This is a genomic window from Wenyingzhuangia gracilariae, from assembly GCF_056387575.1.
Genome location: NZ_CM150748.1, coordinates 1,038,087 through 1,095,757 on the forward strand (window position 1 = coordinate 1,038,087; position 57,671 = coordinate 1,095,757).

At 31.3% G+C, this 57,671-nt stretch carries 37 protein-coding genes (2 of these 37 cut by a window edge); 18 read left to right on the top strand and 19 right to left on the bottom strand.

Going from position 1 to position 57,671, the window contains the following annotated elements; translation table 11 throughout:
- The 3 genes from ACY2IJ_RS04450 to ACY2IJ_RS04460 form a co-directional block, all read left to right on the top strand.
- Positions 1-40, top strand: partial view of a peptide chain release factor 3 gene (locus ACY2IJ_RS04450; protein WP_476725951.1) — the final stretch only. Its footprint begins 1,547 nt before the window's first position; only the last 40 of its 1,587 coding nucleotides appear in the window; its start codon lies off the left edge, out of view; it ends in the stop codon at positions 38-40.
- Positions 41-132: 92 nt separating this feature from the next.
- Positions 133-1,068 carry a peptidylprolyl isomerase gene (locus tag ACY2IJ_RS04455; RefSeq protein ID WP_476725952.1) on the top strand — a complete coding sequence of 312 codons (936 nt, stop codon included), beginning with the start codon at positions 133-135 and terminating at the stop codon, positions 1,066-1,068.
- Between the two features lie 86 nt (positions 1,069-1,154).
- On the top strand, positions 1,155-1,793 hold the full coding sequence (locus ACY2IJ_RS04460; protein WP_476725953.1) for a YdeI/OmpD-associated family protein: 639 nt from the start codon (positions 1,155-1,157) through the stop codon (positions 1,791-1,793).
- 48 nt (positions 1,794-1,841) lie between these two features.
- Here the strand turns inward: ACY2IJ_RS04460 and ACY2IJ_RS04465 are convergent, their stop codons facing one another.
- Positions 1,842-2,681: a hypothetical protein gene (locus ACY2IJ_RS04465; protein WP_476725954.1), complete on the bottom strand. Its 840-nt coding sequence runs from the start codon at positions 2,679-2,681 to the stop codon at positions 1,842-1,844.
- A 32-nt stretch (positions 2,682-2,713) separates the two neighbouring features.
- Here ACY2IJ_RS04465 and ACY2IJ_RS04470 point away from each other — a divergent pair, with 32 nt between their 5' ends.
- Both ACY2IJ_RS04470 and ACY2IJ_RS04475 read left to right on the top strand, forming a co-directional pair.
- On the top strand, positions 2,714-3,169 hold the full coding sequence (locus ACY2IJ_RS04470; RefSeq protein ID WP_476725955.1) for a thiol-disulfide oxidoreductase DCC family protein: 456 nt from the start codon (positions 2,714-2,716) through the stop codon (positions 3,167-3,169).
- A gap of 52 nt (positions 3,170-3,221) precedes the next feature.
- Positions 3,222-3,515: a DUF6787 family protein gene (locus ACY2IJ_RS04475; protein ID WP_476725956.1), complete on the top strand. Its 294-nt coding sequence runs from the start codon at positions 3,222-3,224 to the stop codon at positions 3,513-3,515.
- Here the strand turns inward: ACY2IJ_RS04475 and ACY2IJ_RS04480 are convergent.
- Positions 3,505-3,777: a hypothetical protein gene (locus ACY2IJ_RS04480; protein WP_476725957.1), complete on the bottom strand. Its 273-nt coding sequence runs from the start codon at positions 3,775-3,777 to the stop codon at positions 3,505-3,507. The two genes, ACY2IJ_RS04475 and ACY2IJ_RS04480, sit on opposite strands and share 11 nt — an antisense overlap.
- A 20-nt stretch (positions 3,778-3,797) precedes the next feature.
- Here ACY2IJ_RS04480 and ACY2IJ_RS04485 point away from each other — a divergent pair, with 20 nt between their 5' ends.
- The gene (locus ACY2IJ_RS04485) at positions 3,798-4,427 is read left to right on the top strand and encodes an NUDIX hydrolase (RefSeq protein WP_476725958.1); all 630 of its coding nucleotides are present in this window, start codon (positions 3,798-3,800) and stop codon (positions 4,425-4,427) included.
- 56 nt (positions 4,428-4,483) lie between these two features.
- Complete coding sequence (locus ACY2IJ_RS04490; RefSeq protein WP_476725959.1) at positions 4,484-5,308, top strand: lysophospholipid acyltransferase family protein; 825 nt, start codon at positions 4,484-4,486, stop codon at positions 5,306-5,308.
- A gap of 212 nt (positions 5,309-5,520) precedes the next feature.
- On the opposite strand, the gene ACY2IJ_RS04495 is transcribed toward ACY2IJ_RS04490, so the two are convergent.
- From ACY2IJ_RS04495 to ACY2IJ_RS04545, 11 genes are all read right to left on the bottom strand, one after another.
- A complete protein-coding gene (locus ACY2IJ_RS04495) occupies positions 5,521-6,207 on the bottom strand; it encodes a hypothetical protein (protein WP_476725960.1) in 687 nt (228 codons plus the stop codon).
- Between the two features lie 68 nt (positions 6,208-6,275).
- Positions 6,276-8,102, bottom strand: coding sequence for a SwmB domain-containing protein (locus tag ACY2IJ_RS04500; protein WP_476725961.1), 1,827 nt, complete (start codon positions 8,100-8,102; stop codon positions 6,276-6,278).
- Positions 8,103-8,108: 6 nt separating this feature from the next.
- On the bottom strand, positions 8,109-9,860 hold the full coding sequence (locus tag ACY2IJ_RS04505; protein WP_476725962.1) for a RagB/SusD family nutrient uptake outer membrane protein: 1,752 nt from the start codon (positions 9,858-9,860) through the stop codon (positions 8,109-8,111).
- 10 nt (positions 9,861-9,870) lie between these two features.
- Positions 9,871-12,939 carry a SusC/RagA family TonB-linked outer membrane protein gene (locus tag ACY2IJ_RS04510; RefSeq protein ID WP_476725963.1) on the bottom strand — a complete coding sequence of 1,023 codons (3,069 nt, stop codon included), beginning with the start codon at positions 12,937-12,939 and terminating at the stop codon, positions 9,871-9,873.
- A gap of 469 nt (positions 12,940-13,408) precedes the next feature.
- On the bottom strand, positions 13,409-14,140 hold the full coding sequence (locus ACY2IJ_RS04515) for a hypothetical protein (protein ID WP_476725965.1): 732 nt from the start codon (positions 14,138-14,140) through the stop codon (positions 13,409-13,411).
- Positions 14,141-14,196: 56 nt separating this feature from the next.
- Positions 14,197-15,855, bottom strand: coding sequence for a SwmB domain-containing protein (locus ACY2IJ_RS04520; RefSeq protein WP_476725966.1), 1,659 nt, complete (start codon positions 15,853-15,855; stop codon positions 14,197-14,199).
- A 12-nt stretch (positions 15,856-15,867) separates the two neighbouring features.
- Positions 15,868-17,679, bottom strand: coding sequence for a RagB/SusD family nutrient uptake outer membrane protein (locus ACY2IJ_RS04525; protein ID WP_476725967.1), 1,812 nt, complete (start codon positions 17,677-17,679; stop codon positions 15,868-15,870).
- Positions 17,680-17,697: 18 nt separating this feature from the next.
- Positions 17,698-20,754: a SusC/RagA family TonB-linked outer membrane protein gene (locus ACY2IJ_RS04530; RefSeq protein ID WP_476725968.1), complete on the bottom strand. Its 3,057-nt coding sequence runs from the start codon at positions 20,752-20,754 to the stop codon at positions 17,698-17,700.
- Positions 20,755-21,264: 510 nt separating this feature from the next.
- The gene (locus ACY2IJ_RS04535) at positions 21,265-25,392 is read right to left on the bottom strand and encodes a hybrid sensor histidine kinase/response regulator transcription factor (protein ID WP_476725969.1); all 4,128 of its coding nucleotides are present in this window, start codon (positions 25,390-25,392) and stop codon (positions 21,265-21,267) included.
- A gap of 131 nt (positions 25,393-25,523) precedes the next feature.
- The gene (locus ACY2IJ_RS04540; protein ID WP_476725970.1) at positions 25,524-26,969 is read right to left on the bottom strand and encodes a sulfatase family protein; all 1,446 of its coding nucleotides are present in this window, start codon (positions 26,967-26,969) and stop codon (positions 25,524-25,526) included.
- 140 nt (positions 26,970-27,109) lie between these two features.
- The gene (locus ACY2IJ_RS04545) at positions 27,110-29,134 is read right to left on the bottom strand and encodes a glycoside hydrolase family 127 protein (protein WP_476725971.1); all 2,025 of its coding nucleotides are present in this window, start codon (positions 29,132-29,134) and stop codon (positions 27,110-27,112) included.
- A gap of 580 nt (positions 29,135-29,714) precedes the next feature.
- On the opposite strand from ACY2IJ_RS04545, the gene ACY2IJ_RS04550 reads away from it, so the two are divergent.
- The 8 genes from ACY2IJ_RS04550 to ACY2IJ_RS04585 all read left to right on the top strand — a co-directional run bounded on the left by ACY2IJ_RS04550 (position 29,715) and on the right by ACY2IJ_RS04585 (position 44,425).
- Positions 29,715-32,825 carry a SusC/RagA family TonB-linked outer membrane protein gene (locus tag ACY2IJ_RS04550; RefSeq protein ID WP_476725972.1) on the top strand — a complete coding sequence of 1,037 codons (3,111 nt, stop codon included), beginning with the start codon at positions 29,715-29,717 and terminating at the stop codon, positions 32,823-32,825.
- Between the two features lie 18 nt (positions 32,826-32,843).
- The gene (locus ACY2IJ_RS04555) at positions 32,844-34,673 is read left to right on the top strand and encodes a RagB/SusD family nutrient uptake outer membrane protein (protein ID WP_476725973.1); all 1,830 of its coding nucleotides are present in this window, start codon (positions 32,844-32,846) and stop codon (positions 34,671-34,673) included.
- A gap of 14 nt (positions 34,674-34,687) precedes the next feature.
- Positions 34,688-36,388: a hypothetical protein gene (locus ACY2IJ_RS04560; RefSeq protein ID WP_476725974.1), complete on the top strand. Its 1,701-nt coding sequence runs from the start codon at positions 34,688-34,690 to the stop codon at positions 36,386-36,388.
- A 74-nt stretch (positions 36,389-36,462) separates the two neighbouring features.
- On the top strand, positions 36,463-36,906 hold the full coding sequence (locus tag ACY2IJ_RS04565; RefSeq protein WP_476725975.1) for a hypothetical protein: 444 nt from the start codon (positions 36,463-36,465) through the stop codon (positions 36,904-36,906).
- A gap of 503 nt (positions 36,907-37,409) precedes the next feature.
- Positions 37,410-40,439, top strand: a complete 3,030-nt coding sequence (locus ACY2IJ_RS04570; protein ID WP_476725976.1) for a SusC/RagA family TonB-linked outer membrane protein — start codon at positions 37,410-37,412, stop codon at positions 40,437-40,439.
- A gap of 12 nt (positions 40,440-40,451) precedes the next feature.
- Positions 40,452-42,248 (top strand): RagB/SusD family nutrient uptake outer membrane protein, encoded by a 1,797-nt coding sequence (locus tag ACY2IJ_RS04575; RefSeq protein WP_476725977.1) that lies wholly within the window; start codon positions 40,452-40,454, stop codon positions 42,246-42,248.
- 11 nt (positions 42,249-42,259) lie between these two features.
- Positions 42,260-43,948 carry a hypothetical protein gene (locus tag ACY2IJ_RS04580; RefSeq protein ID WP_476725978.1) on the top strand — a complete coding sequence of 563 codons (1,689 nt, stop codon included), beginning with the start codon at positions 42,260-42,262 and terminating at the stop codon, positions 43,946-43,948.
- 63 nt (positions 43,949-44,011) lie between these two features.
- A complete protein-coding gene (locus ACY2IJ_RS04585) occupies positions 44,012-44,425 on the top strand; it encodes a hypothetical protein (RefSeq protein WP_476725979.1) in 414 nt (137 codons plus the stop codon).
- Positions 44,426-44,996: 571 nt separating this feature from the next.
- On the opposite strand, the gene ACY2IJ_RS04590 is transcribed toward ACY2IJ_RS04585, so the two are convergent.
- The 6 genes from ACY2IJ_RS04590 to ACY2IJ_RS04615 all read right to left on the bottom strand — a co-directional run bounded on the left by ACY2IJ_RS04590 (position 44,997) and on the right by ACY2IJ_RS04615 (position 54,122).
- Positions 44,997-47,030 carry a glycoside hydrolase family 127 protein gene (locus ACY2IJ_RS04590; protein WP_476725980.1) on the bottom strand — a complete coding sequence of 678 codons (2,034 nt, stop codon included), beginning with the start codon at positions 47,028-47,030 and terminating at the stop codon, positions 44,997-44,999.
- A gap of 31 nt (positions 47,031-47,061) precedes the next feature.
- Positions 47,062-48,045, bottom strand: coding sequence for a family 16 glycosylhydrolase (locus ACY2IJ_RS04595; protein WP_476725981.1), 984 nt, complete (start codon positions 48,043-48,045; stop codon positions 47,062-47,064).
- 10 nt (positions 48,046-48,055) lie between these two features.
- Positions 48,056-49,444: a sulfatase-like hydrolase/transferase gene (locus ACY2IJ_RS04600; protein WP_476725982.1), complete on the bottom strand. Its 1,389-nt coding sequence runs from the start codon at positions 49,442-49,444 to the stop codon at positions 48,056-48,058.
- Positions 49,445-49,577: 133 nt separating this feature from the next.
- Complete coding sequence (locus ACY2IJ_RS04605) at positions 49,578-49,904, bottom strand: VOC family protein (RefSeq protein ID WP_476725983.1); 327 nt, start codon at positions 49,902-49,904, stop codon at positions 49,578-49,580.
- Positions 49,905-49,918: 14 nt separating this feature from the next.
- Entirely contained in the window at positions 49,919-53,161 is a 3,243-nt protein-coding gene (locus tag ACY2IJ_RS04610; protein ID WP_476725984.1) for a glycoside hydrolase family 2 TIM barrel-domain containing protein, read from the bottom strand.
- Positions 53,162-53,255: 94 nt separating this feature from the next.
- A complete protein-coding gene (locus tag ACY2IJ_RS04615; protein ID WP_476725985.1) occupies positions 53,256-54,122 on the bottom strand; it encodes an AraC family transcriptional regulator in 867 nt (288 codons plus the stop codon).
- A 286-nt stretch (positions 54,123-54,408) separates the two neighbouring features.
- On the opposite strand from ACY2IJ_RS04615, the gene ACY2IJ_RS04620 reads away from it, so the two are divergent.
- From ACY2IJ_RS04620 to ACY2IJ_RS04630, 3 genes are all read left to right on the top strand, one after another.
- Entirely contained in the window at positions 54,409-55,434 is a 1,026-nt protein-coding gene (locus tag ACY2IJ_RS04620) for an L-rhamnose/proton symporter RhaT (protein WP_476725986.1), read from the top strand.
- A 66-nt stretch (positions 55,435-55,500) separates the two neighbouring features.
- On the top strand, positions 55,501-56,655 hold the full coding sequence (locus ACY2IJ_RS04625; RefSeq protein WP_476725987.1) for a mandelate racemase/muconate lactonizing enzyme family protein: 1,155 nt from the start codon (positions 55,501-55,503) through the stop codon (positions 56,653-56,655).
- Between the two features lie 6 nt (positions 56,656-56,661).
- Positions 56,662-57,671, top strand: partial view of an aldehyde dehydrogenase family protein gene (locus tag ACY2IJ_RS04630; protein ID WP_476725988.1) — the 5' portion only. Its footprint extends 433 nt past the window's final position; the window shows 1,010 of its 1,443 coding nt (coding positions 1-1,010); the start codon lies at positions 56,662-56,664; the stop codon falls past the right edge of the window.

Here is a 57,671-nt window from a genome sequence, read left to right on the forward strand (position 1 = left end):
CCCATCTGTAAAACTACACTTTACTAGTGAGTTTAAATAGAAACATTGGATTCGGTTACGATTCTTTTATATTTGTAATCGAAAAAAAATATTATTAGATAAATAAATTACATCCTTATAAATAACAAAAAAATGAATAACGGATTATACGCAAAATTCAATACCTCTAAAGGTGAAATTTTAGTAAACTTAGAGTTTGAAAAAACTCCTGGAACAGTAGGAAACTTTGTTGCTTTGGCAGAAGGAAACATGGAAAACGATGCAAAACCACAAGGAACTCCTTACTACGATGGATTAAAATTCCACCGTGTAATTGCAGATTTTATGATTCAAGGAGGATGTCCTCAAGGAACAGGAACAGGAAACCCGGGTTATAGTTTTGACGATGAAATTGTAGCAGAATTAAAACACGATGCTCCAGGAAAATTATCTATGGCAAATGCAGGACCAGGAACTAACGGTTCTCAATTCTTTATTACACACACTGCAACTCCTTGGTTAGATGGTAAACATACTGTTTTTGGAAGTGTTGTAACTGGACAAGATATTGTAGACACAATTGAACAAGGTGATGAAATTGAATCTTTAGAAATTGTTCGTGTAGGTAGTGCAGCAGAAAAATTTAATGCTATTGAAGCTTTTAGAACTTTTGAAGGTTCTAGAGAAGCTAGATTAAAAGCTGAAGCTGAAGCTCGTGAATTAGAATTAGAAAAATTAGCTGCTGGTTATGATAAAACAGCTAGCGGATTGAGATATAAAATTATTCAAAAAGGAAACTCTGGTGTAACAGCAACTAAAGGACAACAAGTATCTGTACACTACAAGGGACAATTGCCTGATGGAACTGTATTTGATTCTTCTTACAAAAGAAATCAACCTATTGATTTTGCTATTGGAGTAGGTCAAGTAATTCCTGGTTGGGATGAAGGAATTCAATTATTAGAAGTTGGAGACAAAGCTCGTTTGGTTATTCCATCTGATTTGGCATACGGATCTAGAGGAGCTGGAGGAGTAATTCCACCAGATGCAACTTTAGTATTTGATGTAGAATTGGTAAAAGTAAAATAAGTAGTTGCTTATTTCTTAATATTTAAAAACCCTTTGTTTTCACAAAGGGTTTTCTTATTTTTAGTTCTAAACCAAACACAATTACAGTGAATTCTAAAGCTGACGAACACATTAACAAAGCTAAAAACTGGCATAAAGAGTTAAAGGCATTAAGAAACATACTTTTAGATTGTACACTAACGGAAACCTACAAATGGAAACACCCTTGTTACATGTACAAACAAGCTAATATTGTTATTTTGGGAGGTTTTAAAGACTATTGTAGTCTTAATTTTTTTAAAGGTGCTTTGCTTAAAGACCCTAATAATCTACTTGTAAAACCAGGAAAAAACTCTCAATCTAGCCAGATTATTAAATTTACAAACACTCAACAAATCCAAGAATTAAAAGCTGTTTTAAAAGCTTATATTTTTGAAGCTATAGAATTAGAAAAAGCAGGATTAAAAGTAGCCTTAAAAACGGTAAAAGATTATGATGTTCCTGAAGAATTAGTACATGAATTTAATCACAACACCGCTTTAAAAAAAGCTTTTTATGCCTTAACTCCTGGAAGACAAAAAGGATATCTTTTATTTTTCTCTGGAGCAAAACAAAGTAAAACCAGAACAAGTAGAATTCTAAAATACAGTTCCAAAATTATAGCGGGAAAAGGCATGAATGATTGTACTTGCGGACTTTCCAAAAAAATGCCCAATTGCGATGGATCACACAAACAACTAGCATAAAAAAAGGCTTCATAATATGAAGCCTTTTATTTTATAGCATATAGTTTTTTAAAACAATCTAAATCTACCTCCTATTAACAAAGTTCCTTGTAGAAAAGTAAAATCTTGTGAAGCAGAATCAGACTTACTCTGTGTGGTTCTAATATCAGACATATTAATATACCCAGCTCTTAAATCTGTTTGAATAAAAAAGTGTTTATAGATTACAAAGTTAAAACCTAATTGAGCATGCATTCCGTATCCAGATACATGAAAATCATCATGTCTTTCTTTTCCTAACAAAGTTGAATTTGTTTTTGGTAATAAAAATCCGGCACCTATACCTTCAGTTAAATTAATCACAAAATTTTCTGTTTGAATTCCAAAACTACTACTTATGTCATCAAATCTATTTACCGATACATGAATGTAATTCAAACCATCTGTATGTTCAAATTGTAAAAAATCTTCGGTTTGCTTAATTCCATCATTCACAAAAGGAGACACAGCTCCATTTGCTCCTACAACTCCATAGCTAGGATCTATTTCTCCATCAATTGTTAGCCACTGGTTTTGTACCGTTACATATTTCATATGGTCTAATCCTAAAACAATACTATAGTTTTCGCTAAAAAAATATCCTATTGCAGTGTTCGTTTGTGGCAATGTTACATTTCCTGGATTTAAATACTTATTTGCAGAAAAAGGAATCTGTTTGTCTTTGGCAACTACGTCTTTAATGGTAAAATTATAATCATCTCCTTTAAAAGTTATGTCTGAAGAAGAGTATGCAGCTCTGTTCCACCCCCAATAAGCATAGAATTTACCTTTGTTCTTAAATGTTGTTTCTTGTGCTTGTATAGCAATACTAAATAATGCTATTAACAAAAATAGTTTTATAGTTCTCATCGATTATATCTGTATATTTGATTTTAAAAAGTTTGGCAAATTTAGAAAATAAAATGAGGAATAGTTTTAAAAGCATTGAAGATCTTATAAACCATAAATACCTTGTTTTATTTGATGGAGTTTGTAATTTGTGCAATAGCTCTGTTCAACTTATTTTAAAAAACGACACTAAAAACATTTTTAACTTTGCAGCTTTGCAAAACACAGATGTTCAACTTTTTTTAGACAAGCAAGGAAACAAATACCAATCCATTGATTCTATAATTCTAGTAACTAAACACAAAATTTACACAAAATCTAGCGCTGCTTTAACCATTGCTAAACATTTAAAAGGATTGTATCCGTTGCTGTATATTTTTTACATTATTCCCAAACCTATAAGAGATGTTGTTTATGATTATATTGCTAAAAACAGATACAAATGGTATGGCAAAAAAGAAAGCTGTATGATTCCTAGCCCAGATTTAAAAAATAAATTTTATGAGTAACATTTGTTGTATATCCTAGTTTATCAGTTATTTTTGTCCAAAATTATTTTTAATGGACAAATTAAAACAACGTTGGGGCTTAACATCTAACTGGGAAATACTTGCCATATTGGTTGCTTTTAGCATAAACGGTTCTTTTGCAGCTTATATTGTTAGACCTACGCTTTCTGTTATTGGTATTACAAAAGGGAATTTAAACATTGTTATTTATTACATTTTATACATTGTTCCTGTTTTTATTGTATATCAATTTACGTTGCCATATGTTGGTTGGCTAGTGGGTCAATATCAGTTTTTTAAAAACATGCAAACCAAAATGTTAAAAAGAATGAAGCTTAAGTCTTAGCTTTATTTGCAAAAAACAAACTTAAAATATAAGTTATGGTAAAGGTTGGTAACAAATCTGTAAAAGGTAAAACCTCTTCTATAAAACCAATTATAGCCATATATTTTGCTAACTTATTTTTGTAAAGTTTTAATAAAATAATAGATGATAATGGAGCCCATACCACATCTGTAAATTCACCTAACTCTGGCACTACATAAGACAACATTCCTATTAAATCTAATAAAACGCTTAAGAGTAATTTTATATATTTAGATTTCATAGTGTTAAAGTATACAAAAGATGGATTTTAACCAACTTATTGACAACATAGATTTGTTAAAAAATGCTCCTCTAAAAGGTATAGAAGCACATAAAGAATTAGCACCTTATAGCAGACCTACTTTTACAAAATATCAAATTCCAGACAATGCAAAACTTGCTGGAGTAGTAATGCTTTTATATCCCGATTCTAACAATGAAACCTGTATTTTATTAACCAAAAGGGCTAGTTACAAAGGAACACACAGTAAACAAATTAGTTTTCCTGGAGGAAAAAAAGAAATAGGTGATGCAAACCTACAAGCAACTGCGCTAAGAGAAACTTTTGAAGAGGTGGGAATTCCCAAACAGCAAATTACAATTTTAAAACAATTAACAACCATTTACATTCCTCCTAGCAATTTTTCTGTAAATCCTTATCTGGGGATTGTAAAAAACACTCCTAAATTTAATCTGAATCACGAGGTGGATCAAATCATTCATTTCCCTTTAAACAACCTATTGGATCCAAAAAAAATAGCTACCTTTAAATCCTCTACTTCATATGCTAAAAACATAGAAATCCCTTGTTTTGTATACAATCATCACAGAATTTGGGGAGCAACAGCTATGATTCTAAATGAAGCTAAAGAAGTGCTAAAAACAATGTGATTAGGAACAAATTATTGTAAATTTGTCGATCAACTAGAAAAATTAATAAGATATAAATGAGCTTATTTAAAAAGAACCCATTTGAGCAATACCTTTTTTTAAAAAAAATTATTATTAGCGTATTTGGTATTATTTCTTACCGCAGATACAATGGTTTTAACAAGCTAAAAATAGAAGGTTCTGAAATTTTAAAAGAATTACCAGATAGAAATGTATTATTCATTTCAAATCACCAAACATATTTTGCAGATGTGGCCGCTATGTACCACGTATTTTTTGCCACATTAAACGGTAGAGATAATAGTCTTAAAAGATGGACCTATTTGCTAAAACCTAAATTAAATTTATACTATATAGCAGCGTTAGAAACCATGAAAAAAGGGTTGTTGCCTAAAATATTTGCTTATGCAGGATCTATATCTATAGAAAGAACATGGAGATCTGCAGGAAAAGACGTAAACAGACAAGTAAAAATGTCTGATATTTCTAACATTAAAAAAGCCTTGGACGATGGTTGGGTAATTACTTTTCCACAAGGAACCACCAAACCTTTTAATCCTGTTAGAAGAGGAACAGCTCACTTAATAAAAACTTACAAACCTATTGTTATTCCTATTGTAATAGATGGTTTTAGAAGATCTTTTGACAAAAAAGGATTGATGATTAAAAAAAGAGGAATATTACAATCTATGGTTATAAAACAACCTCTAGAAATTGATTATGACAAAGAAGATGTAAACGATATTCTTAAAAAAATTGAATTTGCAATAGAGCAACACCCTTCTTTTTTAAAGGTAATATCTGTAGAAGAATATGCAGAACAAGAAAGAAAGTTAAACAAACAACGAGAGTTTTGGAGCTCTGACAAAGATGAAGAATAAAGAAGTTTAAAAGGAGTCTATATATAAATTTTAGACTCCTTTTTTATTTCTAAAGCATATTAATTTCCCGCATTAACTTGATTATATTCTCAAGAAATACGTAAGCTTGTTACTTTCATACGACAAGACTACACAATAAAAAAAGCTGCCTTATTAGGCAGCTTTTTACATTTTGGTTTTATGGTTTTTGTGCTATATAACTAAAACATTGGTTAATTATAAACTTCTGTTTCTGTGACTATTACTTCACACAAAGCAGATGCTGTTGTTTTAGTTATAGTAGTTGTGGTATTGGCGGTATCATCTACAACAATGGTGGTTGCGATTTCCCCAACATTGTCTGTTGCAGGAGTAATTTGTTCGTCTACACTTACATCTCCTTCTTCTTTAGTTGCTACTTTAGTAACTGTTTTTATATTTTCGATGGTAATTCCTAATCCTTCTACTGGATTTAGTGCATTTCCATCTAAATCTGTATTAGCTACCTCTAAATTATAGTTTGTTACATTTTTTGTTGTAGTTGTGCTTCCAGTACTTTCGTCAATTGTTTCTTCGTTTTCACTAATCGTATAATTTAATTTGTATGCTTCTGCTACAGCTGCGTTATCTCCTGCAGGAACAAAAGCCGAAGATTCATCTGTAGATAGAACAGAGTAATTCACAGGTTTATTTTCTTCTTGATAGTGAATTACTAAATCTTTTTCTTTATAAATATTAATGGTTGCTGGAATAGCAACACTTTTATAACCAGACAATGTGTTATTAGCATTGGTAGGTGCAGATACATTTACTGTGTACACAGGAACCAACCCTACTTTAGGCAGTTCTTTTTCCTCTGTTGTACAACTAGCTACAAACAATGCCAAACTTAGTTTTAATGTATTTAAAAGGTATTTCATTTGTATATTTTTTTTAGAAACACCTCCTTTAAATTTATCAACATAAAAGAGGTGCTTAATTAATTTGTTTAAGGTCTATCGTTAACAATTAATAAATCAAAATTGTCTAACCACAGTTTTTGAACTTGTGCTGTATCTTGACCTGTATTAGTTACATTAATATCAAGCCTACCTGAGTTAATTGCTGGTAAATCTACAGCTGGTAAAGTTAACTGTACCCATTTTCCTTTTTCTATTGTTGAAATATCAAAATCAAAAGAAGCTGTTACGTTGTCTGTAAAATTATATTGTATGGTAGACATTGTAGTTGCCGGATCTATATACACCCATACACTTGGTATGTATTTTCCTGCAGGCACAGGGCTTATGTTTTTAAAACCAGAACCTTGTAGTCTTGCCAAAGCAGGAATACCTGTATCTGGGGTTTCAAATTTTAAAGAACTATTTCCATCATAAGCCAAAGAGATATCTCTCCAATAATATAAAGGTCCTGCTTCTGAGTTACCATTATGTTGAGCCCAAAAGAATCCTTTTTTCATATTCGCTTGCTTGAATTGGTTTCCTGAATCGTATTCAGATTCATATCCTGTAAAATCAGTAATATTCATTACCCCTTCGTACTCAGATAACTTCATTGTAAATGTAATAGGACCAAAACTTTCTAAAGATCTTCCGTCTACTGAAATAATTCCATCAGTATCATCTGCATTAGCATCTGTATAAGAGATTGTAAAAGTATCTGTATTATACACTGGTTCTGCTAGTGTTAATTCAACAAGTGTTGCATCCTCTGCATTTACATTTATTGCTTCTACAGCAATATCCTTATCAAATCCTGTAGCTGTGTTTGTTACATGAATGTTAAATTTATCCTCTTGTCCCTCAAAAAATTCAACCTCCCCAGTAACAGGAAAACTAATTGCTCCTGCTTTAGATATTTTTAACCCACTATTATATTTAAATGGTTTTGTAGAAGGTAAAACCTTTATTTTTAAAGGAATTAACTTTGCAATATCTTTAGTAGGTCCTACATCACTTGTTCTTCTTGATATAAAATGAGCTGTATAATACTCACCATCTGCAGTAAGTTTGTTATAAGCCACTTCTACAACATCTTTAGAGCTTATTTCTGGTTTTCCTCCATTGGTTGTCCATCTAGTTCCATCTACTTCTCCAATAGTTGACAGGTCTTCAAACATTAGTTTTTCTCCTGCTTCAATAGAAATTTCTGCCCAAGTATCAATATCATCCAAACTAGGTTGATCTTCTTCTGCTACAAATAAAATTTCTGAGTATGGATTCATTTCATCTGGAATTGTAGGCCCAGTAGGATCTTCTGGATTGGTGATGAAATTTTGTCTATATACCTTACATGTTGGTACTGGATCTGGGAAAACTTTTACTTTAAAAATTGTATCAACTACTGTGCTTGTAATAGATTTTGACACCAACTCTCCTTCTACTTCAAAAGATCTGGTATAAGTTACTGGTTCTTTAAACTCAGTTCTTAATTTTACTTCAAACTCCCCTGCTTCAGGAAAGTAAACATTTACCAACTCATCTGACGAACTAGTTCCTGAATTTGGAATGATAAAAGAGGTAAAAATTGTATCGCTTTCAGTAAACTTTTTCGTTAAAAATTTAGCTGAACTAGGAATGGTCCATTCTCTATTTTTTTGACCAACTGACACATCAAAGAAACCAACATATTGATTGATATTAATTTCTTTATTTGATTCTCTATAAGTTTCTCTGTTTCCACTTGTATACCATTGAAAACTAGAATAATCTCCATTTAAATCTCCATAAACAGATACATCTTCGTCTGAACAGCTGGTTGTAAAAACCAACAGCATACATAATAGTCCTGTAATTAATTTTATATTTTTCTTCATAATCTGTTAGTTTACTTGTTGGTTGTATAACGTTTCTTCGTTAGGTAATGGCAAGTAGGCATGTATAGACTCTATGTAGTTAACTGCTGCATCATTAAACTCAATTTCAGGAGTGTTGTTGTTGGCAGTTGGCCCTACACCTGTTTGTATTCTACTTCCTTTACCTGTAGTTCCATCTTCTTTTGTAAAAGAATAATCTACTACTTGGTAATCTCTTGATGCTAAATCTACAAAACGTTGTTTTGCTATTCCCCATCTTCTTAAATCAATAGCTCTTTCTGCATAACCTTCTAAAGACAACTCTAAAGGTCTTTCTATATACATTAAATGTTCCATTAGTGTTGTTTGGTCATAAGCTACATCATCATAAGAACCAGAACCATCATCGGTACCTAATAATAATAATCCCCAACGGCTTCTAATTGCATTGATATATTTTAATGCTTCTGCAATGTTGTTTTGCTGAATGTAACATTCTGCCAACATTAGGTAAGCATCTGCCAAACGATATACTACTAGGTTTTTACCAGACTGCCATGCTGTAGACAGCATTTCATCTTCATGTGTAACCACATCATGGTTGGTTAATTTTTTAAAGTATGCAAAAACATCTTTATTAAAACTAACATCTTCATAAGCAGGCGTTTTTCCGTAATAACTAGATTCTTCATCATTAACTACCTGAATCATTTGAGCACATCTTAAAGGCACACTTCTTAATTGATTTCCTTCTTTAAAGTTTCTAGAATCGTTTAAATTCATAGGCTCGTTAGAATATTCAAACGTTAACCAAGCAGTTGGGTTAAAGTACTTAGCTCCTCCTAATCCTGCTCCTTTATTTCCAGGTGCTGTATATCTTGCCCAACGTGTGGTATATGCTTCTTCATCCCAGCTATCTCCACTTGAGTTTATCAAACGTTGGTGTAGGTCTGTATAATTGATTTCTAACATGGTTTCTTTGTTAAAATCTCCTGCATGAGTAAATAATAATTTTACATCATCTCCTGTTAGTAACTTAAATCCGTAAGGACCTTCTATAACATCTTTTAACAATGGAATTGCTTTATCAAATTCTTCTGTATATAAATAACTTTTTGCGAAAATCATCGCTGCTAATCCTTTGCTAACTCTTGTTGGCTGATTTTGAACCTCTGGTAAATTATCATAAGCATATTGAAAATCTTCTCTAAAAAATGCCAAAACTTCTGATGATGGTGAGACGGGCTTGGAATAATCTTCTAAGTTTTCTGGAATTTCATCTCTAATAATTATGTTTCCTTGATTGTAATTAGAGTGTAGGTAAAAGTGCATTAATCCTCTTAAAAAACGAGCTTCTGCCATTTGTGTTGTCCAAGCTTCTTGACTTTTAAATTCACTAGACATCCCTTTTAAACCTGTTATTACTTGATTTGCTCTCCAAATTACACGATACATTCCTGCCCAACTTTTGTAGTAATGACTATCTATTGTGTTGGTAAATGCTTGAGCATGCCATGCGTACGTTTCTGAGTTTTGTCTACTTCTTAAATTTGAAAACGCCACATCACTTCTAAGTGCCTCGTTATCAACAGACCAAATGTATTGATTTAACAATCCGTTATACACAGATGTTAAGTTTTCATTTGAATCTTCTAAATCTCTCCAATATAATTCTGATGAAACTTCATTTGGATTAATTTCTTCTAAATAATCGTCACAAGATTGTAACGTAGCTGTTATCACCAAAAAAGGGACAATGTATTTTATATATCTTTTCATCTTGTTTCGTTTAAAATTTAACATTTAATCCAACAGTATATAATGAAGCTAATGGGTATCTAGATAAATCTAAACCTCTTCTTGCAACATTTCCTCCTACCTCTGGATCATAACCTGTATATTTTGTAATGGTTAATGGGTTTTGTGCTGTGAAGAACAATCTTAAACTACTTAGTCCTATGTTTTCACATGCGGATTTTGAAAAATTATATCCCAATGTTGCCAATTTTAAACGTATATAATCTCCGCTTTCAACCCAATAATCGTTGTTTGGCAAATAGTTATCTGTTCCAAAATCTCTTAAAATAGGAATGTTTGATGTAGGGTTGTCTTTAGACCACATGTTTAGTAAATCTTTATGTCTTCCTCTGGTATAAGCTTCAATTTTATTTCCATTTATAATTTCTGACCCTACAGATGCATACCAATTCATAGCCAAATCAAAACCTTTGTATGTCCATTGGAAATTCCATCCTAATTCAAAATCTGGCAATGCACTTCCTGCATAATGTCTATCATCATTGTCTATTTTACCATTTTTATTGTAGTCAACAATTTCAATATCTCCCATTTTTGCATCTGGCTTAATTTTTTGATAAGCAGCCAAACGTTCTTCGCTATTAATAGCTCCGTTGGTTTTGTATAAAAAGTAAGCTCCAGCCTCATATCCTTCTGCAAAAACTGTAATTGGTGTAGAGTTAATGTTAGATTGCGTATTGTAAATGGTTGATTGTCCGGCTGTACTTGTTACCTCATTTGTATTTCTTGTAAACACCAAACTTGTAGTTAATTTACTTTTTTGAATATTTGTTCTATACTTTAAAGCAATTTCCAAACCTTGGTTGGTCATGTTTCCTACATTTAAAATACTGTTTAAGTTATTTCCATCATAAGCACCTGCTGAACTAGGAGTTCTTACAGGAAATAACATGTCTTTATTGCTAGATCTATAAACATCTGCAGTAACAATAAATTTGTTTTTCCATAAACTCATGTCAAAACCAATGTTTGTTTCTGTTTTTGTTTCCCATTTTACTTGTGGATTGGCATAGGTATATACTGCCGATCCAAAAGTTAATTCGTTATCTGTTGGGTCAAAAACATAGTTTGCATTTGTACGAATTGTACTTTGGTATTCATAATTTCCAAAACGATTGTTACCTACTGTACCTCTACCTGCTCTAATTTTTAAATTGTTAATTGTTCCTTTTAAATCTTCCCAAAAAGGTTCATCAGATACGTTCCAACCTAAAGTAATTGATGGGAATGTTCCCCACTGATTTTCTGGACTAAACTTAGAAGAACCATCTCTTCTTACAACTCCTGAAAACAAATATTTTCCTTTATATCCGTAAGTTACTCTTCCTACCAAACCAACTTGTGTACTGTTATAATAAGCTTCAGAATCTGCTACCGGATTGATACTTGCTCCATCTAACACGCGAATATCGTTGTTTAAAACTCCTTCTTTTCTTGCTGAAAAACCTCTATATCCTTCTTCTTTAATCGCAAAAATTGCTTGCGCACCAAAGTTATGATCTCCTATTTTTTTCTTGTAGTTAAATCCTATGTCTCCAGACAATGTTGTTAATCTAGATGCAGATGTAGTTACATTACTTTTAGTAGGATCTGTTTCTGTAGGATCTCCGTTTAAATAAACAATTGAATATTGTGGTAAAAACTGATCTCTATAGTTGTTTGTAATGGCTGTACCTATTGTACCAGATACGGTTAAATCTTCTGTTAAATTTCTTGTAATTCCTAAACTTGCGTTAATTCTTTCACTTGTGCTTTCGTCTTTCTTTTTTAAAGCCTGAGCTAACAATTCTAACGGAGTTCTTACTCCTCCATCTCCACTTTCTGTAGAATATACAACATCGGAACTAGGATCTACAATTGGGTATAAAGGAGAATATCTTTGAGCGTTGGTTATTAAATTATTCCCTACTCTATCTCTTTTTTCTGTAGTAAATGCCACACTAGATCTTACTTTCCAGTTCTTTTTGTTATAACTTGTAGAAATACGTCCATTTATTCTTTGAAAACCAGAGTTTATTAACGTTCCTTCTTGGTTAAAATAACCACCTACAGCATTGTAAGAAAACTCTTTAGTTCCTCCAGAAACATTTAAGGTATGTTGCTGTGTTGCTGCATGTTCTACCAACACGTAATCGTTAAAAGTATTATCGTTATTTAACCATTCTGGTGTTCTTACAGGTCCTGGATCAAAGGTAGAAGCACCATTGTCTAATTGAGTTAACCCAAAAAACAACTCTTCTTTAGCGTTCATTAAAGAAATACCTTCTCCTAAATCTTGAATACCATATTTAGAGTTTAAAGTAATACTCATTTTTCCTTCTTTCCCTTGTTTGGTAGTTACCAGAATAACTCCTCCTGCTCCTTCTGTACCGTATATCGCTGCAGAAGCTGCATCTTTTAAAATATCAATAGTTTCAATTTCGTTTGGACTTAACCCTGGATTTCCTTGTTGTGCAATTCCATCTACTACCCACAAAGGTTCATTAGAACCAATTAACGAAGTTACCCCTCTAATTTGTATACTTGCTGTTTCTCCAGGTTCTCCACTAGCTGCTGTTACGTTTACTCCTGTAACTTGACCTTGTAAAGCTGAAGAGACATCTGTAGTTACAAACTGTTCTATTTCTTCTGATTTTACTTGTGCTACAGCACCAGTTACTTCTTTTTTCTTTTGGGTACCATACCCTACTACCACAACTTCATCAAGTGCATCGGCCTTAGGATCTAAAAACACATCTAAGGTATTTCCTTTTACCGTTAGTGTTTTAGTCTCCATTCCCAAATAACTAAACTGCAATATATCTCCTTTGGTAGCTTTTATCATGTATTGACCATCAAAGTCTGTAGTGGTAATTTGTTTACTTCCTAATTTTTGTACCGTAACTCCTATTAATGGCATATTATCTGCCGATCCAGTTACGACTCCTGTTACGGTATTTTGAGCATATGCTTTTCCCTGAAAGCATGCTAGTGATAAAAACATAGAAAGAATCATGGTTCTTAACACTGCTCTTATGTTTACATTTTTATATTTTTTCATTTAATTAGTTTTTGGTTTTTATAGTTTTAATTTGGTTAGTAAATGAACCTCCGCAAGAAGATTTCTTTTTTTGTTAGATTTTTGTTCATAGTTTTAATTAAATTTATATTTACAGTTATTAATATACTAATATTTATTAAATCAATAATAAACAAGTGCTTTAAATGCAATAATCACTATGTTTAACACAAAAAACTGTGATATTAGCAATTACAAAAATCATCTATGTTTCTAACAGACTCTTCTGTAAATAATTTGTATTCACCCATACACAAAACTACTATCAAACTGTAAAACAAAAAGTTACACACAACAAATTTTACAAATATGATTACTTGGTATAAAAAAACAGGATATAACATCTTGTGTTATATCCTGTTCTAACATTCTTTTATAAAACAATACATACTTAAACTAAAAAGCTCTATTATAAATAATAGAGCTTTAAAATGTTTTAGGTACTATGTTATTAATTATAAACTTCTTTTTCTACAAATAATAATTTATAGTTAAATGTTTCATCTATCGTTTTTGTAATCTTAATAGTTGTTTTGTTTGTTTCTGTATCAATACTTGTTTCTGTTTTAGTTACTAGTGAAATAACATTAGGTGTTTCATATTTAGTTTCTATTACTATTCCTTCAGTATCAGAACTTGTTGTATTTCGAACAGTTGTTGTTGTAGTTATCTTTATTGTGTTTAACATCAATCCTTCTATAGCTACATCATCAGTAACAGCATTTGACATTGCCGTTCTATTAAAATAAAGAGAATAATTGTTTGTAATCATTTCTGCACCAGTAACTCCTCCTTTGTTAATAGGATTGGTAACTTTTGTAGTTAATTTAATATCGTATACATCAGTATCTGTAGTAGCTTCAATGTAGGGTACATCAAATTTATTTGCTGTTGAAATTGTATTAAAAACAATTGTCAAATCTTTATTCTTAAACAACTGTAATTTATACGGTACAAACCTATTGTCGTATTCATTTTTTAAGAATTTTTCTTCATCAGTAGCTATTGCAGGGTCTTGTTCTACATCAAAAGTGGAATTGATATCTAATCCTGAAGATATATCAAAAGCACTATAAACAGGTACTAATTCTAAATTTTCATTTTCCCACCCTGATTCTTTTTTACAACTAAGTGCTAAAAACACTAAAGTTAGTAAACTTATATATTTGATTGTTTTTTTCATTTTATATTTTTTATATAACCTCTAAACTATATAATAGTTTAGAGGTTTGTTTAAATTTATCTTTCCTCCACAGGTACCATGGATATATCATCTACATACATAGTTGCCGAAGTACTGGTAATATCTGTCTTATTCACTTGAATAATTAATTTATTTCCATTTGCATTATCATAATCTGTTAAGACAACTTCTTGTGTTATTTTAACCCATTTACCTTTTTCGACTCCTCTCAAGTCCCAAGAAACAGATTTAAATTTTGTTCCCTGAAAATTAGTAAGAAATCTATTTATATCAGACCCTTCTTCAATCCAAACATTTACGGAGAAAGTATAAGCTCCCTCTTTAATTTTAAGTTCTACAGCTCCCGTACCTTGTACTTTAGCATTTACACTCATTGAAGAGACGTCCGTTGCACTAAATTTTAAGCTTTTAGTACCTGTATTAGCCCTAAAGGTACTGTAAGACCACTGTTTCTTATGTTGTATATACCATTCTGATCCTCCTAATTCAAAACCGAAATAATCTGATTTAAAAAGCTCATCTATAAAATATACCGGCTCATTTGAAAAAGCACTTAAATCTCTTTCATCTGCTGATACAATTGGTTCAGTTCCTACCGTATAAGAAACTTTAACATCATCTGTATTATATATTTCTGAAGCTAGAGTTAATTCTATAGTAGCTTTATTAGCAGAGTTGATCTGAGCATTTGTTACAGCAATATCATTATCAAAACCAGCCTTTGTATTTATTACATGTACTTTAAAATTAGACTCCTGACCTGTAAAACTTTTTAATTCACCACTAACATTAAATGTAATTATATTAGCTGATTTTCTAACCACACTTTCTTCTAAAATTTCAAACGGTTTAGTAGATTTACCCACAATAATTTTTAATGGAATTTTTACAGTTCCACCAACCGCATCTGGAATAGTCTTATCGTCCCCTTTTCTACCTGCAGACAATGTTCCTGCATCAAACTCTCCTAATTTTAAAAAATCAAAAACTACAGCTTCTTCATCTGAAGCTACCTTTTGATTAGATCCTAAACTTTTCCAAGAATTTGTATTAGGACGTCCTCTATTTGTAATATCTTTATAAACTAACGATTCCCCAGCCTCTATATTAATCATTCCATCAGCAGGTCTAAGTTCACTTAAACTATTATATACTTCCGTTGTAGTTCCTGTTTCATTTATTGTAGAAATGCTTACTTCTGGTACTATTGTATCATATACATCTACTTTCCATATACGAGAAATTTCATAAATATCATCTTTTTTAACAGATTCTATTTTATTTTTCCCATTATATATTACCGGTTTGTCAAATGTATTGTTTAACCTTACCTCGTTGATTCCTGATTTTAAAAAGAGAACGTGTGCTGGTTTTGATGTTGATACATTTGTTAACTCTTTATTTATAAACGGAATTAAACTCCCTCCTGTTTTAAATTCTTTTTTTAAAAATTTATTTTCTTCATCAATCTTCCATTCATGAGTCAATGCATTTTGAGATAAATCTACAAACGATATATAGTCACCTATATTTACTCCAAAATCTATATCTGAGGTAGCAGTAGCATAACTAAATTTTGAGGTAACCCAAGTAGCATCATTAAATTTCTCTAATGAATCTACCTCACTATTATCACATCCCACAAAAAGCGTTAGAATTGAAAGAAGTTGTATTATAATTTTAATTTTTTTCATCTTGTTCTATTATTAATTTAATAATGGATTTCTTAATACTTCATTTAACGGTATTGGATAATAATCGTTCAATGCTGGATTGTAATTATCTCTAGCCACATCATATTCATAATCTATAATATTTAATCCTGTTGCTCCTCCAGGATCTACATCTACAATATCTCCATTTTTAATGGTTCCTGTTTTACCTGTTCTTTCTCCTGTATTAGGATCTCTTTTATCGAAAACGAAATTTTGAGCATAATAAGTGGAATTTGCTAGTCTATTAAAATTCTCTTTAATAATTCCCCATCTTCTTAAGTCTATCCAACGAATAGCATGCCCTTCTACAGATAATTCTAGTGGTTTTTCTATGTACATCAATCTATTCATTAATGTCTCTTGAGTGTATTCAACATAATCTGTATCAATCACCCCATCTCTATCTTTATCAGATTCAAAAGTAGCATCTGGCCAATCAGAATCTGGTTTTCCTAATAACTGTAATGCCCATCTATGTCTAATTTTATTAATCAATTTAAGAGCTCCTTCCAAATCCCCTGTTTGAATTAAACATTCAGCCTCCATTAAGTATACTTCAGCCAATCTATTGATAACAACATTAGTTCCTGCACTTCTTATTCCTCTAGGATCTGTATTATTAAATTGAATATATTTTCTATAATACCCAAATCCAAAACCTTGATTTTGTATTTTAATTGCTTCAGGTGTTTTTTTACTTCCGAAATCTGTCAATTCATCATTTACAATAGCCGTCATTGCTGAAGCTCTCAAGGAAACAGGTCTTATAATTGTTCCTCCTGTTATCTCTGTATAAATATTCCTAGAATCTGTCAAATCTAATTCTTCAGATTTATAAGTATAAATCATCCAAACAGGCATATAAAAACCTGTAGACCCCGTAGATTCAAACGACAACTGATTAGACATTTTCCCAGCATCAAAAACTTTTATAGTTTGCCTATGTTCTGTATTGTATGCCAATTCAAGTATTGATTCCTTATTAAATTCACCGTCTTTTGTAAACATCAAATCAGGATCTGCTAATTTAAAAGGCCCATTATTAATTATTTCTTCAAAATAAAGCATAGCTTTTGAGTAATCTCCTGTTGCAGAAGGTCCATCTGTGGCCTCATACAAATAAGACTTTCCTAAAGCAGTAGCAGCAGCCCACTTGGTTGCACTCCCTAAATAATCATTGTCATATTTTTCAGGTAAGTTTTCATAAGCATACAGCAAATCACTTCTAAAAAATTCTCTTACTTCTGAAGGAGATGACAACTCTTTACCAAAACCAGTAGCTACAGTTGGTATTTTATCTCTAATTATTATACTTCCATTGTTGTAAGTACTGAATAAATAAAAATGCATTAGACCTCTAAAAAATCTAGCTTGTGCTACTTGGATCTTCCATTTATCTAGTGTATCCTGTGTCAATTCAGGCTCTAAACTAGCTAGCCCTTCTAAAACTTGATTTGCATAATAAATAGTGGCATAACATGCATCCCATTTTGCAGAAATAAAACCTGTATTATTAGTATATGTTTGATTATAAGATAATAAATTACTTTGAGTTACAGGTGTTGGTCTACCATACCCTGGATACGCCATATCTGATCTCATAGCTTCAAATTTTATCCCTAATAAGTTTTCATCTAATAAAGAATTGTATACAGAATTCAATCCTTTTTGCGTATCTGACAAATTACTCCATTTAGCGACTGGTCGATTGGGATTTATCTCTGTTAATGATTCATCCGAACATGATAACAAACCAAGCAACATAAAAATCGCTATGCTATTTTTAATTTTTAAATATTTCATCTTCCTTTGTTTTTTATATTAAAAGTTTAAATTCAATCCTAACATATAGGTTGCTGTAATAGGATAGGTTCCTTTATCCAATCCTTTACTCTGAATTCTCCCCCCAACAGAAGGATTGTACCCTGTATATTTTGTAAATGTTAACGGGTTTTGAGCTGTTGCATATACTCTAAACTTAGAAATACCTCCTAATTTTTCTAATACAGATTTTGACAAACTATATCCTAAAGTAATCGCTTTTAATCGTACATAACTACCATCTTCTAGCCATAAATCCGTATTACCATTATAATTATAATGAGATTTAATTTGATTTCTAAACGCTGGTATTGTACTTGTTGGGTTTAAATCAGACCATTGATATATTAAATCTTCATGACGTCCATACCCAAAAGCAGTTGCTTTAGATCCATTCATAATCTCCTGTCCTACAGACGCATACCAATTCATAGAAATATCAAAATTTTTATAATACGCATTTAAATTATATCCTAATTCGTATTTGGGCAATCCACTCCCTCTATAGGTTCTATCATCATTCGTAATTTTACCATCTTTATTAGTATCAACAATAACCAAATCCCCCATTTTTGCTTGAGGATTAATCATTTGATATGTTGCCAATTTCTCACTTGTATTAACAACACCGTCTGTTGAATAAATAAAGAAAGCTCCAGCCTCATATCCTTTAGCAATTGCTGTAATTTGCGATTGATCTTTTGCTCCAGAAATTAATCCTGAATCATTCATCATTGTAAACCTACCAAAGCCGTTTAATTTAGTAATCTTATTTTTGTTAGTAGTAAAGGTTCCTCTCATATTGAACTTGACCCTACCTACATTTAATCTATATTTTGCTGCTAACTCTACACCTCTATTGGTCATATTCCCTACATTCAAAGTAATTCCAGAATTGTTAGTTGCTCCCGTAGACCCTGATAAAGTAATAGGGAATAACATATCACTATTGGTTTTGTGATAATATTCAGCAGTAAATGTAAATTTGTTTTTAAAAAAACTTAAATCTATTCCTAAATTACTCTGAATAGATGTTTCCCATTTTAACTCTTTATTGGCATATCCGTTTTGAATATTACCATTGGTTAAATTATCACTTCCAGAACGTCCATAAGCGTATTGATAATCGGTTGTAAAAGTAGGTTGATACACATAATCACCAACTCTTTGATTCCCCACTTTACCATAAGAGGCTCTTAATCTAAAATTATTAATAGTTGTCTTATAAGAATCCCAAAAATTTTCATCGGAAATGTTCCAAGCCATGGAAGCAGATGGAAATATAGCTGACCTACCATCTACATCAAATCTAGAAGAAGCATCTCTTCTTACACTTGAACTAAATATATATTTCCCTTTGTAGTTGTATTGTAAACGATATAACAATCCAAATGTTCTACTTGTATAATCTGGACCTGAACTTACATTATAATTTAATGTAGTTCCATTTAATACTTTTACATCATTATTAATAACTCTAGATCCACTAGCTGTAAACTTTTCCGTATTATATTTTTCATAGGTGGTACCTAACGTTATAGCAATCTTATGATTTTTATTTATGTTTAAGTTATAATTAGCAAAAAGATTAAAGGTATTGTTAATCTTTTTCTGTCCTGAATTTCCAACACCACTACTTGTAGATTGGCTAATCTCTTGATCTGTAACAGCATTAATAATTTGTTGATATGGTCTAAAGCTATGTCCATATTCAAAGTATGAAGATGTTCCATATCTTGTTGTAATTGTTAAATTATCTGTAAGGTCATATGATAAATTAAATGTAGTACTTGCTCTTAATGAATTTATTGTATTTTCATTTCTAAAGCTATTAATCGCTGACTGTAAATTATTACCCGTACTTCCCCCTGTTGTGTAAATAATATCACTTAAATCTACGTCATCTACATCCACACTTAATGGAGAATATTTTATAATCTGTGAAGTCAATCCTCCTGGAGACTTTTGATTTTTTTCATTTGTAATTGCTACTATGGCATTAATTTTCAATTTTCCCTTCTTATATCCAGTATTCGCTCTAATATTAAAACGTTCAAACTCTGATTTTACGATGGTTCCTTTTTGTTTATAAAACCCAGTTGTCACATTGTAATTAATACTTTTCGAACCTCCTGAAATAGTTAAAGTATGATTTTGTGTAGGTCTATTGTTTAAAATTACATTATCAAATAGGTCTGAATCATTCTTGTATGCAGACTGAAATCGATCGAATCCAAAATTTAATTGGTCATCGGCCAATCCTAACCCATTTGTATTTCTTCTTTGTAACATTATAAAATATAATTGTTGATTGGCATCCATCAGACGTGTTGGAGTACCATTAATTGTTTTAATACCATAACTTGAATTAATATTAACCTTTAAGGCTCCATCCTCTCCTTGTTTGGTAGTAATTAAAATTACTCCTCCTGCTCCTCTGGTTCCATAAATAGCAGTAGAAGCTGCATCCTTTAAAACATCTATTGACTCTATAACATTTGGCGGAATTCTAGGATTTCCTTCTTGCATTACCCCATCTACTACATACAAAGGTTCATTACTTCCTGTTAAGGATGTAATCCCTCTAATTAAAATCTCTGAATCTCCTCCTGGTTCTGCACTATCTACTACATTTACTCCTGATACTTGGCCCTGTAGTGCATTTCCAAGATCAGATGTAACAATATTTTCTATATCCTCTGATTTTACTCTTGCGACAGCTCCTGTTATTTCTTTTTTCTTTACAGCTCCATATCCAATCAAAACAACTTCATCTAGCTCAGTATGATCAGGAGTTAGAGTTATATTCAACACTTTTTTTCTAACTGTTATGGTTTTAGAAACCATCCCTAAATACTTGAACTCTAAAATATCTCCACTTTTAGCTTTGACACTATATTGACCATCAAAATCTGTTGTTGTAGTAATTTTAGTTCCTAGTTTAAACACAGTTACTCCTATTAATGGTTCACCATCTTCAGAGTTAGTGACTATACCTGAAACTTTTTCTTGCTGTGCATATGTCTTAGTATTAAGACATACAAATGACAAAAACATGAAAAGAAATATTTTTCCCCATATTGTTTTTGGTTTAATTATTCTAAAATTCTTCATTTAATTAATTTTTGTTTTTAGTACCCTTAAATTTTTGTTCCAACAAACTCAAACTCCGCAAAAACATTAATTCATTTTTAATAAAAGATAATTTCATCATACTCATAAAATTTAATTTAATTTAATTTAATTTATACATCAAGCTCTTTAAACTGTTTTTAAAACACGTAAAACCACTATTAATTGATTAAACAATCATAAAAAACCATATTTAATAGAATATTGACAAAAACAAATTTCTTTTATATAAATCTCTAGATTATGTTTAATTGTAAATAATATGCGTCTTTCCGTAAAAAACAATTTATTTTTAATTATATGTATTAAACCTTTTGCTTTTTAATTAATCTTTATAGGTGTACTTAACATAGCATTTATAAAGCAAAAACCCCAAGCTTACTATAGTTTAAAGTAGGCTTGGGGACTTTCTAAATCCTCTATTTTATATATTTACTAATCTCCTTTGTTACTTTTAAATTTTTCTAAACCATTATTAACGTATTGACCAGGAGTGACATTATATTTATCCTTAAACACTTTACTAAAGTGAGATCTACTCTTAAAACCAGTTGCAACAAACACTTCATTCACTGTCATTTTTTCTCGAACTAAAAACTCAGCTGCTTTTTTTAATCTAAAGTCTTTTAACAATTCAAATGGAGTTTGGTTTGTGATTTCTTTTACTTTTTGATAAAAATGTGTTCTATTTAAATACAAATGCTTGGCTAAATTATCTATATCTAAATCTTTATTATCTAAATTTTCTAAAATCAAACCGTATAATTTTTCTATAAAAATCATATTCTTTTTAGAATCTGTACTTTTTTCTAACTCTAATGGAAAGTCTATTTTAAAACGCTCTCTTAATTGTTTTCTATTTCTTAATAAAGATTCTATGGTTGAAATTAACTGTTGTGTGTTAAATGGTTTTTTAATGTAAGCATCTGCTCCTTCTTCTATTCCTTGAATTTGTTCTTCTGTAGAAATACACGCTGTTAATAACACTACTGGTATGTGACTTGTTTTTACATTACTTTTAATGGCTTTACACAATTCAAACCCATTTAACTCAGGCATTAAAACATCACTTAACACAATGTCTGGCCATTCGTTTTCTAAAGCATTTAAACACTCTGATCCGTTTGCAAAAGAGGTTACATTGAAAAAGTTTGTTAAAATTTCGGTTACAAAATTTCTCATATCAACATTATCTTCTGCATAAAATATTTTTGCTTGTGCAAAAGCTTCATCAGATTTTATTGCATTAAAATCAACTTCTTCATACACTGCTAATGTACTGTCTTCTAGTTTTTCTTCCTGAAGTAGCACTTCTTCTATTTGAGAGGTATCATTAACCTCTTCTACAATAATAGGTAGCTTTAAATGAATTTCTGTTCCTTTACCTAATTCACTTTCGGCATGTATGTATCCATAATGCATTTCTACCAAACGTTTAGAAAAAGCAAGACCAATTCCAGATCCTCCTATATATTCTTTCGTCATTCTTTTTGATTGATAAAAACGATCGAAAATATTAGGCAAATCTTCAGGAGAAATTCCTTTTCCTGTATCTTTAAAAGATAGAATTAAGTTTGAATCTTCTACTTTATAATTAATTTCTATAGTATCTCCAGATTTGGTGTACTTAAAAGAGTTGCTAAACAAATTATTAAATACTTTTTCTAACTTGTCTTTATCTGCAGACACATAGGTTTCTTTTTGAGAGCTCTTAGTTATTAAAAACTCTTTATTTTCTTTTTTAGCTAAAAATTTAAAATCTGACGATAAATTTTCTACAAACGTATCAAAACAAAATGTTTCATAATTCATTTTTAATTGACGTTCATCAGATTTTTGAAATTGATTTACTTGATCTATTAACTGAGAAATTCTTTTAGATTGTCTTTGAACAATTCCTAATTTATCAACAATATCTACAGGTTCCCCTGCTTTTAGTTTTGACAATAGAAAATCTATAGGTCCCGAAATTAAAGCTACAGGTGTTTTAATCTCATGGGTAATGTTAGAAAAAAAGCGAAGTTTAGATTCATTTAAATCTTTAAGATTGTCTATTTCTAACTGCTCTATTTCTAAATTGTGATTTAACTTTTGAATTTTAAAGAAAATTTGAAACACTAAATAAATAATACCAAACCCAAACAATACATAAAGCATATATGCAACATTCGATTTCCAGAATTCTGGATGTATTTTTATTCTTAGTTCCTTGGGAACCGTCCATTCTTGCAATGAGTTAGATGCTTTTACCAACAATTTATAACTTCCTGACTGCAAACCATTAAATTCTATTATATTCTGACCGCTTTTTAGCTCAACCCAATTTTCGTGAAGGGGAATTAACTTGTATTTTATAGAACGATTTTTATAACTAGAGTAATGCAATGGTACCACTTCTACAGAAAACACATTTTGATGATGGTTTAATTCTAGTTCTGCTCCGTTGGTTAAGTGTTTGTTTAAAAGTACTTTTCCTTCTATAGTATCTGTAGGTTTTACAACTTGATTGTAAATTCTAAAATCTCCAAATTCCAACCTAGGCAAAGGTTCTTTTTGTTCTATTTCTTTAGGATTAAAATAACAGAAACCATGATTTCCTACAAAAACAAACTGTGTTTCTGATAATTTAATTGAATTGTAATGAAAATCTTCAAACGGCAAACCATCTTCTGTTGTAAAAGTTCTAAATGTTTGCTTTTTAACATTAAATTTATTTAAACCAATATTGGTAGATATCCATAAATTATAATCTTCATCGTAAATAATACTCTTAACAACGTTGTTAGACAAACCATCATTTTCTGTAAATGGAATAAATTTAGGGGTTGAATTGCTATTTTCTACTTTACAAATACCACCACCTTCTGTTCCAATCCATAATTGATTATTGGGCAATCTTACAATTGAGGTTACAAAATTGTTAGAAATTGCATCCTTATCGTATTTATTGGTCATATAATTGTCTATCGTAAATTCCTTAATAGGTTTGTTTTTCTCTAACTTAATTCTTAACAAACCACTCACCTTATCTGCAACCCACAAAAAGTTGTATAAAGGATCTACATAAAGACATTTATAGGTTGAATAACTTTTATTATCATACGCTGCGTTTTCTTTTAGACTTTCTATGTTCTTAACATTTCCTTTTTCATCAATATTTATTTTAATAATATCATGTACATATGATATCCAAATATTACCGCTTTTGTCTTCTACAACATCTTTAATACCTCCTAAATATTTTTTAGAAACCTCTATTTTTTCTACATGTATGCTTCCTTTTTTTATTCTTCCTACAATCTCCTTTTTCCCTCTAGAAACCCCCAACCATTTGGCCTCTCTAGAATCTACAAACATAACTCCAGATCTTTCTTTATCGCTTTTAGACAAGTCACTAACCACAGAGCTATAAGTTCTAGTTTCTGTATTATAGGTTTTAAAAGAATCACCTTTAGCTCCTAAAAAAAACTCTGTTTTATTTAGAGGAACCAAGTCTAAAAAGTTCTTTAATTTTATTTTTTCACTATAAAAAGGATTTTCCTTTAAATCTAAAATAGTTACTCCGTTATCAAAAGAACCAATCCAACAATGTCTGTTATTAAAAGTTTGAATGGTACTCATACGTGTTTTCTCCAAGCAAAACATTTTCTTGAAATTATCTTCAGAATTTGCTTTACTTAGTTTATCTACATCATTTACTTTTATAATACCATTTCTAATTTGACCTAACCAAAGTTGACCATCGTTATCTATGTTTGCACAAAAAAACTGATAGTCTTTAAATAAGTTGTCATGAACTATATAGGTGTATTTTTGGTTCTCTAAAAAATAATCTACAAAAGTAACTCCTCCATTACTTTTTCCTACATAAAAAGTGTCATCATCCAATTTATGAATAAAACTTGTACCATAAACTCCTTTTAACTCTACTAATTTTATTTTTTTAGTAACAATATTAAAGTTGATTAGGTACTCTGAAGTAGCAAATAAATAATTTTCTTTATCTAAAGCTATTCCGTTATAAACAATACTTCTTTGTCTATTTATTTCTGAATTGATGAATTGATAACTACCTTGAAAACTAAAATCTTCGTTAAATACTACCAGACCACTACCTTCGGTTGTACAAATAATTTCTCCTGTACTAGGGTGAATGATAATACTCCTAATGATAGGTTCTTCTAACAAATTTTTTGATTTGTTACTAAAAATTTTTGAAAACTTTTCGGTTTCTAAATTGTAAATTGACAAACCTTTATCTGTTCCTATTAATAGATTCCCCGAAGCATCTTCATTTATACATCGTACTCTATTACTACTTAATATTTCTTTTTTGTAAGTATTTTTGTACTGCTTAATTTTAAATCCATCATATTTATTCAATCCATCGTAAGTAGCAATCCAAACAAACCCTCTAGAATCTTCAAAAATAGAGGTCACTCCATTATGGGTTAATCCATTGGAAATATTAAGTGATTTTAATTTATTTAACTTAGACTCTTGTGAAAATACAAGACAGGAGAAAACAAGAAACAACAGGATTAGTGTATTCTTTTTATTCATTCTTTTTGGTTTAAAAACAAATATATTATAAATATATTATTAAATATATACCTATTTCACAATTATAAAACCTTTTCCTATAAAAAAAGACAACCATACTGGTTGCCTTTTTATAGAAAAACATATTGTTTTTAGTTTAAAGAAAAAGTTTCATTAAACCTTGGCATGTTGTATTGTTTCCATAGTTCTCCTTCTTCTATAGAATGAAACCATTTGGGCTCTTTATTGGTTTTACTCCATTTTTCTGCCTCTTTCACCAAATTTTGTAAAATTTTTGGATGCTGAGTGCTCAAATCATTTTGTTCTCGAATGTCTTTTTCTATATTAAACAATTGCCATTTTTTTGTTCCTACTTTAACCGCTTTCCATTCATTTTTTCTAGCAGCTACATCACTCAAGCCTGTTCTGTGTCTTAAAATATATAACATATCATCTTTATGTGGATTTTTGTTTGCTTTTACATCACACCAAACATCTTTTCCTGCTAATTTTTTATTTTTAGAAACATCTACTTTAGCCAAACCTGCAAAAGTTGGATAAAAATCTATTGCTGAAACTGGATGTGTAAACACTTGTCCTGCTTTTACTTTTTGTGGCCAATGAAAAAACATTGGAACTCTAAAACCACCTTCATAAACACTTCCTTTCTCTTCTCTTAGCGGGTAATTATTAGCAGCACCTGTATGTAACTTCCCACCATTATCGCTTAAAAACACAATTAAGGTGTTTTCAAATTCATTTGTTTTTTTTAAAGTTTCTACCAATTTACCTACTCCTCTATCTACGGCATAAACCATTGCAGCGTAAGTTCTACGTTTTACATCTTTAATAGAATTAAATATTTTCATATCATCTTCTTTAGCTTCTAAAGGTAAATGAGGTGCGTTGTAAGCTAAATACAAAAAGAAAGGTTGTTCTTTTTGAGCTGCTTTATTAACAAACGTAACAGCCTCTCTAGAAAAAGCATCGGTAATGTATTCCGTTTCTTTTACTTGTTTTCCGTTATATTCCAAGGGAGTTAAGTAATCCATAATATTTTTATTCCCAGCTGCTTTTTGCTTTTCATAAATAGGTCTGTATTTTTCCGGAAAATATCGATGCCCTCCACCTAAAAAACCAAAAAACTCATCGTATCCACGGTTGTTAGGATGGAATTGTTTATTAGATCCTAAATGCCATTTCCCAACAGCTCCGGTATAATAACCAGCTTGTTGTAATTCTTTGCTGATGAACTTTTCTGTAAGTGGAATACCAATATGAAATCTTTCGCTATTTCTAATTAAATTGAACTGCGCTCCCATAACATGGGAATATTGACCCGTCATGATACTAGTTCTACTTGGTCCACAGAAAGGATGTGCTACATATGCCGATGAAAATATAGTACCTGAATGTGCCAGTTTATCAATATTGGGAGTAATAATATCTTTTGATCCGTTAAAACCAACATCATTATAGCCCAAATCATCACATAAAATTACTACAATATTTGGTCTCTTATCTTTTGCAAACACATTAGTTACCGTTGCTAACAATGTTAATGAAACCAACAGTCCTTTTTTAATCTTATTTTTCATTTGTTACTAATTAAATCATTTTGTGGAAACTTATCATATTCAATTACAATACACTTTTAAAATTCTTGATAATAAAAAAAACAGGTGTATCACTTCTTACAATCAAGAAACACCTGTTTTTGTTATGTATTGTTAAAACCTTATTGCTGATTCCAAAGAACAGGTAACCAAACAGACATTTCTGATTTTCCTCTATTTGCCCAAGAGAAATAAGGAACTAATTGTATGTTTTTAGTTTCCCATGTAGGTTTTGTTACCTCATTGTACATGGCCTCATTTTTATCTTTACGAATTGCCAACGCTCCTGAAATGGTTGTAATTCCTCCTAAAAAGTCTGATTTATAATTGGCTGTTAATTTAGAGTTAAAAGGTAAATACACATCTAATATATCTGTGTTTTTAGGTAAATCTGGAGTTTCTACACAATAAACAACTGGTCCTCTTTTAACAGCAGCTTGATTTCTTACTTCTTCTATTAACGGATTTCCTTCTAACAATTTAATATCCATTGGCATGTCTAAAGTAATTACATCTCCTTTTCTCCATTTTTTATTTAAAGTAAGATAAGTTCCAGGTACAACTTTATTAGCTGTATTTTTACCGTTTATTTTTACTGTAGTTCCTTTAGCCCATTCTGGTATTCTTACCAAAATATCAAAAGCATCTCTTTTAGCTTTTTTAACGGTTAACTCTACTTTTCCTTTCCAAGGATATTGACTTTCCTGAACCAATTCTAACTTAGAACCATCTAACATTTTTGTGGCTAATTTATTTCCACCGTAAAGATTTACAGCCACTCCGTTATTGGTTAAACTATATGCCCATCCTGATAATTTTGCAATAGTACGTACTAAGTTTGGTGGACAACAAAAACACGGAATGTAAGGCTGACGAACATCAAATTCAGTATCGTTTCCTGGGTCATATCCTTTATGACTTACACGTAATGGATTTGCATAAAAATAATCTTTACCTTCAATACTTATTCCAGACAAAGCACTATTAAACAATACTAATTCCATAATATCTGCATACTTAGCTTCACCATGAACTCCTAACATACGGTAACTAAACATAGAGTTACAAATGTTCGCACAGGTTTCATTATAAGCCGTTAAGTTAGGCATCATGTATTCATTAATAAATCCTTCATGTACCATATCTACATGTGATGATACTCCATGATGTGTTTGCCCTACAGCTCCAGTTACATACATTTTTTTATCAACTACATTCTCCCAAAGTCTATCCAAAGCATCAATCAATGCTTGTTCTCCTGTTTCTGCATATACATCGGCAGCTCCTGCATAAAAATACAATGCCAATACTGCATGTCCTTCTGCTGTTTTAGATTTTCTTAGCGGAGTACGTTCCTGCACCATATCTCCAATAAACTTATAGTTAGCTACCTTTGCTGGTGCCACTTTAGACTTTCCTCTTAAATTGATAAATAGCTCTGCCAACTTTAAATATTTCTCATTTTTAGTAGTTCTATACAATTCTACCAACCCCATTATTTGTGTTTGGTTAAATCCAAAACGTTTTAAATCTCCTTTAGGTTCAGGCATAAATTTACTATATAGAAAATCTGCATTTTTAATAGCAATATCTAAAAAATTGGTTTTTCCTGTTATTCTATTATGAATACATGCGCTGGTGTATAAATGTCCAAAATTATACATTTCATGATGCTGTCTGTTTCCAAAGCGCTCCATATCATCTTCTGTTTGAACCTTTGTGTGCAAATAGCCATCTGGTTCTTGAGCATCGCCAATAATATCTATGTATGCATCTAACTCTTTTAGAATTTTAGGATCTTTATTATTGGCATAAATATACATAGCGGCTTCCATCCACTTGTAAAAATCACCATCGTGCCACTTCATCCCTTTGTGCTTTCCTTCTTTAAGTCCTGCTGCAATTTTAAAATTATTCAACGCATGTCCCACATCACCTGTTAACAACTCCCCCATATGCGGAACCATGGTTTCTTGCGCTACTTTAAATTTTTCTGCCCAAAAACCTTCGGTCCATTGACAATCGCCAATATCTACACTTTTAAATTTTACGTTTGGACTTTTTGTGTTATTTATAATTCCTTTATGCTGCGCACTTGCAACATTTATAAAAAACAAACCAACTATTCCTAAAATAACTTTTCTCATATTAAAATATTTATTAAAAATTATAACTTTTATACACATCAAAATTGCCTGAATAAAACAGAAGTATTACTCACTTTTTTATTTGGGCAATAAACCTACACAAAAGCTCTCATATACGATTCTAAAATCTCTCTCAGGTTTAATTAAAATCAAAATAATACTGTATTTGGTTTATCCTTGTAAACACTAGTTTTTACGATGTTTTTTGTTTTTACATATAAAGCTTAAAAACATCAAAATAGTACTACTATAGGCTAAACAAAGTAACAAATCAGTAATAAAAAAGCTGTTATTTTGCTATATACCAGAAACTATCCTTTTTTATTTACAAATAACACAATTAAAAAACAGAAAAACCAAAGACTATCTAAAACAAGAAACCTCTTAATTTCTTTTTTTAAAAAATCAAAAAAGTGTCAGTATCAAGTAAAACCAAAATAGCTTGTAAAGCTACAAGCAACCTTAAATCTAAACTAATTTATGATGAAATTATTTTTTTTTAATAACGAAACAGTCTTTTTACGGAGAACAAACTTGATAAAAATAAGGACGAAAAATACTAAGAATAAAAATTAATTAAATGGAGAATTTTAAAATAATTGAAATAATAACAATTTGGAAAAAAACATTTCTTTTTGTGTTTTTTTCATTTGTGTGTTTTCATGGAGAATTATACGCACAACAAGGAACAGTTTCTGGTACCGTAACCAATTCCGAAGATGGTGAACCTTTAATAGGGGTAACGGTTTTTAAATTAGGAACTAAAGTTTTTACCACAACAGATTTTGATGGACAATATAATATTAAAGCTAAAGATGGAGATATTTTAGAATTTAAATATTTAGGAATGCTTTCTAAAACTATAACGGTTAGAAATAACATTTTGAATGTGGCCTTAGCTCCTGATCAAACTGAATTAGAGGAAGTAGTTTTAATTGGGTACGGAGCTGTAAAGAAAAAAGAAATTACAGGTGCCGTCGCTAATGTAAAGTCTGAAGATATTGAAAACATTGTCACTTCTGACTTAGGAAATGCTTTACAAGGTCAAGTATCAGGGGTAAGCGTTGTCGCTAGTGCCGAACCAGGAGGAGATTCCGATATCTTAATTAGAGGAGTTACATCATTAACGGGAAGTAACGAACCTTTATATGTAGTAGACGGTGTAATGCAAGAAGGAAATCCTAGAATTCCACCAAACGTAATAGAATCAATAGACGTATTGAAAGATGCAGCATCTACAGCTATTTATGGAACTAGAGGTGCAGGAGGAGTAATTTTAATTACTACCAAAAAAGGTGAAGAAGGTGCGTTAAAAGTAAATATCAATTCAACATACGGTATTCAAAGTATTAATGGTACTCCTACAGCTTTAATGAATGCAAATCAACAATTGTATTCTGAAATTTTATTAAAAAGAAACTTAGATGCTACTGGTTTAGGAGACGATCAATTAAACCTAGGATACGGTTTGTATGTAAGCGCATATAGGAATAATTCTAGCTTATTCGATGATATTGTATTAGACAACCAACCCACACAAAACCATTCAGTAAGTATATCTGGAGGAGCTAAAAGCATTAATTACAATATAACCGCTGGTTTTTACAAACAAAAAGGTACTCTTGTAAAATCTGACTTTCAACGTTTCAATATTAGAGCTAATACGGGTTATAAAAAAGGAAAATGGGATTTAAGAACAATTGTAGGAATCACCTCCGAAGAAAGTCAATTAGCTCCTTGGGGTTTAACAAGCCAAATTATTAAGTTTTCACCTTTAACTCAAGGTTTAGAAGATAACAATTTAGATGATGAACTTATTGTTCCTTCTGGTGGAGCTGCAAATAATTTCACATCAGCTTTACGTGCATTTCAACAAGAAAATCAAAGAAGTAATCTAAAAGCAACAACCACATTCAGTTTATCTTATAATTTTACAGATAAACTAACTATTACAAGCCGATATGGAATAAATTCAAATTATCAATACGAACATGGTTTTATGCCGTTTCAGCAAGTATCAGATGTTTTTGGAAATTCACAAAGTCAATCACAAAGTAGTGGTGTTACTAACTCTGCTAATAAAAGCATTAGCAATACATTTAATTTATATACAAACTATAAATTAGACTTTAATAAGAATCATCATGCCGTATTTACTTTAGGTACAACATTTGAAAAATATACTAGAGAATATTTTTCCGCAAGAGGATCTGGAGTAGCCAACAATGATGTAAAAGTTTTAGACGGTACTACTTTAAACTTTGTAGTGGGTTCAGGACCTGACTATGTAAGTAAGACTTTTGGATTGCTATATCGTATGCAATATAACTACAAAGGTAAATATGTATTTAGTTCTAGTATAAGAAGGGATGCCTCTTCTAAGTTCGATATAGACTCTCGATCAGCATACTTTCCATCCGCTTCTGTAGCATGGAATATCTCTGATGAGGATTTTTGGAATACATATAAAAAAAATATAAATAATTTTAGATTAAGAGTTTCTTATGGTAAAGTAGGTAACCAAAGAGTGGGAGATTATATATATCAATCTACCTTTATAACCGATTATCAGTACGCTTATGGTAGATCCGGAGAAGACAATCTTACAAATGGTAATATTCAAAGCGGGTATGCTAACAAAGAATTAAAATGGGAAACATCTATTCAAAGTAACTTAGGGATTGATTTAGGTTTTTTTAAAAACAAATTAACCTTTACAGCAGAATACTATCATAAGACTAATAACGACATGTTATTTCCTATTACTTTACCAGGTCACACAGGAGCAAGTAACAATCCTAATATTATTTTAAATGTTGGAAGCATGACTAATCAAGGTATTGAATTAGCTACAAGATATAAAACTAACATAGGTAAAGTATGGATAAATATGAATGGTACTTTTACAACAAATAAAAACAAAATCAAGAGTTTAGCTGGTTTTGGTAGATTTACTATGGCTAATGATTGGGGATTAATATCAGGTGCTAAAGACCAATCTCAAGTTACAGCGTTTGCTAAAGGATATCCTGCAGGAGCATTCTTTATTTATACAACAGATGGTATTATCAACACTAGCGAAAAGCTAGCTGATTATCAAAAATTGAATCCACAAGCTAGAATGGGAGATTTAAGATTAGTAGACACCAATCAAGATGGAAAGATCAGCAATGACGATAGAACTTATAGAGGGAGTGGATTACCTAAATATGAATTAGGATACAACTTTAGTGCTTATTACAAAAGTTTTGATTTTACCATGAATTGGTTTGCTGCTATTGGACAAAAAGTAATGAACGGGTCTAAAGCTACAGCTTTTGCATATGGAAGAGCGGAAGCCTTAGTTGATCAATACTCTATTGAAAACCCAGTAACATCTGTTCCTGCGTTTAGAGGAGGTATTAAAATTGGACCAAACTACAATGGATACACTGATCAATGGTTGGAAGATGGTAGTTATTTAAGACTAAGAGCAGCGACTGTTGGGTATAGTTTTTCAAAACAAACTTTAGAAAAACTTGGAGGTATTTCTAAATTTAGAATATACGCAACAGCTCAAAACCCATTAACAATTACAAAATATACTGGATATAACCCTGCTATCGGGGGAAGTATTCAAAGTAGAGGTTTGGATAGAGGTGCCTACCCTTTAACGGCAACTTATATGTTAGGACTTAATTTAAACTTTTAATATTAAAAAACAAGGATGATGAAATATATGAAACTAAAAAATATCATAGTGGTTTTTATGTTATTAGGTTTGCTGTCTTGCTCAGACGAATCATTAACGGAAATTAATCCAAACCAACCACAAGTAAGTTGGGAAAACTTATCAGATACACAAAAAGGACTAAACTCAGTATATAATTCCCTATTAAATGAAGACTTACTAGGAATTGTAGAAGAAGCATGGAGATCAGACATGGGGTATCCTGGTTACGGAAGACCTATCCCAAGAAACACCATAGCTACTGTTATGTACAATCAAACATACACTAACAACTATCAATACATAGGAGAAAAATGGGATGCTTGTTATACAACTATTTATTACGCAAACCAAGTCATTGAAGGTTTAAACCAAGTAAAAACTAAAATTGACGATACTCAATTAAATTCTTGGACTACACAAATGGGACAAGCTAGATTTATTAGAGGACTGATGTATTTTTATTTACATTCTTTATACAATGAAGGTAAAGTAATTCTTTTAAATGAAATAGAAACTGTAAGCTCTGGATTTGGAAAAGATATATCCTCTTCTTCTGAAGTTAAAACATATTTTAGAGAAGATCTAGAATATGCTTATGCTAATTTACCTGAATCATATAACGATAATTATTTAGGAAGTGCAACCAAATGGGCAGCAGCAACAGCTTTAGGTACATCTTATTTATACGAAGCAACAGACGGTCCTGATGCTACAGGTGACTACTCAAAGGCGATGACTTATTTTGATGCAATTATTAATAGTAATAAATATGAATTGGTTACTGATTATTCTTTAATGTTTACTAAAGAAGGAGAATTTAATAAAGAATCTATTTTTGAATTAGCATATAACACAGAACACAGACAAAACTTTAAAGTTTGGGATGCTGGAAAAATGTCTAACGGTCTATCTTATAATGCAACTGGATCTAACGGTTATTATATGCCTGCTTGGTTGATACATGCTTATAAAAACGAAAAAAAAGACATGAATGATGCTAGAAACTTTTACGAAGAACCCGATGGTAGTGCAACTATAGAAAGACCTGTTTCTTTAAGAGCTTCAACTATGGTTTCTTTAGTGAATGACGAATTATCTGACTATGGAGGACAAAAAACTCCTGATGCATTAAGAGCTAGGTTAGGAAACGGAGAATACGGATTTGGTTATTATAGAAAATATATAGATTTTGATACCTCTGACCCTAGAGGCCCTCAAAGTAGTGGTTCAAATGTAGTAGTATATAGACTAGCAGAAGTATATTTAATGCAAGCTGAATGTAAAATTCAAACAGGAGATCTAGCTGGTGGTTTGAAATTGATTAACAAAGTAAGACACAGATGGGCTTTAGAATTATTAGGAGTGCCTGATAGTGAATTTTCTGGAGCAGGTTTTGAATCTGATCAAGATGGAGACGGTATTGTAGATGCTGGATATGTTCCGTACACTAAAGAAACCTTAATGGATCGATTAATGTATGTAGAAAAACCTTTAGAAATGTCTGTTGAGGGACAAGCAACTCGTTGGATTGATTTAAGAAGATGGGGAATTATAAAAGATAATTTTCAGAAATTAGCTGGATTAACTTATTATGCGAATCCATATGCCTACCCTAGCAGAGATCCTATTACAGGGATTAAAAAAGGAGGTACTACAACAAGTAAACCTTCAGATATATTCTCTACAAATGACAACCCTACTATAACCCCTAACACAATAACAATAGATTATGAATACGATCAAGCTAGTTCTAATTACAACTCTTCTGTAAATGATTATTATCCAATACCATTAACCGAGATTTTAAGAAACCCAGCTTTAAACTAATTTAATAGAAAAATATGAAAAATATTAAACATAAATTACATCTCATTTTCACCCTTTTAATTTTTATAGGGTGTAGTGATGATAAAGTAACCGATTTAGATGATTTTCAAGCAGCTACATGGTCTATTTCTGAAGGTTATGGCCAAGCAGAAAATACTGGTATTGATTATTACAAAAACATAGAGGACTACATTTCTTTTGTTGATTTATCTCAAAATGCTCTAACTCATCAATGGATTATTAATGAAGAAAACAATTTTTTGAAACCTGATTTTAAAGACACTGATGACTTATCTGCTTATGTTTATCCCAATTTAACAACAATCTCAACACACAAAGCAGCACATGTATTATTTAATAAGAGTGGTGTTAATGAAGTAACATTAAAAAATACATTTAAGGATTCTGTAAACTTCTATGGAAAAGTATTAATACCTTCTGTAAAAAAAGAAAATGTGTACGAAATTACACGCACCTGGAAAGTAGATGTATTTGCTAAAATTGAACCACAAGTTAAAATATCTGACAAAAACGGTGTAGAACTATACAACAGTAAAACAGGACTTATACCAACAGACTCAATTATTGTTTTAGAATATGGTGAGAAATTGACTTATGAAGACATTACTACAGTTGGACGACCTAATTCAAATAGTTGGTCTGTACCAAGTTCCAGTGAAAAAACAGCTGCAGGAGTTAAAACTATTGATTTTTCATTCTTTAAACTAGGGATTACAAACGCAGGATCATTAACTGTTGGTAGAACAGAAACTAATACAACTCCACTATCTAAAAATATAAAGTATGATATTGGGGTAAAAATTAATGTTGTTCCTTCTAGTCAACCATTTGTTGTCTTAAATAATAGTATTACAAGAACAGCATCTAATAAAATCATATTAAATGTAAACGGAGGGTTGAAAACATTTACAGGACAAGAAAGTTTTTTCAAAGTACATGTTACAAATACTGACGCAGCGTTTGATCAAGATATTGTAGTTAATAAAGCTGCTGTTATTGGAACTGACAAAACAACCATTGAATTATCCTTAGCTTCTGACATTTATTCTTCCGATGATATTTATGTTTCTTTTGATGCTTCAGATGGTAATGGGATTATTAAATCTTTAGATGATAGAGTTTTAGAAACATTCACAAATCAAAAAGTACAATTTCAAAATTTACCAATTGCAGACAATTTAGCAGGATTTGAAACTGAAAATACTGACTTTAAACAAGCTTTTGCTAGTGGTTTTTGGGCTGGAAACTTAAATAATAATAGTTCTGGATATTATTATCAGCGTTCTACTGACAAAGGAGCAAATGGATCTTCAGCAAGTATGAAATTTACTGCAACTACACCATTTTTAAATAATTTAAATTTAAGTTATAATAGCTTTACGAAAAACGGTTTAGAGTCAGGAACTTATAAGTTTAGCATGCAAGTATTCAAAGAAACAGATATACAATCTATAAAAACAATTGTTAGTAATTCTAAAACTTCTGCATGGATTCAAAATGATATTGATATATCAAGCACCCCAACTGGTATATGGTCAACTATTACTGCAGAATTTACCATACCAAATGACCTAGATATAACAACACAGTTTCAAATAAGATATGTTAATGCTAATGGAAATCAAAATTTAACGGGAGAGCATATTATATATATGGATGACATTTCTTTTATAAAGATAGAACCTAGACCTTAATTTTTAATTATAATTCCTACTTCCTAGCAATCAAATTAAATCTAAGAAGTAGGAAATTTAAAATCATTTTTAATATGAAAAAAACACTAAAATACATAAGCTTACTATTACTTACATTAATGATATTCAGCTGTAGTGAAGAGAACGTATTTAAGACACCTACAGATTTAGAATTAACCTCTATTTATGAAGTAACAGAAATAAAAGATGCTACAGACCCAGGTAAAAATGTAAGTGTGGTTAAAATAGAAATATATAGAGATCTTAATAAAGCATTTATTATAGAATTCCCAAATTTAAACACTGCTAAAAAAAATAAAATAAAAAACTATATAGATAGCTCTACAGATACTCGTTATGAAATAAGTTATACAAAACAAACTGAAAATACCAGTTATAATGTAATTTTAAGTTCAGATATTTCCTCTAAAATAGGAACTATGGAAGTTAATGAAGTGGGATCTTCTGTTACTGAAAGTTATACCATAGAAATGATTACTAAAAAAGTATATAATTAAATTCTCTAAAACAATAGTCTTAAATAAAAGGCCCAAGGATTTATTAATTCTTGGGCTTTTTATTTATTTAACAATATAACCATTTTCACAAAACAAACTATTTTCGTAAAATTTACCTCACTCTCAATTAACTAAAGTTGCAGACTACACAATATTCATTCCTTGATTTTGATTAAACAGAAACAAGGAATTTTTGTATTACACAAAAAAAATCAAAAAAAATAATTAAACCATAATAAAAAAAACAATACACTAAATAAAACACAACAAAAAAACCTATTAAGTAAAAAAATCAAAATAATACTACCATTCGCTAAATCAAGTATCAAATCAATAATAAAAAACAGCTATTTTGCGATATAAAACAAAAAAAAACAATATTTATTAAAAAAACTAAACAAAAAAAACTAAAACATTATTAAAAACTAACTAACTAACTAACTATGATAAACTTTATTTTTTCAAGATTACTCATAACAAAAAGTATTCTTATACTAATCGTTATGTTATTATCAATCTGTTTACCATCCAGTGCACAAAAATCCTTTACTAAAGTAACAGGTACTATTTTGGATGAAAACGGAGAACCTTTAATTGGTGCTAATATCTACAAACTTGGTACTAAAACCATTACTACCTCTGACTTTGATGGTCAATATGCCATTAAAGCCAAACCAGGAGATATACTAAAATTTTCTTATTTAGGTTTTGAGAACCTAACACTTACTGTAAAAAAACCAACTTTAAACATTACACTAAAGAGCAACGTAGAAAGCCTGAATGATGTTGTATTAATTGGATATGGTTCTGTAAAAAAGAAAGAACTTACAGGGGCTGTCGCAAGAGTAGAAGCCGAAGCCATAGAAAAAGTGGTTACCTCTGATTTAGGAACAGCACTTCAAGGACTCGTCTCAGGTGTAAACGTAGTCTCATCCTCTACTCCAGGTGGTGAATCGGAAATATTGATACGTGGTATTACTACTTTGGGTGACAACACTCCTTTATATGTAGTCGATGGAATTATTCAAGATGGAGACCCTAGGATTCCACCTAGTGAAATTGAAAGTTTAGACATCTTAAAAGATGCTGCTTCAACAGCTATTTATGGAGCTCGTGGAGCTGCGGGTGTTATTCTTATTACTACCAAACAAGGTGAAGCAGGCACATTAAAGGTTAGATTTAACGGTAGTTATTCTATACAAAATAGACAACCAGCTGTTCCTCTACTTAATACAGTAGAACAAACTTACGTTGATCTTATTAGTCAAAGAAATAACGACCCTAATTTTATAGATGAAAACTTTCAATCTAACCTTACCTTCAACCCTAGATCTTTCCAAAACGATACTAACTTAAATAAAATTATCTTTAGAAATAATCAACCTACAGGTAATTACAATATTAGTGTTTCAGGAGGAACAAAAGAACTAAGAAACAATGTTACTCTAGGATTATTTAAACAAAAGGGTCAACTTATAAATTCAAATTATAGTAGATTTAATATGCGTTCTAATACTATTTATGAAAGAAAAAAATTAAGAATTCAAACAAGCTTAGGATTTAGTTCAGATTACAGAGACATCCCTAGGTTTAATTTGCTTTCTCAAGCAATTGTATACAGACCTACACAAAATGGTTTAGATCTTGATAATTTCGATGAACTTTCTGGTGGCGGAGAAGAGGTAAACAGATTAGGTTGGGTATTAGAAAGCCTTAGAACCAAACAATATCGTAAAACAACACGAGCAAACGCTTCCTTAAATATTGATTACAAAATCAGTAAAAACTTAAAACTATCTAGCAAAGTAGGATATACTTACAGGACAACAAGAGGAAAAATAAAAGTTCCTTATCAAGAGATTTACAACAGTCAGGGAATATTACAAAACCCTCCTTCTAATAGCTATGTTGAAGACTCTAGTGACGAAGGAACTTCCCTGTATATTGAAACTGGTTTTAATTATAATAAAAAAATAAACAATCATAAAATTAATATTGGTGCTTTCATAACTACCGAAAAATATACTTATGAGAATTTTAGAGCTAGAAGGCTTGAAGCTATTATTAACGAATTAGATGTATTAAATAGCGCTACAGGTGAACAATTAGTAAACTCAGGATTTGACGATACCTCTGCTAGATTAAGTTCATTAGGAAGATTACAATATAGCTTTAAGGAAAAATATAACTTAAGTGCTAGTATTCGACAAGACATTTCATCAAAATTTCCTGAAAACGCAAGGCAAGCTTTTTTCCCTTCTATAGCAGGTGCTTGGAATGTTTCTGACGAAACTTTTTGGACAAAATATAAAAAGACAGTCAATAACCTTAAAATAAGAGCCACACTAGGGACTGTTGGTAATGACCGCATTCGGTCTTATTTATTCTCCCCTGTAATTTCTCAAAATATAGATTACATTGGAAAAAATGAGAACGGAGATGAAAGACTACTAAATGGAGCAATTCAAACTAGTTTTGCCAATGAAAAATTAAAATGGGAAACCTCAATACAATCAAATCTAGGGGTTGATGTAGGCTTATTTAGAAATAAACTTACATTTAGTGCAGAGTATTATAATACTAGAAAGAAAGATATGCTCTTCCCTGTATTTTTGGCTCCTTCAAATGGAGGTGGAAACAATGCTTCCGTAACACTAAATGTTGGAAACATGACCAACAAAGGATTCGAATTTGCTACAAGTTACAAAGGAAACATCGGTAAAATATGGTACAATATGAGAGGTACATTTACAACCAACAAAAATGAAATTACACGTATTGATGGAGACACTGATTTTATTTTTACAAATGATTTTGGGTTGGTTAGTAGAGCTCCAACTCAATCTAGAATAACAGCACACAAAGTAGGAAGAGAAGCAGGAGCCTTTTACCTATGGAGAAATAACGGTGTAATTGATACCGAGGAAAAGCTTGCTCAATACCAGACTATTGATGCCAATGCCAAAATGGGAGATTTAATGTTCATAGATCAAAATGGTGACAATAAGCTTGATGATGATGATAGAGTTTATAGTGGTAGTGGATTACCTAAATATGAATTAGGATACAACCTAAACACATACTACAAAAACTGGGATTTCTCTATGAACTGGTACGCTTCTTTAGGACATGAAATCATGAATGGATTTAATGCATGGGCATATGGTTTTGGTAGACATAAAGATTTAGTTCATCAATGGTCAGAACAAAACCCAACCTCTTTAATACCCGCATATAGATTTGATATTAGAAAACATAATAATTATTTAGGTTATAGTGATATATACTTAGAAGACGGTTCATACTTAAGATTAAGACAAATAACACTTGGGTATAGTTTATCTAAAGAAGTTGTCAAAAAATTAAAAATTGAAAAACTTAGATTTTATGTAAGTGCACAAAACCCTTTAACTTTCACAAAATATACTGGCTATAATCCAGAAGTTGGTGGAAACGTAACCTCTAGAGGTTTAGATAAAGGAACGGCACCTATTTCTTCTCAGTATTTATTAGGTGTAAACTTTAACTTTTAATCTCTTAACATTATGAAAAATATAATTTATAAAATAACTATTTTCATCTTTACAGTATGTACGATCCTAAGCTGTTCTGATGACTTTCAAAATGACTTATTGAATCATGATAATCCAAATGAGATAGATAGAAATAATTTCTGGCGTAATTTACAAGAAACCCAAAAAGGTTTAAACGCAACATATAAAACATTATATGATCCCGCAATCATCAACAAAATAGATGAAATGTTAAGATCTGACATGGGATATCCTGGATATGGAAGACCTACCCCTAACAACACAGAGCCTTTTTATTTACAGAACTACACAGCAAGTACTAATGAAGTCAATGAAAAATGGCAATCTAATTATAGAGGTATTTTTAGAGCTAATCAAGTTATAGAAGGGTTAGAAAACATTGAAAACACAATTGAAGCTGATGAAAAAGATGAATGGATTTCTCAAATGGCTCAAGCCAGATTCTTAAGAGCATTATTCCACTACTACCTTTACACAACATATAATAACGGAAGCATCATTATAAGGCATACTACTCCTAAAAGCCGTCAAGACTATAACATAAGCCTATCTCCAGCATCAGATGTTTTAGAATTTATAAGAAATGACTTAAAATATGCTTATGAAAATCTATATAAAAGAGGTGAATATCCTGATGAAGATATTACAAAGGTTACATCTGGTGCTGCTGCTACAATTTTAGGCCAAACCTATTTAAATGAATTAAAGTATAGTGAGGCAATGCCATATTTTGAAGATGTAATAAATAATCATGGTTATACTTTAGAAACAGATTTAGATAAAATGTTTACTACTGCAGGAGAATTTAACTCTGAATCTATTTTAGAAATTAACTTCACATCAGACTTTATAAATCTTAATTTGAGCAGATGGGATGGTTCCTCAGGAACGAATTGGTTAAATCAACAAACCTCTAACTCACAAGGAGCTGTAGGGCCTGCATGGATTGCTTACGAATATAAATCTGAACCAATGGATCCTTTAGATCAAAGAAATTACTATACAGATGAAAACAACGTTACAAAATTAAGAAATGTTCCTTTAAGAGCATCTGCCATGATGGCACTTCCTGAAGACAATCAAACTAAATACTACTTAACCGGTACAGTAAGTGAATTTAATAAATTTACTTCTACAGGATGGGGGTTTGCTTGGTGGAAAAAATTCACAAATCATGATATTGCTGAATCAGAGGGACAAATCCCTACAGGAAGCTCTACTTTGTCTGCAAAGAACGTTACACTTAATAGGTTATCCGAAGTTTTTTTAATGCAGGCCGAATGTTTAATTAAAACTGGGGATATTAATGGGGCAATTGACTTAATCAATCAAATACGTGAAAGATGGGGATTAGTTTTATTAGGCAATTCAAATGGAGATATTGCTAATACATATGATGAGGTAGCTTATGATGCAACTTCTTTAATGAGACATTTAATGTACATAGAAAAGCCGTTAGAGTTAGGTGCCGAAGGGCATGCCATTAGATTTTTAGATTTCCAAAGATGGAAAAAATCTGATGGATACGGGTTTAAAGATAGATTGAAAGAGCTGTCTGAAGAAATTTTCTATGGAGAAAACTTCGTTTTTACAGATAGTAAAGGAAAAGAAACAACTAAATGGTATGTATCTCTCACTAAACAGGTCCCATCACCTTTTAATGAACCTGAAAAACGAACGGTTGATTACGAGTACGATCTATCATATAGCAATTACAATGAAGAAACGCATGGTACTTACCCTATTCCTTTTAGAGAAACCAACGCTAATCCAAATATCAATAACTAACATTCATTATTATGAAAAATATAAAAATCATATCTTTCTTATTGAGTTTATTTATAATAAGCTGTAATACAGAGTACACAGACTATGATGCTCCAAATAGTCTATCCGATACATCATGGCTTATTAGTCTTGATCCTAATAGTCAATCTAAATTTGATTTAAATGCAGGAAGTAGCATGTCATTTTTTGATTTATCTCAAGGAACGCTAAACCATAAATGGATTATTGAAAAGGGGAATCACTTTTTAAAAGAAGGTTTTAATCGTAATGATTCATTAGAATTATTTATAGACAAAAGTAAAGGGTTAAGTGTTTCTGACAATAAAGTACATGTAATATTCTTAAACCCTGGAGAAAACAAAGTTCGCCTATTAAATACCTATAATGAATATGTTAGTAGAAAAACAAGCTTAGGTACATTTGATGCCGTAAAACAAGGTAATTTGTGGGTTATTGACACTTCTTTTGTTTTTGATATTTATGCTTATTTAAAACCTAGTTTTAAGGTTTCTAAAGAAAATTCAGAAATTATTAATATTTCTGCTGAAGAAAAAATTTCACAAAAAGACTCTTTAGACTGGCCTGTTGTAGAAATTGAAGCTGGTGCTAGTTTAACTTTTGAAGACCAATCAACTATAGGTAGGCCTAATGGTAGACAATGGTCTATTCCAAATGGTGCTCCAAGGTCTTCAACAGCTAATAATGTAAGTATTAAGTTTTTTAAACTGGGAACATTTAATGCAGGTACATTTAGGTCGTTTAGAGCCTCTCCTTTACCTACTTCAAGCACTTCTAAATTTATTCCTTTAAGAGTTAAGGTAATTAAATCTACGCAACCATTAGTTATAAATGGAGTTGTAAGAGAACAAGAAGATGAAACTCTTAGATTTCAAGTTAGTGGTGAACTTAAAGAATTTACAGGTCAAGAAAATTTCTTTACTGTACATGTAACCAATGAGAATGGATTTAGCGGAGATATCAATGTCTTAAATGCTAAAGTAAGTGAAACTGATGCAACCTTTATAGAATTAAAGCTACAAGATCCTATTTACAATTCAGATGTTATTACAGTAAGTTATAATGGAGGTGTTATTACGTCTACAGATGAAAGAACATTAAGCAATACTACAGCTCCAGTTTCTGTAATAACTTATTTAGGAAACAATATATTAAGTTCTAATACTGGATTTGAAAGGCCTGATGGAGATTTTAAGAAAGCTTTTGCTGCAGACTATTGGGTTGGTAATGGAAACGATTATGGAGGTGGCTACTACTATGAAAGAGTAACTTCTAAAGCCTTTAGTGGAAATGCTTGTATAAGATTTAAATCTACAGAAACAACCCCTTTCCCAGGCATTAATTTATTTACAAATAAATTTGCAGCACCAAATGGTTTAAAATCTGGAAAATATAAAGTGTCCTTTAAAATCTTCAAACCCTCCTCTAGTACTTTAGTTAATTTCTTAACCGTTTATAACAAACCTACTTGGGTGCAGACTGTTTGGGATATATCTTCAATAGAAACAGATAAATGGGTAGAAGTATCCAAAACTATTGAATTTAATAATGGTGATCTCCCTAATAATGCCGAATTTCAATTAAGAATTAATAGTGATCAATGGGTAAATACGGGTATAACAGATCCTCAAGAAATTTATTTTGATGATATGTCATTTATTAAAGTAGAAGAAAGACCATAAAATTAATAAACTTCAACTCCTTAAAAACACTTTTAAGGAGTTGATAAAACATCACAAATAATTATGAAAAACATATTAAAAACAATTACTCTTTTCTGTCTTATTATTTTACTAAACAGCTGTAATAAAGAGTCTATTTTCAAAGGTGAATCAAATATAAATATAGTAAATGTATATACATTAAGTAACATAACGGGAAATGGTTTAGAAAAAATAAACGTTTATCAAACTAAAAACATACTTATAGAATACCAAACGTCCACCAAATTAAAAAAATACAACACAACCAACTACATCGACAGTTCTGATGAGACAAATTACGCCATTGTTCTAACCAAAGTAGACGAAGATAAGAATAGTGTTTATACCATTACAGGGGACAAAACTACACACACAGGAAACATAAGTATAAATAATAATGGAACTATTACCAATTATACTAATATTAATATAACAGAAGATCAGGTTTATAATTAAAATTGAAAAACATATAATATTAATTATGAAAGGATTGACAATTGTCAATCCTTTTTTGTATAAATTAAAACAAAATTATAATATAAAAAAGTTACTACACCTTGATACTTTTGAGTTGTAAAGAGAAGGATAATCGAATTAATCTAAATGAGTTTTAAGAAGTTTTCAAGCTAGATATGTTCTTGAATTTTATCAAAATAAGATCTGTTACTAGATTTTTTCGAGAGATATCAACCAACACAAAAAGCTTATTGGTTACTTAAAAACAGTGATTATAACACCATAATAGCTGATAACCCTGTTTTATAAAAGAAATAGATAAATAATAATTGCTGAAAAAGAAATTAGCATCTGTGAACTTTACGTAATAGAAAAACATCATGTAATGATTACTCTCAAAGGAGATTTACAAATCTAAACAAAGGAGTTCTTGCAAACAAAATATGTGTTCATTTTTAAACTCTAAAACTTCATTCACAAAAAAATGCGTTCAAATTAAGTAAGAACTTAACAGAACGCATTTTAAGAATCTATATAAAAACAATTGTATTTCTATAATTACTTTAAAATCTTACTCCCAAATAACAGGTAGAAAAACACTCATTTCGCTTTCTTTTCCTTCATTTCTATTAGACCAAGAAAAATAAGGAACTAAGGTAGTTTTATAGCTTTGTAAAGTTGGCTTATTTACTTTGTTATACATTTTAGCATCTGATTTATCTTTACGCAACAACAACTCCCCTGTTATAGCTGTAACTCCTCCTAATAAATCTGGACGATATTCCGCTTTTAATTTAGAAGCATCTCCTTTTATATAAGCATCAACAATTTTAGCATTTTTAGGTAAATCTGCAGATTCTAAACAATACACTACTGGTCCTCTTTTTACTGCTACTTGATTCCTAACTTCTTCTATTCTAGAATGTCCTTCTACAAAATAAACATCCATAGGAAATTCAATAGTTACTATATCTCCTTTTTTCCACTTGCGATTGATGGTTGCAAATTCTCCAGCTACAACTTTAACTCTTGTATCTTTTCCATTTACCAATACTTTAGTTCCGTTTGCCCAATTAGGAATTCTTAACATAACATCAAAAGCAGAACGTTTTGCTTTTTCTACAGTTAATTTAACTGTTCCTTCCCATGGATATTGAGTTTCTTGGTTTAAAACTAACTTAGAACCATCTAACATTTTAGTCTCCAATCTGTTTCCTCCATATAAATTTACTGCAACCCCATTTTCTGCCAAACTATACGCCCATCCAGATACTTTAGCTATAGTTCTTACCAAATTAGGAGGACAACAAAAACAATCTAAATAAGGCTGACGAGTTGGAAATTCAGTTACCATCTTTTTGTAGTCTCTAGATCCTTCAATAACTCTTAAAGGATTTGCATAGTAATAATGTTTTCCATCTAAACTAATACCAGACAATGCACTGTTGTACAATACCAACTCCATAATATCAGCATATTTAGATTCTCCATGCAATCCTAACATACGATAGCTAAACATAGAGTTACAAACATTTGCACAAGTTTCGTTATAAGCTGTTAAGTTAGGCATCATATATTCATCTATAAACCCCTCTTCTATTTTATCTCTATGAGTAGATGCTCCAAAATGTGTTTGCCCCACTGCTCCTGTTACGTACATTTTTTGCTCTGTTACATTGTACCATAACCTGTCTAAAGCATCAAGCAAAGCCTGTTCTCCAGTTTCAGCATATACATCTGCTGCTCCTGCATAATAATACAAAGCCAATACAGCATGCCCAACTGCTTCTTTAGACTTACGTAAAGGGGTACGTTCTTGTACCATATCTCCTATTGGATATCCAATAGTTGTGGAAACTTCTTTTACTGGATATTTTCCTCTATTATTAATAAACTGTTCTGCTAATTTTAAATAACGTTCATCTTGTGTCGTTCTATACAACTCTACCAACCCCATAATTTGAGTTTGATTGAATCCGAAACGTCCTAATAACTTATTATCAGGCATAAATTGAGTATACAATAAGTTAGCGTGTTTAATTGCTAAATCTAACATATTTCTTTGCCCTGTAGTTCTATAATGAATACATGCTGTGGTTAAAAAATGTCCTGAATTATACATTTCATGATACTTACGATTTTCGTAACGATCTACATCTTTATTCAACTGAATTTGTGTTTGCAAATACCCATCTTCAGCTTGCGCTTTTTTAATAATATCAATGTAGCCGTCTAACTCTGTTAACAAAGCTTTGTCTTTATTTTGCGCATATAAATAACACTCTGCTTCCATAAATTTATAAAAATCTCCATCGTGCCAACGCATACCTTTGTGTTCTCCTTTTTTTAATCCTGCAGCAATTTTAAAGTTATTTAGCGCATGACCTACATCTCCTGTTAAAACTTTACGCATATAAGGAATCATAGATTCTTCTGCTACCTTAAACTTGTCTGCCCAAAAACCTTCTGTCCAATGACAATCTCCCATGTTAATACTTTTTAGCTTAACATGTTTACTGTGTGTATGATTTAAGATTGCACGTTCTTGAGCAAAACCTGCACTCAACATGAATACGCTTAACGCGCTTGTGATTAACTTCCTCATCTTATTTTATAATTATATTGTTTGTTACTTTTTATTTTTTTTGCCAAACTCTTACATAGTCAATTTCAAAATCTACTTTTCCTGATGGATGTAAATCTTCTTTAGAATCTGGAACTCCATGCCAAGGAAACGTTTCTTGGTCTAACCAAATTTTAAGCGGATGGGTAATTACATAATTCTCCGCAGCTCCATTTCCTCCTTTGCTTAATTTTACGTCATCCCACTCGTTAATTTGCTTTCTAGACACGTCTCTAAACAATTTTCCATCTACGTAAATTTTAACTCCGTTTTCGCTCCAGTCATATCCATATACATGAAAATCATCAGCTACTCTAAAATCAAAATATTTATGTTCTGTATAAGTAGTTTTTCCTTTTCCTGTTTTACTCCAATCATGCATAGACCACCAAAGTTCTTTGTCTTTACCATCGGCTTCTTTTTTAGGCTGTCTGTGATCTCCAAAAAACTCAAACATATCAAATTCTGTTTGCCCTCCTGTAGCCCAAAATGCACTAGAAATTTCAGCATCGGCAGCTTTACATTTAATTTCCATATAACCATATAAAAATTCTTTTCTACCAATAATACAAGCAGTGGTAATATTCTCGTGCTTTATATCTTTTCCTGCTACTTTATCTGTTTTATCACTAAAAGCAAAATCTGGCTCCCATCTGGTTTCTAATTTTAACATTCCGTTTTCTAAGCGATAATTATCTCCAGAAAATTGAGAAGGAGCTCTACCTATCCAATCTTCTCTTTGCGGTCTGTCTGGATTTTTATAACTAGGTACTCCGTTGGTTAGTTCTCCTACAACATGCCATTTATCTCGATCTAAACTTGTTGTATCAAACTCATCACTTACTGCAGTATTTAACACCCAATTACCTGTATTTGTAGGGTCTGAAAAAGGTACAACTACCTTTGTTTTGTTCTGAGTTGCTGATGGATTTGTTTTTTTACTACATGCTGTTGCCACAAATAAAGTTGACAACATTAAAATGCTTATTTTTTTCATATTCATTGTTTTATTCTTTTGCAGGAATCCATCCTTCTCTATACTTGTTCATTCTGTCAATATCGTATTGCTCGTACTTTCTTTTTAACAACCACAACGGACGTTCTAGGGTCATTTCCCAATCAAATAATTTTTTGTACATGCTTTTAACTTTGTCTGGGTATTTATTAGCTAAATTGTATCGTTCAGAAATATCGTTAGGTACGTTATATAACTCTGCAGGTCTGTCTGGAAAGCGAATCAACTTATAATCTCCTTCTCTAACCACAGCTCTTGTTTCTTTTTTCCAAAACAAAATATCATGAGGTCTTCCTTTTTTTTCTCCGGTTACAAAAGGAACAAGATTAACACCGTTTACATCGGTTAATTGTTGAACATTTCCTCCTGCTGCTGCATAAAAAGTTGGTAATAAATCCAAGGTAATAACCGGATAATCATAAGTAGATTTGCATTTAATTTTAGCTGGCCAACTCATTAAAAATGGTACTCTAATCCCTCCTTCTAAATGATTTGATTTAGTACCGCTTAATGGTTTATTTATTGATGCATTTTTATCTGAAGGCCCTCCATTATCATTACTAAAAACTACAATTGTATTCTCATCTAGTCCTAGTTCTTTTAATTTCTTTAATACAGTACCACAAGCTCTGTCTAAAGCCAAAGTCATAGCGGCTAATTTTTTTCTTGTTCCTGTTAAATTAGGGAATTTGGCCAAATCTTCATCCGTAGCCTCCATTGGTGTATGAACAGCATTAAAAGACAAGTAAATAAAAAACGGATTGTTTTTGTTTCTTTCTATAAAATCTGCTGCTTTTTCTGCAAAAACATCAGTAGCATAATGGTCTGGTTCTTCATATTTCCCAAAGTTTGTTTCCATTTTATGATCTCCCTTAGGGTCTTTATAAGCAAAATAACTTCTTGCTCCTCCTCTAAAACCATAAAACTCATCAAAACCTCTATTTAATGGGTGAAACCTATCTGCATTACCCAAATGCCATTTTCCGTATGCTGCTGTTTTGTAACCTTGTTGTTGTAAGTAATTCCCTATTGTTTTTTGATCTAGGGGGAGTCCCATTTCATCTCCTTTTAAGGCAGAATGATCACTCATGTAACCGGGAACGTTAATTTCTTCGTACCCAAATCTTGCTTGGTATTTTCCGGTCATTAATCCTGCTCTTGAAGGTCCGCAAGTAGGATCGGAAACGTAACCTTGCTTAAAAATAACTCCAGACTTTGCCAATTTATCTAAGTTAGGTGTTTTCATCACCTTACTACCTTGAAAACCAAAATCTATATAACCTGCATCATCTGCAAATAAAAGTACAATGTTGGGCTTTTTTTGGGCAAAAAAGTATTGTTGGCTTAACACCAACAATACCCATAATAAATTTCTATTCATTCTAATAATGTTTTAACAAATAAGCTAATAATATGAGATATTGTGATTTTTCACTGTTTCATATTACAAATTAAGCAAAACATTATAGCATTTTATCAATCTATTTTCCCTTGTAATAGTACTAAATTGACTTTTAGTTTGATTCTTTAACTTCCATAAATTCAACAGGAGAACCGTTGTGTGAAATAAACACCACTCTAACTCCATCTGCAGGACTAAAAGGCTCTACAATTACTTTTTTACCTTGAATAGCTTCTTCAATATTGTCTACCAAATACGCTACATGTGGTTTTGTAGTTACCAACTCATGCCAAGGACTGTCAGCATCAAATTTTACCCATTCTACCAAAAACTCATCTTTATCAAACTCTGTAAAGTGTACTTTTCCTGGTTCAAAAAAACCATCCCATTCTTTTTCTTCTGTTGTTGGGATTCCTATATGACTAAATTTGTATTCCATTTTCTATTTTTTAATTATTTTAAGATAAATTCAAAACTGTATTTTCCTGAAGGAATGATAAACTTAGGTAGTGTTTCTGATAAAGTTCCACCCACACTCATTTGCATTAAATCAATATTTAAAGTATAAAAACCTTGTTTTTTTAATTCGTAAGGATGTGTTGCTTCTTGAATGTTTTTAGCAGAATATGGCCAAATAGAAAAGTTAAACTCTGGCGAACCTTCTACAGTTAAATTCTTCTTTTTAGATTCTGATAACTTTAACCATCTTACGTCTGATCTGTTAGAGTTTTCTTGCGGAAAAATATAGTTGTAAAACAAATCATCTGTTTTAAACGTAAACTCATCTACCTCTGCTCCTCTTTTTCTATCTACATAATTTTCCCAAGGTCCTTTTCCATAAAAAGTAGTAGTTTGGTAATTGTTAGACACCCCCATAGTCATACCATACTTAATAAGCCCTGGTAAGTTTTCCTTAGCATCCATATCCATGTTTACAACTACACGACCATCGCTTAAAAAACGATAACCAATTGTTAAATTCACCTCATTTTTAAACTGTTTGTGAACAGTTACAACAACTTCAGCATTTTTTGAACTTGTTTTTACCGATGTAGTTTTTAATTTATCTGCCAAGAACTCCCAATATTTTCTAGAAGCTCTAAACGCTCTTGAACTAGCTCCTCTTAAGTCATTATCAATTGGAGGGCGGAAAAAACTTGGCTTTAATGGTGTTACCAATTGCTCTACTTTGTTAGCCACAAAAGAGGTTAATTCTCCATTGGTTTTAGACACTTTTGCAGAAAAACGTTTTCCAGTTACAACCACTTCATTTACTCCTTCTTTTACGGTAACCGATGCTTTTGATGTTGATGCATAATTGTTAGAAAAATCTCTTTCTTTTAACTGAATTTGTTCTTTAGCAACCTCAAATCCTTTAGCAGCCCAAAATTGATTGTTTTTCTGGTGAACACTAATTTTAATCCAATATTCTGCATTGTCTTTAAACCTTACTTTTTTATAAGGAATGGTTAAGGTTGATGATGTTTTTGGAGCAACATTTACATCTTTTAAAATTCCCGATTGTAATTCTTTTCCATTTTCTGACAAAGTCCATCTTACCTCGTATTGATTCAGGTTGGTAAATGCTAAATGGTTGATAGCGGTTACTTTTCCATTTTTAACATCAGTAGCTTTAAAATTAAACGGTTGAAAAATGTATTTACATTCCCAAGCATGCGGATTTGGTTTTTTGTCTGGAGAAAACACTCCATTGATACAAAAGTTTTTATCATTAGGTACATCACCAAAATCACCTCCATAAGCGTAATATTTTTCTCCATTGGCAGTGGTGGTTTCTAAACCTTGATCTATCATATCCCAAATAAACCCACCTATTAAGTTCTTTTTAGCATGTATTAAATCCCAGTACTCACCCAAATTTCCTATAGAGTTCCCCATAGCGTGTGCATATTCACACATAACAATTGGTCTATCAATATGTTTGCTTTCAGACATAGCTTTTAATTGATAAATTTCTGGATACATTCTACTTAACACATCTACATAATAAGGATCATCTGGATTGGCATGCGCAGGACCTCTAAACGCTTTTTGTCCTTCTTCCCCTTCTAAATAATCAGGATCTGTTGGATCTCCTTGTGCTCCTTCGTAATGTACAAAACGAGAAGGATCGTAATCTTTTATCCAAGCGGCAGCAGCTGCAAAAGCAGGTCCAGTACCCGACTCATTCCCCATAGACCAAGAAATAATAGAAGGATGGTTTTTGTCTCTATCTACCATACGCATTACTCTACTTAAAATTGGAATAGCCAAACTCGGTTGTTGTGGTACATAACTTCCTAAATGATGTGATTCTATATTTGCTTCATCCATTACATACAAACCATATTTATCGCATAATTCATAAAAATATGGATCGTTAGGATAGTGAGATGTACGTACTGCATTAAAGTTAAACTGCTTTAGTAATTTAACATCATCTTCCATGTCTTTTCTAGTCAATGCTTTTCCTCTTACTGGGTGATGATCATGTCTATTAACCCCCATTATTTTAACAGGTTGTCCGTTAACCAACAACTCATTGTCTTTGCTAAAAGCTACTTTTCTAAATCCTATTTTTTGACTTCTAGATTCTACTAATTTTCCATTAGCATCTACCACATCAAAAACCAAAGTGTACAAATACGGACTTTCTACAGACCATTTTTTAGGATTTTTAATTGTTGCTTCTAAAAAGGCAAACTTGGTAATATCTCTTTGTGGCCATCTTTCAAAGTGAATTGCTTCTATAGAACAAGAAATAGGATTTGCCAATACTTTATTGTTTTCTGCATCGTACAACTGAGCTTTTAACTCCCATCCTTTTAATTTTTCTTCATCTCCTTTCATCCACATATGCGGACGAACTTCTAATTTGGCATCTTTTAAATCTTTGTCAAATTTTGTTCTAACAAAACAATCGTTTAATGCAACTTTTGGTTGAGCCAACAACATTACCTCTCTGTGAATTCCACTTAACCTCCACATATCTTGATCTTCTAAGTAACTTCCATCACTCCATCTAAACACTTGAACAGCAACTCTGTTTTTTCCTGTAGTTACAAAATCAGTTACATCAAATTCAGCAGCCAATCTACTTCCTTGACTATATCCTACTTTTTTTCCATTTACCCATACATAAAAAGCAGAAGAAACCCCTCCAAAATGCAAAATAATAGATTCGTTTTTCCAATCTTCAGACACTGTAAAATCTCTATAATAGCTTCCTACGGGATTGTCTCTATATTTTTCTACAAACGGAAATTGTGGCGGATGTGGCCCCATATAACCGAAATTACGAGTTCCTCCTTTTAAAATATTGGGAGTAAACGGATAAATAATATTAGAATATATAGGTTGTCCATATCCTTCTAACTCCCAGTTAGAGGGTACGGTAATATCTTTCCAATCTTTTGGGCTTCCATTAAAATCTTTTGCGATAAAATCACTAGGTCTATCTCCAGACTTATCTACAAAATTAAATTTCCAAGTACCATCTAAAGATTGTATTCTTGATTTGGTTCTATTTCCTTCCAAAGCATCTGTATGGCTTTTATAAGAATAACTTGGCACGCGAGACCTTAATTTATTCTGCTCAAACATTAACTCATTCTCCCAATCCTTTTGAACTTGAGCCATAAGAAATTGACCTGCCGCTATAAACAACAGCAAAATTGCATTGATTTTGTTTTTCATTTTTTATTTAATTTACGATACTGTAATACAACTCTATTAAGAAAAAATAGAAGGTTTTAAATGTTAATATTAATTATAAAGTGTGTTCTAAATTCTAGTTATCCAAATACATTTTTTGGTAAGCTTTTGGGTTAATGCCTTTTATTTTTTTAAACTGTCTGTTAAAATTTGTTTGCGAATTGTACCCACAGCTATAAGTTACCTCTGAAATAGATAGTTTATTCTCTATCAACAACTTACAAGCATGACCTACCCTAACTTCATTTAAAAATTGTGAAAAGGTTTTGTGCATTCTTTTCTTAAAAAATCTACAAAAAGGAGAAACCCCTAAATGAGCTATTTCTGCAACCTCATCTAAGTGAATTTCTCTATTTAAATTTGTTAATACGTATTGATAAACTTTTTCTAACCTTTGCGAGTCTTTTACATAAATTTTTTCTGTATACCCATTACTTGCAAACTCCTTTACATCTTTGGTAGACGACAATGCATCTAAAATATTAAGCATACATTGTATACTTTTAAACCCAGTTAAATTGATTAGCCTTTCTAATTCTGAAGACACATAAGCTTTTACTTTATCATCTAAAAAAGCTACCCCATTACTAGCTTTGCTAATTAAGTTTTTCATTAGAACCATTTCGTTTTTTTCAAAAAACTCTTTCCCTAAAAAGTCTTCATTAAAATGCAAAACAATTACCTCTGCTTTTAAATTCATATCCTTATGATATGCTTCTGAATTCCTCCACAAATGAGGCATATTAGAACCAATTAAAGCCAGTTCACCCGATGAAAACTCGTGAACATTATCTCCAATAAAACAAGTACCTGTTCCTTCTATAATATAAATAAGCTCTAGCTCTTGATGCAAGTGCCAAGACTCATCTAAATAAGGTTTGGTATTCTTATACACCGAAAAACTTTTGTTAGACGGCGTGATTTTTTTCTGTAAAATCTTCAATTTTAATAAGTTGTTTTATTTATGAAGTATAAAATTAACATATTTTATCAAAAAAAGACTGTTAAATTAATAATATGTCAATAATAGACTTGTTTTGGTAAACTGTTGTTAAGTTATTGGATAATTATTAACGAAATTTGTTTTCAGAACTACAGTCTATACTTTATCAATAGAATACTACAGGACATTCTTATGTGTAAAAAAAGTACTGATTCACAAAAATTAAACGGGTTTTTAAACACCCCATATTTACTAACAACTTTATAAAAAATTAATATTTAAAACTATGGACACTTATTTAATTGCAATAGCATTGATCTTATTTGCTAGTTTATTCCAAGGAAGTTTTGGTTTAGGAATGAAATATATAGCTCCGCTAAAATGGGAAGCTTGGTGGATTGTTCACGCAACAGTAGCAATGGTTATTTTTCCTTTAATATGGGCCTTATTAGTAGTTCCTAATTTGTTTGATGTAATTGCTCAAGCTCCTAGTAACGAAATATGGTCTGGTGCTGCTCTTGGTTTTGGATGGGGTATTGGAGGTATTATGTTTGGTGTTTCTGTAGGTTATATAGGTATGTCTTTAACATATGGAATTGTAATGGGACTTTGTTCTATTGTTGGTGCTTTAATTCCTATGTTTTTAAAATACGATTCTTTAAACCCTAATAGTATCCCTTATTTATTAATAGGATTGGTATTGTTAGCAATTGCTGTTATTGTTGTTACCATTGCTGGTTTAAAAAGAGATAAACTTTTAGCAGAACAAGGTGGAGAAATAGAAGGAATTAAAAAAGGAAAAGATTTTAAAACTGGTTTGTTGATTGCCTCTGCTAGCGGAATTTTATCTGCCATGTTAGCTGTAGGTTTTGACAACACTTCTGAAATTGGAAAAATTGCAGAAAAAGCAGGAGCATTACAAAGAAACACTGCACTAGCTCGTTGGGTAGTTGTTTTAGCAGGAGCTTATATTATGAATTTAGGATATTCTTTATTCTTATTAATCAAAAACAAGTCATTCAATTCTTTTAAAACTCCAGGAATGGCAAAAGCTTTAAAATGGTCTGTAATTGCAGGATTGTTATGGTTTGCTGCTCTAGGAACTTACGGACAAGGTGTTGCTCTAATGGGAGATATAGGAACCATGATTGCTTGGCCAATGATGTTAGGAATCTCATTAATCATCAGTAACATTTGGGCATACAGATCTGGTGAATGGAAAAACGTAGCCAAACCTTTTCAAATATTATTGTTAGGAATTGCAATTATTATTCTTGCTACTTGCGTATTAGCATATTCTAATACCTTATAAATTAAGAAACTAATTTAAACGTATGTACATAGTTTATCATACGTACACATACAAAAAGTCATTATCATGATTATTAAAGAAATTACACCTTACGTATTAACTAGTAAACTAGACGAACCATTTTATTTTTCTCAATGGCAATACGATACTAGAAAAATATGTTTGGTAAAAATTACCTTAGAAGACGGTACTTATGGATGGGGAGAAGGTTATGGTCCTGCCGATGTAATTAAAGCAGGAATAGAATTTTTTACTCCTTTTATTGTTGGAAAAAACGCACTAGAAAACGAGTCTATTTGGCAAGAAATGTACTTAAGGTCTTTAGACTTTGGTAGAAGCGGAGTTTTTCAAGCTGCTGTTAGTGCTATAGATGTTGCGCTTTGGGACTTAAAAGGTAAAATATTAAACCAACCTGTTTCTGTTCTTTTAGGTGGAGTAAAAAACCCTGAAATTCATCCGTATGCAACAGGATTGTATTTTGAAAGAGTTGCTGATTTGGAAAAAAAATTAGTGGATGAAGCCCTTAGTTACAAAGCTGAAGGTTTTAAAGCCATTAAAATGAAAGTAGGTTTAGGTATTGAACAAGACACTAAATATGTAAAAGCAGTAAGAAAAGCTATTGGTGATGATGTTAAACTAATGATAGATGCCAATCATGCTTACTCGTACAAAGAAGCTTTAGAACTTGCTTTAAATGTTGAAAAATACAACATTTCATGGTTTGAAGAACCTGTATCACCAGAAGATTATGATGGTTACCGAAAATTACGTTTACGAACTTCTATCCCTATTTCGGGAGGTGAATGTGAATATTTAAAACACGGATTTAAAAGATTATTTGACAATGATTGTGTAGACATTGCTCAGCCCGATATTTGTGCTACTGGAGGTTTAACCGAAGTAAAAAGAATTGTTTCTTTAGCTCAAACCTACTCTAAAGATGTAGTTCCACATACTTGGGGAACCTGGATAGCTATTAGTGCAGCTGTGCATTTGGTTGCCAACCTAGATAAAAACCCAGGAAGAATGTATTCTGACAAACCTGTAATGGAGTTAGACAGAACTGAAAACCCTTTAAGAGATGAGGTTGTAAAACACAGTTTAGTAATTAAAAATGGAGTGCTTACCGTTCCTACCAATCCTGGTTTAGGTGTAGATATTAATGAAGAAGCTCTTCTAAAATATTCTTGCCAAGCCCAAACTAAAGTTTTTGTAAAATAAACCATTATGAGTAATTTATTATTTGGACATAAAGATTTATATATTGATGGGCAATTAGTTAGCGCAACAAACAACAGTACTTTTGATGTGGTTTGTCCTGGAACAGAACAAACTATTGCAACTATTAGTTGGGCTACTAAAGAAGATACTTTACGCACTTTAAACGCTGCTCAAAAAGGTTTTGAGCACTGGTCTCAACTCCCTGTTTCTAAAAGAGTTTCTTGGATGCACAAACTTAGAGATGCTATTTTAGAAAGAGCAAACGACCTACGTGAAGCTATTGTTTTTGAAATGGGAAAAACTTGGGAAGGTTCTGAAGAAGATGTTACAAGCATTACCAATTCATTACAATTCTATGCAGAAGAAATTCTAAAAATAGAAGATTTAGATATTAAAGATAAAGAAGGTACTCATACACATACAGTGATTAAACAACCTTTAGGTGTTGCTGTTGCATTTTTGGCATACAACTTTCCTTTACTAAATCTTGGATTTAAATTGGGTCCTGCCCTAGCTGCCGGATGTAGTATTATTTTAAAACCTTCTGAATTCTCTCCTATTTCTGCCTACTTAATTGGAGAAATTTGTGAACAAATCAACTTTCCTAAAGGTGTGGTAAATGTTATTTGTGGAGATTTAGAAAACGTAGGAATTCCATTGTGTGAAAGTACCATTCCACAATTAATCACCATGATTGGTTCTACCAAAACTGCTCAAAAACTAATTGAACAAAGTAGCAAAACCTCTATCAAACAATATAGTATGGAATGTGGAGGAAACGCTCCTTTTATTGTTTGTGAAGATGCCAACTTAGAAAACGCTATTAATATAGGTTCTATTTTAAAAACAGCAAACACAGGTCAAATTTGTGTAGCTCCAAATAGATTCTATGTACATAAAGCGGTAATAGATCAGTTTATAGCTGGAATGAAAACTAAATTTGAAGCTACTTCAGTTGGATTTGGAAAAGAACAAAAACCAGACATGGGACCTTTGGCAAATAAAGTTTCGGTTAC

Excerpts from the sequence above, each read along its gene's own strand:
- ACY2IJ_RS04625 (WP_476725987.1), top strand. The coding sequence starts at position 55,501 with ATGATTATTAAAGAAATTACACCTTACGTATTAACTAGTAAACTAGAC.
- ACY2IJ_RS04530 (WP_476725968.1), bottom strand. The coding sequence starts at position 20,754 with ATGTTTTTGTCATTTGTATGTCTTAATACTAAGACATATGCACAGCAA.
- ACY2IJ_RS04490 (WP_476725959.1), top strand. The coding sequence starts at position 4,484 with ATGAGCTTATTTAAAAAGAACCCATTTGAGCAATACCTTTTTTTAAAA.
- ACY2IJ_RS04600 (WP_476725982.1), bottom strand. The coding sequence starts at position 49,444 with ATGAATAGAAATTTATTATGGGTATTGTTGGTGTTAAGCCAACAATAC.
- ACY2IJ_RS04465 (WP_476725954.1), bottom strand. The coding sequence starts at position 2,681 with ATGAGAACTATAAAACTATTTTTGTTAATAGCATTATTTAGTATTGCT.
- ACY2IJ_RS04610 (WP_476725984.1), bottom strand. The coding sequence starts at position 53,161 with ATGAAAAACAAAATCAATGCAATTTTGCTGTTGTTTATAGCGGCAGGT.
- ACY2IJ_RS04510 (WP_476725963.1), bottom strand. The coding sequence starts at position 12,939 with ATGAAAAAATATAAAAATGTAAACATAAGAGCAGTGTTAAGAACCATG.
- ACY2IJ_RS04585 (WP_476725979.1), top strand. The coding sequence starts at position 44,012 with ATGAAAAACATATTAAAAACAATTACTCTTTTCTGTCTTATTATTTTA.
- ACY2IJ_RS04500 (WP_476725961.1), bottom strand. The coding sequence starts at position 8,102 with ATGAAGAAAAATATAAAATTAATTACAGGACTATTATGTATGCTGTTG.
- ACY2IJ_RS04570 (WP_476725976.1), top strand. The coding sequence starts at position 37,410 with ATGTTATTATCAATCTGTTTACCATCCAGTGCACAAAAATCCTTTACT.
- ACY2IJ_RS04575 (WP_476725977.1), top strand. The coding sequence starts at position 40,452 with ATGAAAAATATAATTTATAAAATAACTATTTTCATCTTTACAGTATGT.
- ACY2IJ_RS04505 (WP_476725962.1), bottom strand. The coding sequence starts at position 9,860 with ATGAAAAGATATATAAAATACATTGTCCCTTTTTTGGTGATAACAGCT.
- ACY2IJ_RS04475 (WP_476725956.1), top strand. The coding sequence starts at position 3,222 with ATGGACAAATTAAAACAACGTTGGGGCTTAACATCTAACTGGGAAATA.
- ACY2IJ_RS04545 (WP_476725971.1), bottom strand. The coding sequence starts at position 29,134 with ATGAGAAAAGTTATTTTAGGAATAGTTGGTTTGTTTTTTATAAATGTT.
- ACY2IJ_RS04550 (WP_476725972.1), top strand. The coding sequence starts at position 29,715 with ATGGAGAATTTTAAAATAATTGAAATAATAACAATTTGGAAAAAAACA.
- ACY2IJ_RS04540 (WP_476725970.1), bottom strand. The coding sequence starts at position 26,969 with ATGAAAAATAAGATTAAAAAAGGACTGTTGGTTTCATTAACATTGTTA.
- ACY2IJ_RS04480 (WP_476725957.1), bottom strand. The coding sequence starts at position 3,777 with ATGAAATCTAAATATATAAAATTACTCTTAAGCGTTTTATTAGATTTA.
- ACY2IJ_RS04555 (WP_476725973.1), top strand. The coding sequence starts at position 32,844 with ATGAAATATATGAAACTAAAAAATATCATAGTGGTTTTTATGTTATTA.
- ACY2IJ_RS04620 (WP_476725986.1), top strand. The coding sequence starts at position 54,409 with ATGGACACTTATTTAATTGCAATAGCATTGATCTTATTTGCTAGTTTA.
- ACY2IJ_RS04590 (WP_476725980.1), bottom strand. The coding sequence starts at position 47,030 with ATGAGGAAGTTAATCACAAGCGCGTTAAGCGTATTCATGTTGAGTGCA.
- ACY2IJ_RS04455 (WP_476725952.1), top strand. The coding sequence starts at position 133 with ATGAATAACGGATTATACGCAAAATTCAATACCTCTAAAGGTGAAATT.
- ACY2IJ_RS04525 (WP_476725967.1), bottom strand. The coding sequence starts at position 17,679 with ATGAAATATTTAAAAATTAAAAATAGCATAGCGATTTTTATGTTGCTT.
- ACY2IJ_RS04535 (WP_476725969.1), bottom strand. The coding sequence starts at position 25,392 with ATGAATAAAAAGAATACACTAATCCTGTTGTTTCTTGTTTTCTCCTGT.
- ACY2IJ_RS04495 (WP_476725960.1), bottom strand. The coding sequence starts at position 6,207 with ATGAAATACCTTTTAAATACATTAAAACTAAGTTTGGCATTGTTTGTA.
- ACY2IJ_RS04580 (WP_476725978.1), top strand. The coding sequence starts at position 42,260 with ATGAAAAATATAAAAATCATATCTTTCTTATTGAGTTTATTTATAATA.
- ACY2IJ_RS04485 (WP_476725958.1), top strand. The coding sequence starts at position 3,798 with ATGGATTTTAACCAACTTATTGACAACATAGATTTGTTAAAAAATGCT.
- ACY2IJ_RS04565 (WP_476725975.1), top strand. The coding sequence starts at position 36,463 with ATGAAAAAAACACTAAAATACATAAGCTTACTATTACTTACATTAATG.
- ACY2IJ_RS04595 (WP_476725981.1), bottom strand. The coding sequence starts at position 48,045 with ATGAAAAAAATAAGCATTTTAATGTTGTCAACTTTATTTGTGGCAACA.
- ACY2IJ_RS04515 (WP_476725965.1), bottom strand. The coding sequence starts at position 14,140 with ATGAAAAAAACAATCAAATATATAAGTTTACTAACTTTAGTGTTTTTA.
- ACY2IJ_RS04560 (WP_476725974.1), top strand. The coding sequence starts at position 34,688 with ATGAAAAATATTAAACATAAATTACATCTCATTTTCACCCTTTTAATT.
- ACY2IJ_RS04520 (WP_476725966.1), bottom strand. The coding sequence starts at position 15,855 with ATGAAAAAAATTAAAATTATAATACAACTTCTTTCAATTCTAACGCTT.
- ACY2IJ_RS04605 (WP_476725983.1), bottom strand. The coding sequence starts at position 49,904 with ATGGAATACAAATTTAGTCATATAGGAATCCCAACAACAGAAGAAAAA.